The sequence below is a fragment of the Sinobaca sp. H24 genome, assembly GCF_023845525.1.
Window position 1 is genome coordinate 115,344 of sequence record NZ_JALBWT010000011.1, and the last position, 47,885, is coordinate 163,228.

A 47,885-nucleotide genomic window follows, 5' to 3' on the forward strand; every position below is an offset into this window, starting at 1 on the left:
CTTATCGCTTATTTTGCCAATATGTATTTCATTGGATCCTAATAAAGGCAGGTGCAGAACATGACCCGAATCGTTTCTCTATGTCCAAGCAGCACGGAAACAGCAGCATATCTCGGCCTAACTTCTAATCTTGTCGGGGTCGACTCTTACTCCGACTGGCCTGCAGAAGTGAACGACCTTCCCGACCTCGGACCGGACCTTTCCATTGATATGGATGCGGTAATGGAGCTCAAGCCGGATGTAGTATTAGCCTCCCACAGTGTTCCCGGCATGGAAAAAAACACACAGGAAATGGATAAAAGAGGTATTTCCTACGTCTTAACCTCTCCTAACACCCTGTCTGATGTTCTGGAAGACTTGATGATCATTGGAGAGGCTACCGGCACTATGGAAAAAGCAGAAGAAATAATTTATGCATGCCGCCAGATGATGGATACGTACCATGAACTGGCATCGAGGTGCGAGCCTTCCAGACTTTACTGGGAGTGGTGGCCCAAACCTCCTTTTACGCCGGGAGGCGGTAACTGGCTGACAGAAATCAGTGCTATGGCAGGGGCGGAAAATATTTTTTCCGATAAAGAAGAAGCCAGCGTGAAAACGACATGGGAAGAAATCCGGGAACGCGATCCGGATCGTATCTGCCTTGCATGGGTAGGAGTGCCTTTTGATAAAGTAAAACCAGAGCTCTTGAAAAAAAGAGAAGGATGGCCGTCCATGAAGGCAATGGAAAACGGCAGCATTGATGTGCTGCCGGAGCCGCTGTACTGCCGGCCTTCCCCACGGCTTTTTACCGGCCTTGCCGAACTTGCCTATCTTCTTCACCCGGATACCTTTCCAAAACCCCTCTCATCGGACGTGCTGCTTCATCCATAACTATTCATCCGTGCACAAAAAAGCCGCTCCCGTGAAGGAGCGGCTTTTTTTAATTTAAAACATCTGGTATCCCCGGACTCTCAGCATCCGAATAGCTATTCCTGCAACTATTGCACCTATAAACCCGCTCGTTAAAATCAAGTAGTCCACAATCTGTAGCGACAGCAGCTGTTCACCAAGCTGGGAAAAAGAAGCGCCCGGCGCGGAGAAGTAGCTCCAGATTCCCAAACTGTCCACTATCCATACCACAATCAGCGGGTATGCTATCGCCATTACCCACGTCGATCGTAAAATCATATTCAGCAGAAAACCAATGCCAAAAAACAGCAGCAAAAACAGCATCATTGAAATAATCAGCTGCGGGAGGCTTCCGATTCCCGTCATATTCTATACCCCCTGTATTGATCGCGCTTACACAAGCGGAGAAAAACCGGAAATACCGTCTCAACGATATTTCCAGCTTTTCTGTCCTGACTCGTATTTAAAATGGGTTTTTCCCTTTTTTCAGCACGAGGCCTGGTCCGCCCAATATCCATAAATAACGATTATCAATCATTTTTTTCATAAAGTTGGCGGAAGTGCCGAATACTTTACGCTTTCCGATAACGCCTATAGCTTCTTTGCCGCCAAGGGAGGCTACGGTACCTTTAATCTCAGGCTTGAATTCTTCAAGCGCTTTATTGTTAATTAATGCATTCAGATTATTGGCCACTGTCACTGCCTGCTGCATGGCAATCTGTGCCGTTGGCGGATACGGACGTTCTGTTTCTTCATTAATTATAAGTGAACAGTCTCCAATAATAAACACGTTTTCGTAGCCGGGTGCACGAAGATCTTTATCTACTTTCACACGGCCGCGCATGTTTTCAAATCCTGACTTTTCAATAACAGGATTGCCCCGGACGCCGGTAGCCCATACTACAGTAGACGCTTTAACTTCTTCTCCGTTTTTAAGCACAAGACCTTCTGCTGTAACCGCAGAAATCGGAGTATTAATTTTAAATTCCACTCCCCGGTTTTCAAGCAGGTTCATCGCATACTCCACAAGCTCCGGATCAAATCCAGGAAGAGCCGTTGGGGCAGCTTCTACAACATACATCTTTATTTTATTCATTGGGATATCGTATTTTTTGCTGAGTTCGGGTATACGTTCGCTCAGCTCACCGATAAATTCCATACCGGTAAAACCAGCGCCTGCTACAGCAAACGATAAATCTGCTTCTTTAGGCTCTGAATCGTTGTTGTATTTGGAGAACATATATTCAATATGGTCTTTGATCTGGCGGGCTCCATTAAGCGTCCACTTGCTGTATGCGTGTTCAAAAACGCCCTCTACGCCGAATGTCTCCGGTACAGCTCCAAGACCCGTAACGATGTAGTCGTATTCAGCGCTGCCGGTATTTTTAAGCACTACTTTGTTTTCAGCCGGCTTAATTTCTACTACTTCATCTTGAATAAATTTAATTTTCGTAGTATCGATCACATCTTTAATATTCATTCTTGTACGATCAGGATGCATCGTACCGGCGGCCGGCTCATGCAGCCATGTTGTCTGATAATGATAGTCATGCTTGCTGATTAATGTTACATTGGCCTGGTTCTGGTCAATTTTTTTAAAAATTTTCGCTGCCGTAACCATTCCGGCGTACCCTGCACCTAAAATAAGAATATTTGGCTTTCCTGCCATGTTGCGTCACTCCCTAGAGAATATAATTTATTTTTTATACGTGCGTTTGTGATCTATTTCACGTTCAAATACGCAGAAATATTCTTGTTGTTTATAGGATCAGGCTTTATCATAACAAAAGCATGAAAATGTCGTAAAATATTCACAAATCTCATTATTAATGATATGGGTTTTACCCGCATATTTCAACCTTTTTTGCGTCTGTACTCTTTTTATTGCAGCGTTTTTTCTTCCATTTATCCGGAATGAGAAGCAGGACTTTTAAAACAAGGCTTGATATGCGTATAATAGAGGTAGTTTTCTCAGCATAATTTGGAGGTAGATAACGTGGCACTTGAGCAAGATATATATGATATAACGATTATCGGCGGAGGGCCGACCGGTCTTTTTACAGCATTCTACGGGGGAATGCGTCAGTCAAAAGTAAAATTATCGAAAGCATGCCCCAGCTCGGAGGACAGCTGTCTGCTCTTTATCCGGAAAAGTATATATATGATGTAGCAGGCTTCCCTAAAATCAGAGCACAGGAACTTGTCGACAACCTTATTGAGCAGATGACCCCGTTTGGTCCCAAGGTCGTATTGGAACAATCGGTGGAAAATGTCATTAAAGTAGATGACGATATTATGAACTGCACACAGACAAAGAAATCCACTATACAAAGACCATTATTATCACCGCCGGCGTCGGTGCATTCCAGCCCCGCCGCCTTCAGGTGGACGGAGCAGATCCTTATGAAAAAGGAAACCTCACTACTTTATAAACGATCTGCAGACATTCGCAGACGAGAAAGTATGATTCTCGGCGGCGGCGATTCCGCAGTAGACTGGGCAAACATGCTTGACCCTATTTCAGAGGTAAAGCTTGTGCACCGCCGCGCTAAGTTCCGCGCCCACGAACACAGCGTAGAGCAGCTTGAACAGTCTGATGTAGAGGTTATGACCCCCTACCAGGTCACAGCGATTCACGGAGACGGTACAAAGATTCAGCAGGTAGAACTCCAGGAAGTAAAAGGAGACGAAAAATTACTCGTTGATATCGACTCGCTTATCGTCAACTACGGCTTTGTTTCTTCCCTCGGCCCTATTAAAGAATGGGGACTTGATATTGAGAAGAATACTATCCGGGTAAACAGCCGGATGGAAACAAACATTCCGGGCATCTATGCCGCGGGTGATGTGGCAACGTATGACGGTAAAGTAAAGCTGATTGCCACCGGCTTCGGTGAAGCGCCGACAGCCGTCAACAATGCGAAAGCATACCTTGACCCCGATGCGAAGCTTCAGCCGGGACACAGCTCCCACATGTTTTAAAAAACAGCATAAATCAAGCCCTCCGGTGTTATCAGCCGGAGGGCTTTTTTTCGTTATATGAGCTGGTCCGAAAAAATCTCCAGCCGCTCTATCCATTCACTCTTTGCTGTTTCATCTCTGCTGTACGGATTATTTGTATCTACTTTGATTTCAATTTCGACGTTATCTTTATGAGCAACCGACAACCCTCTGAATAATTTCTGACCCCAGTCGTAATATTCATTTTTCATTTCCGGTCCTTTATAATACATTTCTTTAGATAAATGATCCGGGAGCACTTTTCTGCTGACCGTATACGTTCCTACCAGCGGAAGCGCGGTTTTTTCACATGCAATAGTATATTTGCTTAATGCTCTTGTACCGGATTCGAATTCAAGTACTTCCAGAACGTCTTTTCTGCTGTCCCACGTTTCAATTAAAATACTTCCGCTTTTGAGGCGGGGCTTAATAAACTGGCTGCACCCGCTGATAAAATAATCCAGTTTCTGTTTTTCTTCTTCTTCACTCGCGCTGCAGGCTGCATGTTCCAATTTTAAGTTTTCTGTGATCTGGTTTATTTCCATAGACTGTTCACTCCCTCTGTATGCTTAAACAGTAGGCTACACAGCATTAAATGTCAATAAATTCTGACTTCTTTTTCGGTATTTAAATTCGGCTTTCGGCTGTTCTCTAATGCGAATACTTTGTGTTCAAACACACATATTTTGCTTATACTTATAATATAGATCTTAAAAAAACATAAAATAGGGAGGTTATTCTTTGAAAGTAATGACTTTACTTATCGCTGTGCTGGGCATAGGGTGGATTATTATTGCAGAAACAACGAATCAGACCGTGTCTTTTTCTCTTTTTCAAAGTGCCTCTACAACGAACAGCGAAACCGATTTAATAGAAGAACAAGAAGAAATGGAGAAAGAATGGCAGCAGGAATATATGAACGGCAGCTACTCTTTTGACAATCCCATGGTAATTGAGGATCCCTACGGAGAAGCTCCGTTAACTGCTTTAGCGAAATTCCGCACAGAGGAACCGAGCCAGATTACGGTAACGGTTGCCAGCCGGGAAGGCGCAGAAGACATTACACATACTTATTCTTCTTATACACAGGAACACGAGGTGCCTGTGCTGGGCCTCTATCCCAACAGCGATAATGAAGTCACTATTGCTGCTGAAAACCAACAGGGAACTATTCAGGAAAAAACGATTTCCATAGAAAGCGATGGGACTCTCGAATCCGCCCATGATAGACAAATAGTAGAAAGTTCTCCCGATGATATGGAACCAGGTCTTACATTTATTAATACTGCTGTGACAGAACCTTATGGAGTCGATGAGCAGGGGGATATACGCTGGTATTCATCGAGGACCGGGGGATTTGCCTTTAAACGGCTCGCTAACGGAAATCTGCTCCGCGGGATGTCCGAATCTGCGGATGAGCGAAATGAATATCTTCTTGAAACAGATATGCTTGGAAAAGTGCAGCATCAGTATAAGATTAATGTTCCCAACTATGATGACAACAACGTTATTCATCATGACGCGATTGAACTGCCAAACAATAACCTCCTGGTTACCATACATGACAACAGTAATTCCTATGTAGAAGATACGATGGTAGAAATTGACCGCACGACCGGAGAAACTGTTGCAACCCTTGATTTAAAGGATGCTTTCCCAGCCGAAGTTTATGAAAATTATGCCGGTCCCTATAAAAATGAAGGCGACTGGTTTCATCAAAATGCGGTATGGTATGATGCCGAAACGGAAAGTATCCTCGTATCCGGACGTCACCAAAGCGCGGTTCTAAGCCTCACGTATCCGGATATGGATATTAACTGGATTCTTGCAGCACCGGAAAACTGGCCGGACAGCATGTCGGAAAAAGTACTTGAGCCTGTGGAAGATCCTATTAAGTATCCGGGCGCCCAGCATGCCCCGATGATTCTTCCGGATCAGGACGATGACCCGGACACTAAAGATATTCTCTTATTTGACAACAATACAGCAGTCGTCCGCGGTAATGACTCTATCAGCAGAGATTTCAGCCAGGGTATTCAATACCGGATCAACGAAACAGACGGCACGGTGGAAACCGTTTGGAATTACGGTGAAGATCGCGGAAAAGAATTCTTTTCCAATGTAGTCGGTGATGCTGATTATTTATATGAAACCGGAAACCGCCTGCTGACGTCTGGTTACAATGAACTCGAAAACAGCTACCGGGCTGTTATTGTGGAACTGGCTTCTGATACAGATGAAATAGTGTATGAACTCGAACTTACCGGCATTCAGGAAGGCGATGGCAGAATTGTATACCGCTCTGAACGCATGCCTCTTTATACGGCACAGTAATACTGTTCCCCGGGTTTACCTCCCGTTACGCACATACCTGAATTTCTTTTTATTACGGCCATTAAAAAAAGCCCTCCTACCGGCTGTAGATTACCGGTAAGAGGGCTTTTTTAGAGGCTTATCTTCCGCATAAATGCGGTTGAATGCCCCTTATTGGAGAAAGTTTAACAATCTTCCGGCGTACCGGCTTTCGTTGCTGTACGGAATGATGATCCGCAGCCGCAGGAAGCGATCGCGTTCGGATTGTCGATAGTAAATCCGCCGCCCATCATGTTTTGTTTGTAGTCAATCACGACTCCATCCAAAATCGGGGCGCTTTCTTTATCTACAATAACGTCAAGTCCACTTATTTGGAGCACGTCGTCCTCTTCTTCTTTAACAGAATCAAATCCCATTCCATATGAAAGGCCGCTGCATCCTCCGCCTTTAACGCCTACACGAAGCATAAGGTTTGTATCTTCTTCTTCCTGCATCATCTCTCTTACACGAGCAGCAGCTGGTTCTGTAATATTTAGCATGATATGTCCTCCTTTAAGGAATAATTGCTGTCCTTTAAGAAAATTATATATGCTATTGGCTGTAAATTCAAATGATCTGAAAGGATGCCGCTTTTTGAGAAACAGCAGCAGGTGGATGTAATTCCATAAGCATGTTATGATGTTTGTCGAGCTTTTCGCTGTAATATAAACGAGCGGATGGCTGAATCCATACGTAGAAGCAGCATTCATCATTTTTACACGAAGTTCTTCAATTCTTTTTTCATTTTGCTCTGCTGTGATTTTCACGACGATCCTCCTTTTTACTTAATAATTTTTCTTATCCATATATTTCTTCAATTATATGTCAATTACCAATTTAAAACAATAAATAGATCATTACTATTTGATTAAATTTATATTCAAACCGGTTCTCTTTAATTTACTATTTCCAGGATGTATAATGGAAATTGCAGCTACATTATGTATTTTTTTAGCAGGATAACTTGTTTCATTTTATATAGTCTATTTTTCCAGAGTCGAGAGGAACCAACAGTTTATACAGGGAGTTAGAAAGGGATGATGGATGTGCCTGTAACATTAAACACAGACGTACGAATGAAAGAAATCATTGAAAAAGTCAATCATGGACAGCGCTTGTCTATAGATGACGGGCTTTACTTATACAACACAACGGATCTGCTGACCGTAGCCCAGCTGGCAAATCAGGTAAATGAGCAGAGAAATGGAAATAATGTATATTTTATTGAAAATATGTACATTAACCCAACAAATGTATGTGAAGCGAGCTGCAGCTTCTGCGGGTTCAAACGAAAGCCCGGTGAAGAAGGCGCCTATACAATGCATGAGGATGAGCTTCTTGAGTATGTTGAAAAACGCTGGAATGATAATATCCGTGAATTTCATATCGTCGGCGGACATAATGTAGAAGTTGGATTTGAATACTATTTAAACACAATTCGTGCGCTTAAGAAGCACTATCCTTCAGCCGCTATTAAAGCATATACCGGCGCTGAAATCGAATTCTTTTCCAGAATTTCCGGCCTTTCCATGAGAGAAGTGCTTCAGGAGCTCATGAACGCCGGCCTGGACACTCTTCCAGGAGGCGGCGCTGAGATTCTTACAGAACGCTACCGCGCTAAAATGAGCCCGGATAAGGCTTCTACAGATGAATGGCTGGAAGCACATGAAATTGCACACGATCTCGGTATGAAAACACATGCTACAATGCTTTACGGCTCTATCGATACATTTGAAGAACGCTTAATCCATATGGACCGGCTCCGCCAGCTTCAGGATAAAACGAATGGCTTTATGGTGTTTATTCCGCTTGCGATGCAGCCGCGTAATGTCGGCGCCGGGCTGAACCGGAGAACGTCTGCTTATGACGATATGCGTACTATTGCTATATCCCGTCTTATGCTTGATAATTTCGACCATATTAAAGCCTACTGGATTAACATTGGTCCGCAGCTTACTCAGATGGCCCTCACATTCGGGTCGGATGATATTCACGGCACGCTTATTGAAGAAAGAATTTCCCACTCTGTTGGTGCCCTTACTTCACAGGGATTAACGAGAAAAGAATTAGTTCACCTGATCAAAGGTGCGAACAAGCAGCCAATTGAGCGTGACACGTTCTACAACGAAATTAAAAGATATTAATCTACAAAAAAACAGACCCTACCGGGGTCTGTTTTTTAATGTGCCTTCACATATCGTTTCTGCTGCACCATTCATAGAGATGTGTCCGTCTTTCTGCCATGTAATAAATAAATCACCACCGGGCAGGTGTACAGTAATTTCTTTGTTTTTCTGCATTTTTCCGTTTAAAACAGCTGCTGCAACAGCCGCGCAGGCTCCTGTGCCACATGCCTGTGTTTCGCCGGTGCCTCGCTCCCATACGCGAAAATTCATTTCTGTCTCAGATACAACATGAACAAATTCAATATTAGCACGCTCTGGAAACACTTCATGCTTTTCCAGAAGAGGACCCAGCGTATGAACAGGTGCTTCCGTCGTATCCTCTACAAACAGAACGGCATGCGGGTTCCCCATCGATAGTGCTGTTATTTCAAAGCTTGTGCCGCCTGCTTCCAGCATTTCACGAACCGCTTCACTATCCGGATCACCGGATATCATTGGAATACTCTTCTTTGCAAGGCGCGGTTCTCCCATATCAATAGTAACCATATCGACGATGGATTTGGAATGATCCGGATGTACCGTTGCTTTTACGGTGCCGCCCTTTGTTTCAATCGTAAACCGTTCGTTTTCTACATACTTTTTTTCGAATACGTACTTCGCTGTGCAGCGCAGGCCGTTTCCGCATGTCATCGCTTCTGAGCCGTCCGCATTGAATATTCTCATCCGGGCATCTTCTGTCCGGGACGGTTCAATAAGAATTAATCCGTCCGCCCCTATTCCCCTGTTTTTGTCGGAGACGTAAACGGCAAGTTCGCCCAGGCTTTTTTCTTCCAGTTCCTCTTCAAATAAATCAATATAAATATAGCTGTTTCCCAACCCATGCATTTTTGTAAACTTCATCGTCCTGCTCCCCTCAATTTATCCTCTGTCCAAAAGTAATCTTCGTCTGCTTGTATAATGACCATCCGCGTGAAACAGCACGGCATAATAAGCGGTGTTTTTATTTCCTCTTTTGCTCTCTGCAGATTATCCCTGGTCAAGTGAGTCAGCACGTTCTCTTCTCCGCAGTAAGGGCATTCCTGCACGTAAATGTCGTTTCCCATCTTTTCATATGGCCATGTATTTTCAAACGTTAGAAATACCATACCTGCATCCCCTTCCAGTTAAAACATTGGATTTTCTTCTAAATACTGATATATATTATCGACCAGTTCATCAGGGGTTTCTCCTTCAACGACTTCCCCATTAACCAGCGCATAGTTTGTATCCGCACATAAGCCGCAGTTTCCAAGACAGCCGTATTCGATGATATCAAAGTTAGGATCTCTTTCCAGTTTTTCCATGGCTGCCTGGGATCCGCTGGCCAGATTACTCAGGCAAAATTCTATAATTGGTCTCATTTGCTTTCCCACCCTCTTTTCAGCTCTGCAATTATCCTACCGTTCTATGCTTCCAACCGTCAACGTATCTACTCTATTTATTTCTTCATTATAAGTTTTCTGACTATTTTCCAGTTGTTGTAATGTCGATCTAAAATCTTTATAATAAAATTGACCAGGGTCACTTTTGATACAAAGTATCCTTTGAAGCAACGGAGAGGTCGAGTTATGAATAGAATGCAGAAAAAAGAACGTACAAAACAGAAAATTCTTTCGGAAGCGCTTTATCTCTTTCGGGAAAAAGGATTTGATGATACGACTGTCCAGGAAATAACCGAAGCTGCCAACGTAGCAAAAGGAACTTTTTTTAATTACTTCCCTACGAAAGAATCGATCATGCAGTCTCTGGCAGAAGACAGGCTTCACCAAGTAGAATCCTATATCGATAAATATGCACTGCAGCGTCTTGCACTATTTTCGAGAATCCGCGCCTACGTCAGCTACTTTCTTGGAGAATACCAGCTGAATCCGCAGCTGACAAGAAAAGTGTGGCAGCACGTTGTCGAGCATGAAGTGCTGCTGCGCAGCCACTGGGAGCAGCTTCTTTATGACAGTGAACAGCGGGGAGAAATAAAGCCTCACCTCGATATTCCTGCATGGAGCCATATTATGAACAGTCATTTTCATTACCTGCTGGCAACGAGCACTGCTGTTAACCGGGAGGAATTTATAGAAGAAATGATGGCTATGATGTATACAAGCCTCCATAGCATCACTACAAAAAGGGGACATGAAACAATGAAAAGAGTTGTTATACTAGGCGGAGGGTACGGCGGCCTGCGCCTGCTGCAGCGCCTGCTCACCAACGATCTTCCAGCTGACGTCGAAATTGTGCTTATAGATAAACTTCCTTACCACTGTATGAAAACCGAATACTATGCCCTTGCCGCCGGCACAGAATCAGACCATCAGGTAAGGGTTCCTTTCCCTACCCACAAACAGCTCCGCCTCCAGTTTGGCACCATTGACCGCGTTGATATGGACAGTAATCTTGTTCATATGAAAGGGGAAAACCCGGTAGCCTTTGACAGTCTGATTGTAGGTCTTGGCTGTGAAGATAAATTTCATGAAGTACCGGGCGCTGCGGAGCACACGTACAGCATCCAGACAATGGAGGCGACCCGGAAAAGCTATCAGGTGCTTAACAGCCTTCCCGCAAACTCCAGCGTCTCCATTGTTGGGGCGGGACTGAGCGGAGTGGAACTCGCCAGCGAACTCCGTGAAAGCCGTTCTGATTTAAGAATACGCTTGTTTGACCGCGGTGATACCATTCTGCCGATGTTCCCAAATCGTCTGAGCAAATACGTACAAAAATGGTTTGAAGACCATCAGGTAGAGGTAATCAGTAACTCCGACATTACCCAGGTGGATGAGCATACGATTTACAACCACGGGGAACCACTGGAGTCCGATGTAATTATCTGGACGGCCGGCATTCAGCCAACAAAGTAGTCCGGGATATGGACGTGGAAAAAGACCCAAGAGGCCGCGTTATACTAACGCCCCACACCACCTGCCGGACAACAAAAACGTCTTCGTGGTCGGCGACTGTGCCAGCCTTCCTCACGCGCCGAGTGCCCAGCTAGCTGAAGGCCAGGCAGAACAGATTGCGATGGTTCTTAAAAAGAGATGGAAGGGTGAATCCATCCCGGAGACGCTGCCTGAAATCAAATTAAAGGGCGTACTCGGTTCCCTCGGTAAAAAGCACGGCTTTGGTATGATGGGTGAAAAAGCTGCTGTTACAGGCCGTGTCGCCCGTATGCTGAAAAGCGGCGTTCTTTGGATGTATAAAAACCATAACGGCGTATAAATGTTTAAAAAAGCTCTCTTCTCAGGAAGGGAGCTTTTCAATATATTCATACACTTTTTTCAGCCTTGGATTACCCTCTGCAATAATATCGCCGTTTACCAGTACGAGCGGATAAATTCTATTATTCTCTATTATATCCCGGGCCGTTTCCTCTTCTTCTTTTCCGTTTGGCTGATGCATATCGACATAGACGACATCCAGCGGTTTATCCGGATATTTTCTCTGCAGCGCCGCTTCCAGCCATTCTTTTGTTTCGATGCTTGAAGGAAGCTGTACGCATCCGGAGCATTTTTCCTCTGACCCGTACACTTTTATTGTAATGGGTTGATTCATAGTTGATCCCTTCTTTCTTTTTTTCTGCGCAAAGCCCGGCATAACGGTGTTTTTTAAAGTTATTTAGAAAATAGTAGTGAGAATGCTTCGCATTAGTTGTCATAGAAAAGCAATTCATAGTAGAATATAACTTAAGTTCCTTTAATTATAGACTATCTTTACAAGAGGTACTATAATAAAGGCAAAGAAAGGAGAGATACATCATGCCACAAACTACTGAAGATATGAACGGACAGGTACTAGAAGTATTAGACAAGCTGCGCCCATTTCTACTTCGCGACGGCGGTGACGTTGAGCTCGTAGATATTGAGGACGGTATTGTAAAAGTCCGCCTAATGGGAGCATGCGGATCTTGCCCTTCTTCAACGATTACTCTTAAAGCAGGAATCGAGCGCGCCCTTTTAGAAGAAGTACCGGGCGTTGTTGAAATAGAGCAGGTATTTTAAGCACTCCTTCATACGGATAGTAATTCATACGAATCAAAAGAGTACGCTCCCTGCCGGGAGCGTACTCTTTTTCGTTAGGAGGGAATTTCCACTCCTGCGTCTAATTTTACGTAGTATACCTGTGATCCCTTATGATCCGGCGCTGCGATCTGCACGTCAAAAGCAGGATAATCAATCTGGATTTTTTCCCTTACTTTTTCTCCGTCTCCTTTAGGGACAATGCATAATACAGTGGGGCCGGCACCGCTTAATGCAGCACCGTGAGCACCGTAGGCTTTTGCCTCCTGCATAATGTCCATCAGGCCGGGAACGAGACCGGCACGGTAAGGATGGTGGAATACGTCACGCACCATCATATCGCCGACAAGTTCCCAGTTGCCGGTCAGGATAGCGGCAGTCAGGACATTGCTTACCGCACTGCCTTTAATTGCCTCTTTGTACGGAAGCTGCGCTGGCAGAATCCCCCGGGCTTTTTTAGTCATCAGCTCCTGCTCCGGCACCGCAATAACAATATCAATATCCGGTACACCGGCATGAACCATGCTTGTTGCATCTATGCTATGGGCGCCAATAATAAGGCCGCCGTAAAGGCAGGGCCCTACATTATCCGGATGCCCTTCCCAAATACTTGCGAACCTCATTTTTTCTTCTTTCGTCATATCTGCAGATGTTATCTGATCAGTCATTTCGATGCCGGCAATGATCGCCGCTGCACTGCTTCCGAGACCTCTTGCAAGCGGGATATTGGTCGTCATATGCACATGGCAGGCAGGAAGCTCTTTGTTGAGCTCCTTTGCCAGCGTCTCTGCAACAATATAGATAAGGTTGTCTTTTCCGGAAGGAATACCTTCTAATTCAGCTGAATCCGAGGTAAAAGACCATTCTTCAGCAAGCGTGACCTCCATTGTTAAATAACGATCAACCGCCAGGCCGATGGAGTCAAAGCCCGGCCCCAGGTTAGCGGAGCTTGCTGGTACAGTGACGACCAACTTTTCACCCCTCACTCACGACACCTCCTTTTATTTGTTCGAGGAAGGCCTCCCGGCTGTTTGGCAGCACAGTAGGCTTAACCGTAATCGTATCGATAGCTGTGCTTGGGTCTTTCAGTCCGTTTCCAGTCAGCACGCAGACTACGGTGGACCCTTTAGCAATTTCCCCGCTTTCGATCTGCTTTTTCAAACCGGCTACTGAAGCGCATGAAGCAGGTTCTGCAAAGACACCTTCGGTCTGGGCTAGCAGCTGGTATGCCTCGAGGATTTCTTCGTCTGTGACCATATCAATTTTTCCGTTGGATTGATTGACTGCCGTTACAGCTTTCGTCCAGCTCGCTGGATTGCCGATACGGATCGCCGTAGCAATCGTTTCCGGCTCTTCAATAATCTCATTTCTTACAATAGCGGCTGATCCTTCTGCTTCAAAACCGCGCATCTGCGGAAGACCGGTACCGTTTCTTTCATGATATTCCTTAAACCCCTTCCAGTACGCTGTGATGTTGCCGGCATTTCCGACTGGTATCGAAAGTACGTCAGGCGCGCGTCCAAGCTGCTCACACACTTCAAATGCAGCGGTTTTCTGGCCTTCAATGCGGTACGGATTCACCGAATTAACGAGGGTGATTGGTTCTTTTTCGCTGATCAGCTTTACAATCTCAAGGGCATTGTCGAAGTTCCCCTGGATTTCAAACACTTCGGCTCCATACATAACAGCCTGCGCCAGCTTTCCAAGCGCAATTTTGCCTTCAGGAATAACAACGATACAGCGAAGACCTGCACGGGCCCCGTAGGCTGCTGCTGCTGCTGACGTATTGCCTGTGGAAGCACAGATAATTGCTTTACTGCCTTCTTCTTTTGCTTTCGCTACAGCCATTACCATGCCGCGGTCTTTAAACGAACCGGTCGGGTTGGTGCCCTCTGTTTTGACATGAATATCCACGCCCCACTCTTTGGAGAGCTTTTCAAGCGGGATTAGAGGAGTATTTCCCTCTCTTAAAGATAAAATAGGTGTTTCATCTGTTATCGGTAAAAATTCTTTGTACGTTTCCAAAAGGCCTTTCCAACTGCTCATTCTGCGTTTCCTCCCTCGACACGATAGCTGCTTTTGACTGCCACAACAACGTCCATTTTTTCCAGTTCTGCAAAAATTCTTTCGTATACCGACTTAGTCGTTGTATGCGTGATAACGGCTACTTCCGCGATCTGATGTTCAATCGGCCACTGCATTAATTTCTCAAAGCTTACATTTTCTTTGGCAAATACAGAAGTCAGTGCCGCAAACGTTCCCGTTTGATCTTTCACGTGAAGGCGGATAAAGTATTTGGACTGCACTTCATCATGGGTTTTCATTTGTTTATGATACAACGGCGGAACAATGCTTCTGCCGCTGACGCCAAGCTTCATATTTTTCACTACCGTCACCAGATCGGAAACGACAGCTGTTGCCGTCGGCAGGGAGCCGGCGCCCGGTCCGTAAAACATCGTTTCGCCAATCGCGTCGCCATAAACATACACTGCATTGTATTCATCATGTACCGAAGACAATGGGTGCTTGGCGGGAAGGAGCATCGGCTGCACCGTTAATTCAATCCGGTCGCCGTCCCGTTTGGCAAGGCCGATCAGCTTTAATGCATAGCCCATCTGCTCGGCATATTTAATATCATCAATGGTCACGGTCGTAATACCCCGGACATCTACATCTTCAAGCTCTACATCCATAGAAAAACCAAGGGAAGCAAGAATAGCCATTTTGCGTGCTGCATCAAGACCTTCTACGTCCGACGTTGGGTCGCTTTCAGCGAATCCAAGTGCCTGTGCTTCCGCTAATACGTCATCATAAGCCCGTCCGTCCTGGCTCATTTTTGTTAAAATATAATTCGTTGTTCCGTTTACAATCCCCATCATCTGCGAAATCCGGTCGGAGGAAAGTCCTTCGGTAAGGCCGCGTATAATCGGGATTCCACCCGCTACACTCGCTTCATAGAATAAGTCACAGCTGTTTTCTGAAGCAATTTTCACAAGCTCTGCTCCGTGAAGGGCAATCAGATCTTTATTTGCTGTGACTACATTTTTTTTGTTTTTCAGTGCCCGGATGATATAGTCTTTTGCTTCATCAATTCCGCCCATTACCTCAATTACCACTTTAATATCGTCATCCTGCAGAATGTCTTCTACTTTATCTGTGAGAAGCTCTCCTGCATTTTCAATATCCTGGTATTTATTCATGTCCCGGACAAGTACTTTCTTTACCTGAATACCGGAACCCACCTGATGCGCTAAATCCTTCTGATGGTCTCTAATAATCTGCAGGACCCCTGTTCCAACGGTTCCTGATCCGAGTAATCCAATTTGTATATCCCTGCTCATTCTCTCCACTCCTCACCACTGACTGCTTCATTCTCTCTTTACTTAAAGGTATATTGTCCATTGTAACGAATTACCCTGCATGTTTACAAGGGGGAAACATGTCTTTTTATAAAGGACATTACTATACTACTTTTTGCTGCTTTTTTTCTTCGTTTTCCTTCATAAGTGTCCAGTCTGCCATACTTTGTATACTGTACGAAGGCAGCACCGGCTTCTGCTCGATTTCCTCGAGGCTCGTAATGCCTGTCTGCACATGAATCGTATCCATACCGGTGCGGATGCCTGCTAAAATATCTGTATCATAATTGTCACCAATCAGCACCGTTTTTTCGAGCGGCGTGCCGAGTATATAAAGGGCCTGCTCTATAATAACTTGTTCCGGTTTGCCGATAAAGACCGGATCCTGTCCGGTCGCTGTCTGTACAACAGAGGTAAGTGCCCCGTTCCCCGGAAGAAATCCTCTTTCCGTAGGAAGAGCTTTATCACTGTTCGTGGAAATAAAGACAGCTCCATTCCTTACCGCAAGCGCTGCTTTAGCCAGTTTTTCATAAGTGATGCCGCGGTCTATTCCCATCACTACATAGGCCGGGTTCTCTTCTGTATATTCGACACCAGCCTCTTCCATCGCACGAAGCAGCCCGGTTTCACCGATAATGTAGGCTGTGTGCGGAGCTGGTCCAGCTTTCACATAGGCTGCAGCCGCAAGAGCTGTTGTCCAGATCTGGGCGGGTTCTGCCGGAACATTAAATGCCTGGAGCTTAAGACTGACCTCTTCAGGTGTGGCAGAGGAATTGTTTGTTATGAATAAATAAGGAAGACCGGCCTCTTTTAATTGATGAATAAAAGCTATAGCTTCCGGTATCGGCTCTTTTCCTCTATATACTGTTCCATCCAAATCGAGCATATATCCTTCGTAAGGTTTCATTTTGTACCTCTCCTAGTTGTTATCCTGTTTATTTTCCGGCAGAAATGCGGACACCGGTCCAAGTTCTTTTTCAATATACGTGCGCACGCAGTCCGGAAACTGCTTTACGTATTCCGCTTCCGACTGGACATTTTTCCATAATACATCATGGTCTATTTCCATATAGTCGCGGGTTAATGTTTTTCTCAATTTAATTAATCGGGTGAGACCTGCAAATACTTCGTCCGGGATCACCTTTTCGTCTTCCAGAATTGCGAGGATATCTTCATAGCTCCCCGGATCCCTCATAATAAATCCGTCTATCATCTGGTTTCCCGTATCAATAATCGCTTCAATCCATCCTTGTGCCAGTCTTTCCAAAGCGAGGCGCTGGATCATGTCCCCCATCGATTGAAAAGACGTGACAGCTTCATACAAAGACTCTATATAAGCCAGTTGGGCTTCAATTTTCTCCCGGTCTACAAAATACATCGTTCATTCCCCCTGTACCTGATCTGCATAATAAAACTAGTATATCATAGGAGCTTTTCAAACCGTATCACGCGCAAATCTTCTATAATATGATAGGATAAAGACTGCTGATTGCAGTTTGCTTTTTTAAGGATAGTACATAAAAGGAGAGAGAAAATGGATAGAGAATTAGCTTTAGAAGTAATTCGAGTGACCGAAGCCGCAGCTATTTCATCGGCGCAGTGGATGGGAAGAGGAAAAAAAATAGAAGCTGATGATGCGGCCACTTCTGCGATGCGGCTTATTTTTGATTCCGTCAGCTGCAAAGGAACCGTTGTAATTGGAGAAGGAGAGCTCGATGAAGCTCCAATGCTCTACATTGGCGAAGAGGTCGGCAACGGCCACGGACCGGAAGTAGACATCGCCGTTGATCCGCTGGAAGGAACCAATATTGTGGCCAACGGCCGCGGCAACGCGATGGCCGTTCTGGCTCTTGGGGACCGCGGTACGCTGCTCCACGCTCCCGATATGTATATGGAAAAACTCGTTGTCGGACCGGAAGCAGCCGGTCTGGTGAGACTGGATGATCCTATTGAAAAAACAATTGATATTGTAGCAAAAATGAACAATAAACGGACCCGGGATGTTACGGTTATTATTCAGGACCGGGAGCGTCATCAGGATATCATTGACCGGGTCCGCGCTAAAGGATCACGCGTTAAGTTGTTCGGAGACGGGGATGTCGGCGCTTCGATTGCCACCTCCCTTCCGCAGACGGGCATCGATTTGTTTGTAGGTACCGGCGGCGCCCCGGAAGGCGTCATATCCGCTGCAGCGATTAAAGCGCTCGGCGGCGATATGCAGGCCCGGCTCGTGCCGGATAATGAAGAAGAAGAACAGCGTTGTATTGCGATGGGTTTAACAGATCCGCGCCAGCTTCTGCATTTACATGACCTTGTAAAAGGCGATGATGCTATTTTTGCCGCGACAGGCGTTTCTTCCGGAGAGCTTCTGGAAGGGGTCCGTTTTCTTGGTGGGGACCTGGTGGAAACAGATTCCATCGTGATGCGGGCTAAAACCAGAACAGTACGGTATATTAAAGCACACCACCGTCTGCAGAATAAACCGCATCTGCTTGCAGATGATGAGTAAAGGAGGAATACAGCTATGAGCGACCGTTTTTATATTCATGATGAAGAAGAGGAATCCAGCATCCGATTTGTAAGCTTTATGGGAGATAACGATGAGCGATTTGACCTGGCTCTTATTTCCACCGAGCGCTATTACGGAAAGCAGGTTGTCCTTGACATACGCACCCAGCGTTTTGCCCTATTGGGAGTCGATGACCTCGAAGAGCAGGGGCTGCTCGAAGATGCCTATCAGATCGATGAGGAAACAGCTGAAGAACTGCGGGCTTTTCTACTCGAAGCGATTGTGGAATATTAATATAACGTAAAAAGGCTTCCGCTGCGGCGGAGGCCTTTTTTTATGAGTTCACTTCTTCTTTTTCTTCCGTCTCTGCTTCCGGCTGTTCCTGTTTTTTCTGTTTTTTTACTACAAAATAAGCGCAGCCAAAGTTACAGTACTCCAGCAGGTAATCATGAAGCGTGCTTATTTTCATGTCATAGGAAACTTTTTTCCGCGAATCATCAAAAAATCCACGCAGGCGGAGCTGTTCGTGCCCCCAGTCCCCCAGAATATAGTCATATTTATGAAGCACCTCGCTGTAACGTTCTATAAATACTTCTTCGTTCCAGCCGGAGCGGTTTTCTTCAACCACTTCGTACGTATAACCCTGAACTTCCACCATTGCTTTCCCTCCTTTTGTAAAAACCGGCTCCCGTTAAAAGGGAACCGGTCACGTATTGATTATTCAGCCTGTTTATATTTATTTGCTTCTTCGTGTACCTGGGCCTGGTTAACCTGCTCATCAGCGTGATAAGAAGAACGGACAAGCGGACCGGCTTCACAGTGGCTGAAGCCTTTTTCCATGGCAATTTCCTTGAATTTTCGCAAACTCTTCAGGTTCGAGTAGTATTTTTTAACTTTTAGATGTTTCTTCGTCGGCTGAAGATACTGGCCAATTGTCATAATATCAATATTATGCGCACGAAGGTCATCCATTGTTTCAATAATTTCTTCGTCTGTTTCTCCAAGGCCGATCATCAGGCTGGATTTGGTTGGAATATCCGGGTGAATTTCTTTGGAACGCTGCAGAAATTCAAGTGAACGCTCGTATGTAGCTCTGGCGCGCACTCTTGGCGTCAACCGTTTTACTGTTTCAATATTGTGGTTCAGGATATTCGGACGAGCTTCCATCAGCGTTTCCAGGTTTTCCTGCACGCCCATCATGTCTGAAGGAAGTACTTCAATGGTGCAGTTCGGATTGCGGCGGCGCACTGCTCTAACCGTCTCTGCGAACACGGTCGATCCGCCGTCCTTCAGGTCATCTCTTGCAACTGCGGTAATAACGACATGCTTCAGTCCCATCTGCTCTACGGACTCTGCAACACGTTCCGGCTCCTGCCAGTCCAATTCATTTGGCAGTCCTGTATTTACTGCACAGAACCGGCATGCGCGCGTACACACATCGCCCAGAATCATAAATGTTGCTGTTTTTCTTTCAGACCAGCACTCATGAATATTAGGACAGCGTGCTTCTTCACATACGGTATGAAGGTTTTTTTCACGCATCATTTTCTTAAGACCCTTATACGAGTCGTTTGTATTTAATTTAATCTTCAGCCATTCCGGCTTACGAAGGTATTCTTCTGTTTTTGCCAAACCGCTCACTCCCCATTCTTTTCCTCAGCCTCATTATAAACCATCGTACCCTGTCAAAGAAGACTTTGATATTAATACTTTAACATGTTCTATACTGCCTCGACAAATGTACCGTTCGTTTTCACATGATTGCCTTTTCCCCTGTAATCATAAAAAAAGCAGCCGCTTATCCAGTAAGCAGCTGCCTTCATTTATTTTCTTTTGGAAACCGTTCTTGCATACAGTAAACTGCCAGCAAGGCCTCCCCAGATAATTACAATCCCTATAATCATCATTATAATCGCACCGGCTGTCATTATTTTTTACCCCCTTCATCTCTGCGTGCCAATTCAGGCTTGTTTTTCCATTTCACAAATGAAAGAACAATACCAGCGGCAAGAGCAAAGAGTGCTACGGACCAGCCGCTGATTACAACGAAGGAATTAGCGTATCCTTCATAGTTTCCTGTTTCTGTGTCAAATTGACGAAACAGATTCTGTACGAACAGGCTGAACATCATGTAACCGAGGATAATCGGCGTAATGATGCCCAGACATACTCTCCACCATAAACCAAGCGGGATATCTGAGACTCCGTTCGCGTGCTCCTGAAATTCAGGAAGCTTCCGGAGAAACCAGGCTACTACAATTACTTCCACAAGTCCGATTAGTGCTACACCGAATTGGTTAATAAAGTAATCGGCAGCGTCCAGGAAGTTAATTCCGCCGTTTGTCGCGAAAATTAAGGATATGAGAGCTGCAGCTCCACCGCCTATGGCTACGGATTTAGCTCTGGAGATATTGAATTTTTCAGAGATTCCTTTTACATATGTTTCTGAAATGGAAATAAGCGAGCTCAGTCCTGCCAGAACGAGCGACAGGAAGAAAAGAAATCCAAACAGGCCGCTTAGTGCCGGAAAAGCATTAATGATCTGAGGGAAGACGACAAAGGCCAGACCGATGCCCCCTGCTACGACTTCATCTACTGCAACACCTGCCTGAGTCGCCATAAAGCCAAGCGCAGCGAATACGCCGATACCTGCAAGCAGTTCGAAGCTGGAGTTACTGAATCCGGTAATAAACGCATTGTTTGTAATATCCGACTTCTTCGGAAGATAACTGGAATACGTTATCATGATTGCAAATGCAATCGATAAACTAAAGAATATCTGTCCGTAGGCGGCCACCCATACTTCACCGGACGTAATAGCGCTGAAATCCGGCTCAAAGAAAGCCTGCAGCCCTAATGCAGCTCCTGGAAGCGTTACGGCGCGGATACAAATAATTAAAAAGATAACGACCAAAGTCGGAATAAAAATACGGTTGGCAATCTCTATGCCCCGCTGCACGCCTCTAAACAAAACGCCGAGCGTAATGATCCATACGATAATCAGCGGAATAAGCACTCCCGGCACAAGACTTCCGATCTGGCCCGCATCAGACGCCTGCAGGTATTCCCCAAACAGAAATCCTTCCGTATCTTCACCCCATGACTGATTAAGGGCAAAAACGCTGTAGCTCATGGCCCAGGCAATAATAACAGAATAATACGTGGAAATGACAAACGCGACAAACACCGCCCACCATCCAATCCATTCTGTTTTCTTGCTCATCCGGGAATAGCTCAGCGGAGCCGATCCCCTGTATTTATGACCAATCGTAAACTCCATAATTAAAAGCGGAATACCCGCTGTAAGAAGTGCGATAAGATATGGAATAAAAAAGGCTCCGCCACCGCCGTCATAAGCTACTGCGGGAAAGCGCCATATGTTGCCCAGCCCGATGGCTGAACCAATTGCAGCCATAATAAAACCTGCTCTAGTGCCCCATTGTTCTCTGGCTTCCATCGTGTGTTCCCCCTTTATGTTTTACATCACCCTGTATAGAATATTCAGAAAATATAGCAGGAGTGCTGCTTTTCTCTTTTTTAAGTATACTTTCTCTCTGCTGCCTGGGCAGCGCCTGCTGTAGCGTCCTCCTTCCTAGAACTTTTGTCTGATAATTCGTTATTTTATTATAATTTTTATTTTTGGATTTGTCAAAATATTTTTAAACTGGAAAAAGCCTTCCGTATTGAAAGGCTTCTTTCTGTCTATCTGCTCTGCCCGCATTATTTTTTGGTTTTCTGCCATGTAATAAAGCGGTGGGGGTGCTTATTTTTGTCATCGACAGCACCCTGTTCTTCTTCAAGCTTTTCCCATGCTGCCGTGTTCCATTCCGGGAAAAAGGTATCTCCTTCAAATGATTCATCGATATGGGTTAAATACATTTTATCCGCATACGGCAGACAGGCGTTAAAAATTTCCGCCCCACCGATAACGAAAAATTCTTCTTCTTTTTTTTCAAGCTCCTGGACTTCCTCAAGGGAATAAATGACCTCGCAGCCGTCCGCCTGAAACGTTTTATTTTTTGTTACAATAATATTCCTTCGGTTGGGAAGCGGCTTTCCGATCGATTCAAAGGTTTTGCGTCCCATTACAATGGTTCCGCCGCTCGTTACTTTTTTAAAGTGTTTCAGATCGGCGGGAAGGTGCCACGGAAGCTGATTGTCTTTTCCAATGAGACGGTTCTTATCCATAGCGGCAACAAATGAAATCATACGGAGACCTCTCCTTTAATATGAGGATGCGGGTCATAGCCGGTTAATTCAAAGTCATCAATCGTGAAATCAAATATGGATGTTACGTCAGGATTAATTTTCATCTGCGGCAGTTCTCTTGTTTCCCTTGTAAGCTGAAGATTCACCTGTTCAAGATGATTGCTGTATATATGGGCGTCACCAAGCGTATGAATAAATTCGTGTGCCTGCAGGCCGGTGACCTGGGCGATCATTTTTGTTAACAGGGCATAGCTTGCGATGTTAAACGGCACGCCGAGAAATACGTCTGCACTGCGCTGATAAAGCTGGCAGGAAAGCTTTCCGTCATTGACGTAAAACTGAAATAGACAGTGGCATGGTGCCAGAGCCATATCATCAATTTCCGCTACGTTCCAGGCGTTTACAATAAGCCGGCGCGAATCCGGGTTTTCTTTAATCTGTTTGATCACATCGGAGATCTGGTCTACCGTTCGTCCATTGGCGCCTTCCCATGACCGCCACTGTTTGCCGTATACGGGACCCAGGTCTCCATTTTCGTCTGCCCATTCGTTCCAGATACGTACATTGTTTTCTTTCAAATAATCGATATTTGTGTCACCTTTTAAGAACCACAGCAGTTCATGAATAATCGACCGGAGATGGAGCTTTTTCGTCGTCAGGACAGGAAAACTGTCCTCCAGCGAATAGCGCATCTGGTAACCAAATGTACTGATAGTACCTGTTCCGGTGCGGTCGCTTTTTTCTGTACCGTGTTCCAAAATATGGCTGCATAAATCTAAATACTGTTTCATGTTACCTACCTGCCTTTTATGAATATTTCTTTTCCAGTATGAATTGAAGCACGTCTCTCATCATTTCCGGCATAAAATATTTTTTCTGCTTTGTCTGGGATAGTCCGGGATATAACGGTCCGAATGTAAACATGTCCGGAGCTGCTACCCGGTACATTTTTTTGTTTTCGATGTCTGCGCCCTGGATTTTTATTTTTTTCACAAGAGCGTCCTCTCCTGCTGTTCCCATTTCTATAGTAATGCCGCTGAACGCCAGCACGCCGAGTTTAATTCCCCTGAAGCCAAGTCCTTTCAAAGGAAGATGAATCATCTTTTGTGTATAGGCTGCGTGAATGGATTCTTTCAAAACGGCTCCTGAGACCTCGATCACCGCTGGATTAATCGGATGAGGACAGAGCCGGTGGATATCTTCTTTCGTAACCGGGCCTGGAGCTAATGATTCAAGCAGCAGCCCGGAATTTATTAAAGCCAGATCCGTTTGGCACCAATCCCGGAGGCCTTCTGCCAGTAAATCAGCAAAAGGGGACGGTTCTGTCCAGGAGACGGGAAGCGCCGAAGGAATCCGGGCTATTTCCTCATGCATTTCTGCTACAGCCTCTGTTTCCAGCCGCCGCAGAAGCCCGGCCGTTTCCGGGGAGGGCGGTTCATGGCTCACGTCTACGGCGTACCCTTTTTTTGACACGAGCTCTCTTTTTTCCGTATCAAATTCCAGGTTAACCTGTCCTACGTAATATGCATTTTTGCCGACTGAGCGACCAGGGACTGATTAATGACTTCCGCTTCTTTGAGCAGATGGTGGGTGTGGGCTCCTAGAATAACATCAATATCCGGGAAGGATTCAGCTATTTCTTCATCATAATCCAGACCCATGTGAGACAGCAGAACAACGATGTCCGACTGCGCTTTAACTTTCTCCAAAATTCCTGGAAGCAGCATTAAAGGGTCCTGAATATCCCAGCCCAGCTCGTTATAAAACGGATAAAAAGGAATAGTAATGCCGATCAGTCCCATTCTGATTCCTTCTTTTGTTTCAATTACGTCATAAGGAAGCGCCCATTCCGGACGTTTTCCCTGTTCATCAAATAAATTGGCAAGGAGCACTTTGAAATTGGCTTTTTCGTAAAGGCTTCCGAGCTCCTGCCTTGAAAAAGTAATGCCTTCATTGTTTCCTATCGTCACGTGGGAAATTTCTGCTTCATTAAGAAGCTCCACGTTTCCTTTTCCTCTGGTTGCTTCTGTGACCACATGGGAGCGGTCGGTATGATCTCCTATATCAAAAAATAAAGATGTTTCCTTTTTTTTATCGTGAAACCGCCGCTGCGCTTTTAAATAAGAAACGGCGGAGGTCCACTGGGTTAAATCACTGTGCAGATCGTTGGTATGATATATCGTAATGGGGACAATTGCTGACACCCTGCTACACCGCCTTCTCCTATCAACTATTCTCTCTATATTCCCTGAATTCCCTGCCAGATAAGCCGAAAGGCAATAATAATTAAAAAGAATCTAAGCAGTATAATCAGGGTATTGCTTTTTAATCGTTTATTAATCGCGGCTCCAATAGAAGCTCCAAACCACGCCCCGGGAATAAGTGCAAGAGCATACAGCCATTCTACATTCCCCAGTGATATATGGGAAATCGAGCTGATAATCGAGGAAAATAAAATCATGAACATCGATGTCGCCACAGCAACGTGGGGAGGAAAGCCAAACAGCAGAATCATTGCCGGGACCATAAGCGAACCACCGCCAATACCGAACAGGCCTGACAGCGTCCCGACAGCAAAAGCAATGCTCAGGCCGAGCGCGAGCGAAAATCCATATTCCTGTTTTTCTCCCAGCTCTGTTATGTACTCCCGTTTAATAGAGGTACGCTTCACCGGAAGCGGCTTTAACCGGTTCCGGATAAATAAAACAAAAGCAACAAACAGCATAAACAGGCCGAAAATAATAAGAAACACGTTGGTTTCCATGCCTTTATTAAGCCAGACGCCAAATAATGCGCCGGGCCCGCTTCCTGCCAAAAAGATGAAACCGGATTTCATATCAACGACTTTCTGCTTTGTATAGGAAATAGTCGAAGACATTCCGGTAAAAATCATGATTAATAACGATGTGCCTACGGCTGTCTGCGGAGTAATACCTGCAAAAGATGGGACAACCTCACTCATGACCAGAAGAGCCGGGACGACAATAATACCGCCTCCGAGCCCCAGGAGGCTTCCAAATGTTCCAGCCGCAAGGCCGAGTAAGACCAGCAGTAACCAATCCATAGAATCCTTCTTTCTTCGTCTGCTTTCACAGCCCGCTCTTCATTCTTTTATTATAATACCATTTTTTAAAAAAATCGCCTTCGTCGAATAGGGAAGTCTGACGCGGAGCCAGCCCTTCATATGAAATATCCGCCATTTCTAAAAAACGCTTGGCGTTAGGCGCCGCATGGCGTCCGGAATTATTATTAAAAACGACATAAATATTTTCGGAGGTTTTTTCGAGAGTCTGCACCCGCTCTTTCCACTCATTGAGCTCGGTATCATTGTAATCATACAGATAGCGGATTTCCCGCCATTTTTCTCCTTTGGCCGGTTTTTTCCATGCTTCTGTATTTCGTCCATGCAGGCGCACGAGCGTTTTTTCTTTATGCGTCGGGTGCATCACAATCGGAACGGAACCTCCTTCGATCTGCGGCTCATCGCAGATGCTGTGAATCCACTTCTCGTTTTTCATAAATTCCAGGGTTCTTTCTTTAAATTCCGGTTCGAACCAGGACTGATGCCTGAATTCCAGCGCACACGGAAAGGCGGACAGCTGATCCCTTACATAGCGGAGATACTCAACGTTTTCTTTATTGCATTCGAACCACGGTGGAAACTGGCACAGTACCATCCCCAATTTACCGGATTCCATGACAGGCCGTACAGAATCGACATATGCTTTAAACATTTCTTCTTTGGAAGCAAAGGGAATTTCCCCACGTTCATGACCTGTGATGCCCTGATAGGCCTTTACAATAAAAGAAAAACGTTCCGGAGTATCTCTTATCCATTTATCATAATTTTTCTTAGGCTGGACCGCATAGAACGCTGCATCCACCTCTACCGTTGGAAAATGGCCGGCATATTCAGCCAGCTTTTCTCCGGGCTTGATCCCCTGCGGATACAAAGAAACATGATCTCCCCATCCTGTAAGTCCTGTAATAATCATCGCTTATCCTCCTTCAGCTTACCTGTCTTCCTTTCTTTTCTCATAGCCTTTTTCGTCTGAAAGAAAACACGCCGGAGCATCTTTCCCTCTGTGTACCGTTTTTATTTGATTTAGGCCATCGATACATAAAAAAACCGGCCTCTCTTGAGAGGCCGATCCTAAATGATAAGAAACTATTAACCGATAGATCCTTCCATTTCGAAGCTGATCAAACGGTTCATTTCTACAGCGTACTCCATCGGAAGCTCTTTCGTAAACGGCTCGATAAAGCCCATTACGATCATTTCTGTAGCTTCCTGCTCGGAGACACCGCGGCTCATTAGATAGAAGAGCTGCTCTTCTGATACTTTTGAAACCGTCGCTTCGTGTTCAAGCGTAATGTTGTTGTTTAGAATTTCGTTGTACGGAATTGTATCTGACGTGGACTCATTGTCCATGATCAGCGTGTCGCACTCGATTTTTGAGAAGGAGCCGGCTGATCTGCGTCCGAAGTGAGCAATACCACGGTACGTTACTTTACCGCCGTGCTTAGAGATCGACTTCGATACAATCGTAGAGGAACAGTTTGGTGCAAGGTGCGTTACTTTTGCGCCTGCATCCTGGTGCTGTCCTTTACCTGCGATGGCGATAGAAAGGATAGTTCCTTTTGCGCCTTCGCCGCGCATAATAACTGCAGGATATTTCATTGTAAGCTTAGAGCCGATGTTTCCATCCACCCATTCCATTGTGGCGCCTTCATCACATACTGCTCTTTTTGTTACGAGGTTGTAGATGTTGGAAGACCAGTTCTGGATTGTCGTGTAACGGCAGTAAGCGTTCTTCTTAACAATGATTTCAACTACGGCACTGTGAAGGGAGCTCGTTGTATATACAGGAGCTGTACAGCCTTCTACATAGTGTACGGAGCTGTCTTCATCAGCAATAATGAGTGTTCTTTCGAACTGTCCCATGTTTTCAGAGTTAATACGGAAATATGCCTGAAGCGGGGTATCTACTTTTGCGCCTTTTGGCACGTAGATAAACGATCCGCCGGACCATACGGCCGAGTTAAGTGCTGCGAATTTGTTGTCTGATGGCGGAATGGTTTTTCCGAAGTGCTCACGGAAAATATCTTCGTTTTCCTTAAGAGCCGTATCGGTATCTTTAAACACAATTCCCTGATCTGTCAGTTCCTGCTTCATGCTGTGATAAACCACTTCTGATTCATACTGCGCAGAACACCAGCAAGATACTTTTGCTCTGCTTCAGGAATACCAAGTTTGTCGAACGTATTTTTGATTTCCTCGGTACTTCGTCCCATGATGTTTCAGAACGCTCAGAAGGCTTCACGTAATACGTAATATCGTCAAATACAAGGCCTGTAAGGTCTCCACCCCACTGTGGCATTGGCATTTTGTAAAACTGAGCCAATGATTTCAAGCGGAAATCAAGCATCCACTGCGGCTCTTCCTTTATTGAAGAAATCTCACGAACCACTGCTTCAGTCAATCCACGCTCAGAGCGGAAAATGGATACGTCGCGATCAGCAAATCCATATTGGTAATCGCCTAGTTCCGGCATTTTTTTTGCCATTTGAATACCTCCCTTAGGTTAGCAGGGGCGTATAAGCCCCTTGCTTTCGTGCTTTATATATAGGGCTATTCGTTATGCCCGTTTTCATCGATGCCTTTTTCCATTGCCTTCCACGCAAGTGTAGCACACTTAATACGTGCTGGAAACTTTGTGACTCCCTGAAGAGCTTCAATGTCGCCAAGGTCAAACTTGCCTTCTTCATAATCCTTGCCAAGCATCATATCAGAGAAAATAGCTGAAAGCTCCAGCGCATCCTCAACGGATTTGCCTTTACGATATCTGTCATCATGGAAGCTGATGACAAACTGATGGAGCAGCCTTCCCCGATGAAGCTGGCGTTTTTGATCAGGCCGTCTTCTACCTCAAGCTGAAGCTGAATGCGGTCTCCGCAGGTGGTTGTTCATATTGACGTGAAGTGTTTCGTTTTCCAGCTCTCCGCGGTTTCTGGGATTCTTGTAATGATCCATAATAACCTGGCGGTAGAGAGTATCAAGATTATTATGCGAAGACATCACCAAAATACTCCTTTGTTTTTATTAGTCCTTCAGCAGACGATCCACTTCTTCCTTCGTGTTGTAAATATAAAAGCTTGCACGAGCGGTAGAGCTTACATCAAGCCATTTCATAAGAGGCTGGGCGCAATGGTGTCCGGCACGAACGGCAATGCCTTCTGAATCAAGGACAGTTGCTACATCATGCGGGTGGAACATCATCAATATTAAAAACACTGCTCTTTCCTTCGGACCGTAAATTGTTAACCATCAACATTACTCAAGACTTCCATGCGTACCGCAAGTTCTTTTTCATGTGACTCTATTATATCAAAACCAATGCTATTAATAAAATCAATGCAGCTCCAAGGACCGATAGCCCCTGCAATGATTGGGGTTCCCCTTCAAATTTCCAGGGAAGCTCTTTCCAGGTCGATTCATGCAGGTCGACAAAATCAATCATTTCCCCGCCAAATTCTACAGGTTCCATTTTATTCAGCAGTTGCTTTTTTGCCATAACAGCACGCCAATTACCGGTAGGTCCGCCCATTTTATGGCCGGAAAAAGCGTAAAAGTCACAGTCAAGCTCCTGCACATCCACTTTAATGTGCGGAGCGCCCTGAGCGCCATCCACTACAATGACAGCGTCATTGGCGTGGGCAATTTCTGCGATTTCTTTTACCGGGATTATCGTGCCGAGCACATTGGAAACGTGAGTGACCGCAACGATTTTGTTTTCGGGCCGACCGCTTCTTTTACATCTGCCATAGAAAGTGTACCGTCTCGTTCATTGGCAGTATTTCAGCTTTGCTCCGGTTCTTTTTGCTGCCTGCTGCCAGGGGATGATGTTGCTGTGATGCTCCATATAAGTGAGCACAATTTCATCATCTTCCTGCAGGATTAGCTTCACCGTAGGACTGGGCGACGATATTAATAGTAGTAGTTCCCCGCGTGAAGATAATTTCTCTACGGAAGAAGCATGAAGGAAATTCCGGACTTTCTCCGGCTCCTTCATATCCATCGGTTGCCATACTGCCAAGCGTATGACACGCGGTGCACATTGGAATTATACTTCTTATAATATTCATCTATTTTCTCAATACAGCTGCGGCTTCTGGGAAGTCGCCGCGCTGTCAAGATAAACAAGAGGGTGACCGTTGACCTGTTCATTTAATATAGGGAACTGGCGACGGATCTCCTGAATGTCCATTTAGTACACTTTCCTTTCGATACCTCAGTCAGTCTATCTTTAACCGCCTGGATAGGCAGCTCGGCTACTACCGGCTGAAGGAAACCGTGAATAATAAGACGCTCGGCTTCAGACGGCTCAAGCCGCGGCTCATCAAGTAGAACATCTGCAGTGGATCGATACGCCCTACAGAAGCTGCGTGTCCTGCTGTTACGTCATCTTCATCAATGAGAAGAATTGGGTTCGCATCTCCACGTGCTTTTCGCTGAGCATCAGTACACGTTCAGTCTGTACGCCGTTTGATTCGTTGCGCCGTGTTCAATTTTCGAAATACCGTTGAAAATAGCACGGGCGGAATCTTTCATAACGCCGTGAGTAAGAATCTGTCCATCGGAGTGCTTACCGAAATGAATGATCTGTGTCCAGAAATCCTGTGCCTGCGTACGCGGCCGATTGATACAGATTTCACGTCGGAGTAAGAACCATTCTCTTAAAACCGTTGTATTATCAGAAAGAGTATTTCCGTCATTCATCTGGCCTAAAGCCCAGTCAATGCGGGCATCTTTCTGAGCCACGCGCGGCGGTTCACGTACGTTGTAACCCTTTTTCAAGATGATCTACAGCGCCGAAGGATACTTTCGAAGCAGGACCTGCGTAAACTTCTGCGATAATGTTTGCCGCTGACTCCTGTTCACTGTTGAATGACACGTAGTTTTCCAGGTACGTTACGTCACTGTTGTCCTCTGTAGCCAATACTACATGGTTGAACAAGCCGGCTTCCGGATCTTCCTGGAAATATACAGCCTGAAGAGGTTTTTCCAGCTGAACGTTTTTAGGCACGTAAATAAATGCACCGCCGCTTAGAAATGCTGTATGAAGAGCAGTAAGCTTATTTTCATCCACTTTTACTGCTTCACCCATGAAATATTTCTTCAGCAGGTCGCTGTGCTCTTTCGCTGCCGTTGCGATATCAGTGAAAATAACACCTTTTTCTTTTGCTTCTGATGAAAGGCTGTAATAAAGAGGCTTTCCATCTCTAACAACTAGAAGATTCTGGTCTTCTTCTGTTACGTTAATAAGCTTTTGAACATCAGTATGAAGATCAGAAAGGCTTGATACCGTGCCCGCTTCTGTTCCCTGATGCTTGAACTCCGTGAAGTTCCACTTGGTGATTTTAGTTTTTTCCGGCTTAGGAAGCTCAAGTTTCTCAATCAAATGGAAAGCAGTAAGTCTTTCCTCAGTTAGCCATTCCGGTTCTTCTCTCTGCTCGGAAAATTCTTTGACGTATTGTTCATCAAACGTCCATTTTGTTTCTACTGACATAAAATAGTGACCTCCCTTCTTTACGCTTTCTGCTGGTTTCCAACTCTTTCGTCTTCGATGCCAAGTTCTTCTTTGATCCAGTCATAACCGTCTGCTTCAAGGCGTTCTGCAAGCTCTGCTCCGCCTGATTTAACGATACGTCCCTGCATCATTACGTGTACTCTGTCCGGTGTAATGTAATTGAGAAGACGCTGGTAGTGAGTGATAATAAGGCAGCCGAAGCTTTCACTTTTCATTTCGTTGATTCCGTTGGATACGACACGAAGGGCGTCAATATCAAGACCAGAGTCAATTTCATCAAGAATCGCAATTTTAGGCTCAAGCATAAGAAGCTGAAGAATTTCGTTACGCTTTTTCTCACCGCCGGAGAAGCCTTCGTTTAGATAACGCTGGGAAAATGCCTGATTCATCTCAAGCTTATCCATTTTTTCGTCCATTTTACGGATAAACTTCATCAGGGAAATCTCGTCGCCTTCTTCGCGCTTTGAGTTGATGGCAGAGCGCATAAAGTCTGCGTTCGTTACGCCACTGATTTCGCTTGGGTACTGCATAGCAAGGAACAAGCCGGCTTTTGCACGCTCGTCACTTCCATTTCCAATACATCTTCGCCGTCAAGAATGACGCTTCCGTGGGTAATTTCATACTTTGGGTGACCCATGATAGCAGAAGCCAATGTAGACTTACCGGTACCGTTTGGTCCCATGATAGCGTGGATTTCCCCGCCTTTTATTTCAAGGTTGAAGTGCTTGATAATTTCTGAGCCTTCTATTTCAACCGTTAGATCTCGATTTTAAGAGTTGATGCTGACATGTAAAAAAACCTCCATTAACTTTATTTTAACCACAAAAGTGGTTTCTCATTCTCACTTTATTATCATTATAGTTTATAACAAATGTAAACAGAGTTCAAGAAACACACTTTACTTTATCCGGACGGAAAAAAAAGGAGGACTGCCTAAAAGCGTTCTCTTTCAGGATAGCCCCCCTTATTGTTTTTAGTATAACAAACTAGATTGCTTTGTTAAAACATAAACTGTTAAGGAACAGTATTTTATTCAGCGTTTTCGCCTTCAGCAGGAAGCACAGCGCCTTCGTATTCTTCTTCAATAAATGATCTTACTTCATCAGAATGCAGTACATCGACCAGTGTTGTATTTCTTCACGATCTTCGTCACCGCTGCGTACCGCTATAATATTGGCGTAAGGATTGTCCTCGGCGCTTTCAATAGCAATAGCATCTTCACTTGGGCTCAGGTCGCTGTCCAGCGCATAGTTGGAATTGATAAATACGGCATCGCCTTCGCCGTTCTGGTAAGCCTGGAAGCGTAGCTGCTTCTACATTGGCACTGAACTCAATGTTTTTTTGGTTCTCTGCGATGTCATCTATTGTTGCTTCGATGCCCGCATCTTCTTCCATTGTAATACGCCTTCGTCTTCAAGCATGCTCAAAATACGGCCGTGGTCTGCTACAGAGCTGCTCATGATTACTTCAGCGCCTTCCGGCAGTTCACCTAAGCTGTCGTAATCCTGGGAGTACACGCCCATAGGCTCTATATGAATCGCACCTGCATTGGCAAAGTCATAGTCATTTTCTTCAATCTGTGATTCAAAGTAAGGCACGTGCTGGAAATAGTTGGCATCAATTTCCTCTTCAGCCAGCGCCTGGTTCGGCACGATATAGTCATTAAATGTTTCAATCTGCAGATCCACGCCTTCTTCTTCAAGCTGATCGGAAGCAAATTCCAGAATTTCGGCGTGAGGCACGTTGGAAGCACCTACTGTAAGCGTCGTTGTTTCTTCTTCAGAACCGGATTCTTCTCCGCCGCCTCCGCAGGCTGCAAGTCCAATTGTTAATGATAGTGCTGGAATCATCCAAATCTTTTTCATTTTACTTTCTCCCCTTTTATCTTTTATCAATTCTATATATAATTCTGTCGCCAATCCACTGCAGGATCATAACGATCACCAGGATGGCGGCAGTTGCTGCCAGCGTTACATCTGAATTGCTGCGCTGGAACCCTTCCCGGAAAGCAAGGTCGCCAAGTCCTCCAGCTCCAATCACTCCGGCCATTGCCGTATAGCTTACAAGCGTAATAGCCGTAACGGTAATTCCGGAAATTAAGGCGGGAAGCGATTCAGGAATCAATACTTTAAAAATAATATGCCATTGATTGGCGCCCATGGACTGGGCTGCCTCAATAACTCCTTTATTCACTTCACGAAGACCAATTTCCACCAGTCTAGCGTAAAACGGTGCCGCTCCTATTACCAGAGCAGGCAGAGCCGCGCTCGGCCCGAGCATTGTTCCGACAATAAATGTCGTAAACGGAACGAGCAGGATAATTAAAATAATAAATGGAATCGACCGAAATATGTTTACAATCGCCGCTGCCGCTAAGTGGACCGGCTGATTTTCCCACATGTTTCCTTTGTCCGTCATGTAGAGGACAAGGCCGAGCAGAATGCCCAGAATAAAAGTAGCCAGAACTGCCAAAGCACTCATGTATAAAGTTTCTAACGTGGCTTCCCACATGTTCGCCCAGTTTATATTTTCAAATAGTTCATTCATGCGCTGTCATCACCTCTGTCTGTACCTGCTGATCTTTTAAATAGGACAGCGCGTGGTTCAGCTGTTCCTGGTTTCCCTGGAGCTGAACAAATAATGTACCATAGCTGCCATCTCTGGTTTTAGACACTTTGCCCTGCAGGATGTTTACGGAAACGCCGCATGTAAGAATAAGGTTTGTCATAATAGGCTGTTCCGCATCTTCACCGAGGAAAGATATCTTAACTATGGGACTGGTGTCGCCTGTTTTCATTAACTCCCGGATAGCTTCCATCGTTTCTTCGGGCTCCGTTATCTGCTTGACAAATTCTTTGGTCATTTCTTCACGGGGCTGCCTGAACACATCCAAAACCGGTCCTTCTTCGACTATTTTTCCGTTTTCCATAACGGCTACCCGGTTGCAGATTTTCCGGATCACGTGCATTTCATGAGTAATAAGCACAATGGTCAAACCGAGCTTTTTATTAATATCCGTTAGAAGTTCCAATATCGAATCTGTCGTTTTCGGATCCAGCGCCGAGGTGGCCTCATCGCACAACAGCACTTTAGGATTATTCGCAAGAGCTCTCGCAATACCGACGCGCTGCTTCTGGCCGCCGCTGAGCTGAGCCGGATACGCATTTTCTCTTCCAGTAAGACCGACAAGGTCTATCAGTTCATCCACCCTGGCATTTTTGTCTTTTTTTGAGAGCTTCGCAATTTCCAGTGGAAAGGCGATATTTTCCCGTACGGTTCTTGACCAAAGAAGGTTAAAATGCTGAAAAATCATGCTGATTTCCTGGCGTGCTTTCCGAAGAGAGGAGCCCTGCAGATCTGCCATATTTTTTTCTGCAATAATAATTTTTCCCGATGTCGGCTTTTCCAGCATATTCAGCAGGCGGATGAGCGTACTTTTACCTGCTCCGCTGTACCCGATTACCCCGAATATTTCTCCTTCGTCTATCGTCAAGTCTATATTGTCTACTGCCGTTATATCTCCATTGGATGTAGGAAATATTTTCGATAGTTTTTCCAATGCTATCATATGTCCACCCTGTTTCTTTTCTTTATTAACCTCACTTATCATACCAGATAACTTGGTCTTGGAACAAATCCTTTATCATACCTGTAATAGGCTGACACATCCCTTTATTTAAACACAATAAAATACCCTTCAGCTTTTATCATAAGCAGAAAGGTTATTGTTCGTTCCTTTCTCTCATCTGCCAAAGCGCACGCTTCGCAGGAATTGGCACCATTTCATTAGACACAATGACGGTTGCCGGGCTTCAAAGGGCCAGTCCCTCCACCTCTCATGATAAGAGTTATTAAGTATGTAGGTTGTTTAGTACAAATCGAAGCTTAGCACGGGGCCGGAGCGGGTGTCAACTAATTTGCCGGAGGTGGCTGCGGTTTGATGAATGCTTTCAAAAAAAGATAAAAAGAATCATTTAAAGCAAAAAAAGAAGCCCGCCTCTATTAAAGAGACGGACCTCTTATGTAACAGCCGTTTTAGTCGGCGCTGACCATTTTTTCGTAATCTTCTGCAGACATTAAATCATCGATCTGGCTGCTGTCGGATGGCTCTACAACAATCATCCATGCCTTATCATATGGAGAATCATTGACGAATTCCGGGGAATCATCCAGGTCTTCATTTACCTCGACGACCGTTCCGCTTAGAGGAGCATACAATTCAGAAACCGTTTTTACCGACTCTACGCTTCCGAATGGTTCATCTGCCTTTATTTCGTCTCCTACTTCCGGCAGCTCACAAATACGATGTCTCCAAGTTCGGACTGGGCAAAGTCTGTAATGCCGACTCTGACTTTTTCACCTTCTGTTTTTACCCACTCGTGCTCTTCTGAGTACTTCAATTCCTTCGGTACGCTCATTGTTCATTCCTCCAGTTTTCATTTACTTTATTGTTTCCATGTTTCCTCAAATAAAGCTTCTTTAAACCCTAATGTAACAAGATTTCCATCTGTAACGATGGGTCTTTTTATTAGCATACCATCTGAAGCAAGAATATCATATAGTTCCTCATTCTCTGCGTCTTTCACTTTATCTTTAAGACCCAGTTCACGGTATTTTTTCCCGCTCGTGTTGAAAAATTTCTGAATCGGGTAATCACTGATTTGATGAAGTTTTTTTAGTTCGGCTGCTGATGGAGGTGATTCTACAATGTGATGTCTTGTAAACGATACTCCCTGTTCTTCCAGCCACTTTTCTGCCTTTTTGCAGGTGCTGCAGGATGGATAGCTGTAAATGTCGACTGCCATGTTATGCCTCCTTTCTTTTGATGCTATTATAGCTTAATTTACTTGCCGGCTCGACTCAATAAAAAAGCGGAATTAATAAGAGTCTACTCTCGTGTATTCGGCTGTCTCCTCATCCGGGAAAGAATCGAGATTCAAAAAATAAAGATTACCGTCTTCTCCACCATGAAAGGTAGCCACTTTCGAACCATCTCCAACTGTCATGACATAATACTGATTGCCATCATCTCCTGTTTCCCAGGCCTGGTCGTAAAAGGTAAAGCTGTCACGGGTACCGCCGTTTCCAATACCGTATTGAATCAGCTCTTCCACCAGCTGCTCCTCCAGACTCATCGATTCCGTGTCCGGCTCAGAGGCTATTTCTGATTCGGCATCTGCTTCTGATGTAGAATTTTCTGCTGATTCACTGCTGGAATTTGTTTCATTTGATTCGACGTTCGATTGATTTTCATTTCTTTCTATATATTTAGCCACTGAAGTATCTTCTCTATCAAAAATTATTTCTTTTGATAATTGTTTCCATAAAAGTATGTCATTATCTAATAATTCTAAAGTGATAGTAGATCCTTCTATATAATCTACGTCTCCCTCTGCTTTTATTAGACCGTTATTTATACTAGTAATGTTGTAATTAACTTCAACTTCCCCTGAGTGGTCACTATAATAAGTAGATTGAAAAGTTTTTTCATTATCGTCTAATATAATTTTTAACGAAATAGAATGCCCAGTTTCATCATCAAACATCAACCAATAACCTTCCAATGCAGCCAATTCTTCCTGCTTTATCTCACCTGTTTCTTCTTCCACCGTTTCTTCAGCTGATGTTTCCTGCTGTTCTTCTGAGTCACTTTCTTCGCTGTCTGCTTCCTGCTCTTCAACGACAGATTCTTCTGCGGATTCCTCTGTTTCCGGTGCCGCCTCTTCATTCGCTTCCGAAACTTCAGCACTTTCTGCTTCTTCCACTGCCGGACCCGCTTCTTCCTGCGAGCAACCCGCTGCCAGGATGACAAATAGACCAGCCGCCATTACTGCTTTTTGTTTCATACCCCTCTTCATCCAACCATTCCCTTCTTTTTCAAAAACATGAATAGGTATACAGTTTACCTAATGTTTACTTTTATGTAAATACAAAGTAATAGGTACATATAATCACTAACTGACCTTTATCGTGAACGGTTGAACGAAAATTAATAACAAATAGAAATACAAAAAAACGGACAGATGAACTGCCCGTTTTATCTTTAATTACCTCTAGATCACATAACGCTCTTCTTTGAGAACTTTTTCTGCAATAGTGCGCTTAATGCGGATCACGTCTGTCGGCGTGTGACGCGTCAGCTTGCGGAGAATCGAGAGCATCGTGCGTAATGAATCTCCTTCTTCCATATGAATAATGGACTCCTTGGCGTGTGCTTCAATGCGGTTTACTGCTTCCTGGCAGAATACCTGGGTAAGCATGATTTTCATATTTTCTTTTTCGGCTCCATTTTTATTCATCGCTTTTTCCGTACGGAGAATCGCGGATTCCATGGAATAAATATCGCTTACGATATCAGCCGAGTTAAAGAGAAGCTCCTGCTCCTGATCAAGTCCTTTGCCGTATTTCTGCGCAGCACTTCCTGATACGAGAAGGAATACTTTCTTCAGGTTTTTCAAAAGCATTTTCTCCTGCTCCAGCGGCTCTGATCCCGGCTCTTCCGGCATCATTGACATAATTTCCGACTGAAGCTTTTTAGCTTCTTCCAAGAATGGCAGCTCGCCTTTCATCGCTTTACGCATGATTGTCCCCGGTACCAGCAGACGGTTAATTTCGTTTGTGCCTTCAAAAATGCGGTTGATTCGGGAATCACGATAGGCCCGCTCTACTTCGTACTCCGCCATAAAGCCGTAGCCGCCGTGAATCTGCACTGCTTCATCTACTACGTAATCGAGTGTTTCTGATCCATAGAATTTATTCAGCGAGCATTCGATTGCATACTCAGCTATCGCTCCCGCAACTTTCCCGCCGTCTTCCTGCTCGGTTTCACTCAGCCTTCCCAGCTGTTCTTCGAAAAGACCGCCGGTACGGTAAATAGAGCTTTCCAGCGCATACGTCTCTGACGCCATCGTAGCAAGCTTTTCCTGGATGCCTCTAAAAGAAGCAATTGGCACTTTAAACTGCTTGCGCTCGTTCGCGTACTTAGCAGACAGCTCAATACCGCGCTTAGAACCGCCGACGCAGCCTACACCAAGCTTATAACGTCCTACGTTTAGAATATTAAATGCGATAATATGACCGCGTCCCGCTTCGCCGAGCAGATTTTCTTTCGGTACGTGGGCATTATCAAGAATCAGTGTTCTTGTAGAAGAGCCTTTGATTCCCATCTTCTTCTCTTCCGGCCCTGTGGAAACGCCTTCTATTTCCCTATCTACAATAAAGGCGGAGAAATGCTCGCCGTCAATTTTGGCATACACAATAAAGACGTCGGCGAACGCTGAGTTTGTAATCCACTGTTTTTCACCGGTCAGCTTATAGTGTGTTCCGGCATCGTTTAGAACAGCGATTGTTTTTGCGCCGAGGGCATCTGATCCGGAGCTCGGCTCTGTCAGAGCGTAGGCCGCAATTTTTGTTCCTGTGGCAAGGTCCGGAAGATATTTGGATTTCTGCTCTTCATTGCCGAAAAAGACAATTGGCAGGGAGCCGATACCAACATGCGCCCCCTGGCTCAAGGAAAAGGAACCGGCGCGGGAGAATTTTTCTGTAATAAGGGTGGAGCTGATTTTATCAAGGCCGATTCCGCCGTATTTTTCCGGAACATCCGCGCCAAGCAGACCGAGCTCCCCAGCCTGCGTTAAGAGGCGGCGGGAGACGTCAAACTGATGATTTTCCAGTTTTTCTGTTTCCGGTACTACTTTTCCAACCACAAAATCCTCTGTCGTTTTGGCAATCATTTTATGCTCATCCGTGAAATCTTCCGGTGTGAATACCTGGTCTGCTGTTACTTCTCCGAGTAGAAAGCCTCCGCCTTTTGTGTGAAGCTCTATTGTGCTGCTCATCATTTATTCCTCCTTTTTATTGTGGAAGCAGTTCAAACACGCCGGCTGCACCCATTCCTCCGCCAATACACATCGTTACCACACCAAACTGTTCATTGCGTCTGATCATTTCATGCATAAGAGATAAGGTAAGCTTCGTTCCGGTGCATCCGAGCGGATGTCCTAAAGCGATCGCTCCTCCATTGACGTTTACTTTTGTGTGATCCAGCTTTAATTCCCTAATGACCTGCAGTGCCTGGGAAGCAAATGCTTCATTGAGCTCAAACAGCCCAATATCCGACATTTCCAGACCCGCTAGCTTTACAGCTTTCGGAATCGCTTCCACCGGGCCGATACCCATAATTTCAGGAGGAACACCCGCTACGGAGAAACCATGGAATTTCAGAATAGGCTTATGCCCTTCCGCTTCCGCCTTCTGCCGGTCCATCAGCAGAACGGAGGCTGCGCCGTCGCTCATCTGCGAGGCGTTTCCGGCTGTAACGGATCCTTTCGGATGAAATGCCGGACGCAGTCCTGCCAGGGTTTCTGCTGTTGTATCTTTACGTATGCCTTCATCCATGGAAAACATTTCCGTTGATTCTTTTAATTTGTGATCGTTCCCTACGGAACGTTTTGTTACTTCCACCGGTACGATTTCATCTGTGAATTTCCCCTGCTCGACGGCAGCTGCTGCTCTGCGGTGGCTTTCTGCCGCAAATGCGTCCTGGTCTGCACGACTGACACCAAACCGGTTCGCTACTTCTTCAGCTGTATATCCCATGCCGATATAATACTCCGGTGCTTCATCTACAAGCGTCGGATTGGGAGCGATCACGTGGCCGCCCATTGGAATCATACTCATTGATTCTGCACCACCGGCGATAACAGTCTGGGAGTGACCCAGCATGATCCGTTCGGCTCCGTAGGCAATACTCTGCAGACCGGATGAACAGTATCTGTTAATTGTAATCGACGGCACCGTATAAGAAAGGCCCGCTAACGCCGAGATGCTTCTGGCGACGTTCATGCCCTGCTCTGCTTCCGGCATGGCGCATCCGATAATAACATCGTCAATTGTTGATGGGTCGAGGCCGCCTGCTCTTTTCAGCGTTTCTTTTATGGTCAACGCCCCCAGATCATCTGGTCGGGTGGCTGCCAGTGTTCCTCTATTTGCTTTTCCGACAGGAGTTCTTGCTCCTGCTACAATGACTGCTTCATTCAAGGCTGTTCCCTCCATTCGTTTAATTTCTCAGCGGTTTTCCTTTAGACAGCATGTGCTGCATGCGCTGCTGTGACTTTGGCTCTCCTACGAGACTAAGGAATGCTTCTCTTTCCAGGTCGAGAAGGTATTGTTCGTCCACCATCGTTCCTTTTGGAACTTTCCCGCCGGCAATAACATGTGCCAGCTTTTCGGCAATTTTTAAGTCATGCGGCGAAGCCATTCCCCCGAGCTCCATTGTTTTTGCTCCAAGCTTCATGGCGGCGTAGCCTGCTTCTCCGGATACAGCCACTTTCTCACGCTGAGGAGCGCGGTAGCCTGTATCAAAGAGATGGCTCACCTGCTGTTTGGCGTGGTAGAGCACATGGTCTGCATTTGTAATAACTGCATCCCTGTCCTTTAAAAATCCGTTGTCTGCTGCTTCATGGCCGGACGTGGATGTTTTAGCTGTAGCAATGGTTTCAAATGTCTTAAAAGAAGCTTTAAGAAGTCCGGCTGTATTTTTCGGATCAAGGCCTTCAATATTACGCATATAGAGCTCCTTGTTTCCGCCGCCTCCCGGTATCAGGCCGACACCGACTTCTACAAGTCCCATATATGTTTCCGAGGCTGCCTGAATGCTGGCAGAAGGCAGGCATATTTCCGCACCGCCCCCGAGTGTCATAGCATGCGGCGCAGTAACGACCGGACGTTCAGCATATTTAATAGCCATAGCTGCCTGCTGGAATTGTTTGATTACCATATCTATTTCAAAGAAATTATCATCCTGGGCTTCCATGAGAATCATCATTAAGTTAGCGCCTACACAGAAGTTTTTTCCCTGGTTGCCGATAACAAGGCCTTTATAGTTTTTGTTAACCTCTTCAATCGACTGGTTGATCATTTGAATAACATCCAGTCCTATTGAATTATTCGGTGATTGAAACTCGAGCAGAGCGACGTCGTCTCCAATATCAATGAGGGAGGCGCCCGCGTTTTTCTTAATAACGCCGTGTGATTTTTTTATCGAAGCAAGTGATATTTCTTTTTTATTTATTTTCTTTTTCTCGTAAGAGCCATTTTCGAAGTATTCTCCGTCCTGTTTGTAAAAAGAGTCAATGCCGCTGTCGAGCATCTTCTGAATCCAGCCGGGAAGAGTGATGCCCTCAGCCGTCATCCGTCCTGCTGTCTTTTTAAAACCAAGACTGTCCCAAATTTCGAAAGGTCCCTGTTCCCATCCGAAGCCCCACTTCATTGCTTCATCCACTGCCACAATGTCGTCTGCAATTTCTTCCTTTTTCTCGGCTGAATAAAGAAGAACCGGTTTGAGGATACTCCATAAAAAGTGACTCACTTCATCTTCGCTGAACACCAGTGTCTGCAATTTCACGGCAGGGTCTTTTTCCTGTTTAGCCTGCTCTATGACAGGTGATTTCCATTTTTGACGTTCCTGGTACTCCATCGTATCTGTGTTAAGTTCCAGAATGGCGCTGCCTTCCGCCGTTTTTTCTTTCTTAAAAAATCCCTGGCCGGCTTTGCTGCCGATCCAGCCCTTTTCCCCCATCTCTTTCATAAAGGAAGGAGAATCAAAAACCTGCTGTTCTTCTCCTTCTACCTGATCATGGACGTTTTTGGCTACGTGCAGAAAGGTATCCAGCCCTACTACATCAAGTGTGCGAAATGTAGCACTTTTCGGGCGCCCTATCAGGGGTCCTGTTACGGCATCCACCTGGCCGACTGATAGATTCTGCTTTTTCATTTCCTGTACAGTGATCAGCAGTCCATATGTTCCAATCCGGTTTGCAATAAAATTAGGTGTATCTTTTGCTTCCACGACCCCTTTTCCGAGCGTGTCTTCTGCAAACTGCTTCATGCCTTCCATAATCTCACGGCTTGTATGTTTGGTTGGTATAATTTCTAAAAGCTTTAAATACCGAGGCGGATTAAAAAAGTGAGTGCCCATAAAATGTTTCTGGAAAGATTCGGATCGTCCCTCTGCCATCGCTTCGATGGAAATACCGGACGTATTGGAGCTCACTATTGTTGTATCCGAGCGGTATTTATCCACCTGCTCAAACACCTTCTGCTTAATCGGCAGATTTTCTGTAACTACTTCAATAACCCAGTCCACTTCGCTGATCCGTTCCATGTCATCTTCCATATTGCCGGTCTCAATTAAGTTTAGGTTGGACCTGGAAGTCAACGGTGCCGGCTTCTGCTTTAACAGCTTCATTTTTGATACTTCGCTTAATCGGTTTCTGACGGCTTTATCGTCCATCGTCAATCCTGCTTTTTGTTCTTTTTCAGATAGTTCCCTCGGGACAATATCCATTAGGATTACCGGTATTCCTATATTTGCCAAATGAGCGGCAATCCCTGATCCCATCACGCCGGAACCAAGTACGGCTGCTTTTTGAATGGATGTTTTCATGATCGGCCTCCTTGTTTGAATGAATACTCATTCATAATGTGTACTTTAACTATAAATGAAAGGGTTTACTTTAGCAAGTCCTTCTGATTGTATTTTTTTTGGAATAAAAAATACTTCTCTTCTAATAGAAGAAAAGTATAATGCGCGTCTCTTATACCTCCAGCTGAACCGCTGATGCAAAGATGTTTCCAGCCGCTTTTTTTAGCTGAAAATATTATTTCCAATTCACTCCAAGAATGTAAAAAATACAAAAAGAGGCATGAAAAATACATTTTTTTCGATTTCCATGTTTTATTTTCCGAATAATAGGAAAAAGCCTATAACACCGGAGGTCTAAATTTAATACTGAAGGAGTGCATCATATTATGACTACCGATCGATACCCATCCCGTCACCAGGCCGAGGCGTCCATTACGGAGCGCAAGGACCCGGTGGCTTATAGAAACCCCGACTTTTCCGAGGGACCGCTGACGAAGGCGGACGAAGACTTTTACGACGAAAACGGCTACCTGCTGTTTGAAAACCTGTTTGAGCCCGACGAAATCAAAGCGATGATCCGCGAGCTCAAGCAGACGATGGAGCGCAACCAGGACCGCGACTCGGTCGAAGTGATCAAAGAGCCGGAAAGCAACGATATCCGCACCGTGTTTTGAAATTCATAAAGACAGCGGCTTCTTTGAGTCGCTCGCGCAAAATGACCGCATCGTCCAGGCGGCTCAGCAGCTTTTAGGCAGTGAGGTGTACATTACGCAGTCGCGCATTAATTTTAAGCCCGGTTTTAAAGGCAAGGAGTTCTACTGGCACTCTGATTTTGAAACGTGGCACGTCGAAGACGGCATGCCCGACATGCGCGCGGTCAGCTGCTCGATTGTGCTGACCGACAACTACGAGTTTAACGGCCCGCTGATGCTCGTGCCGGGCTCACAGAAATGGTACATTTCCTGCCCCGGTGAGACGCCGAAGGAGAACTACAAGTCGTCGCTGCAGAAGCAGGAAAGCGGCGTGCCGGACAACGACAGCATGAGCTGGCTCGTCGACAAAGCCGGCGGCAGCATCGACGCGCGCCACCGGCCCGGCCGGCTCCGTGCTCTTCTTTGACTGCAACACCATGCACGGCTCATCCGGGAACATTTCCCCGTATGCGCGCAGCAACGTGTTCTTTGTATTCAACTCCATCGAAAACAAGCTCACCCACCCGTTCTCCGGCCAGTCGCCGCGTCCGGAATTCCTGGCGAACCGCGAGAACGTTCAGCCCATCACACCAAAACCAGAGAAACTAACAGACATTCCATCCACTACCACTTCTAAAACAAAAACAAAATCATAAACAAACTGCTGCGGTTGACCTCCCCGCAGCAGTCTTTTTTTTATTATTTTTTATAAATACTCTGGCTTTGTGCCATCTGTTTTGCTGCACGAGGCGCAAGCCACAGTGTCGGCAGCAGAATAATAGATACCGGAACAGCCGTTACAACAATAAAAGACTGCAGTGCATCTACGCTGCCTTCTCCAATAAATAGAAGACAGGCCGCTGCCCCACCCATTGCCGCTACCCAGAAAACGCGGACGATTGAATGAGGCTCATCTCTCCCGCTTACTACCATGGAAATCGTATAGGCCATCGAGTCAGTCGTAGTAATAACAAACAAAATAGTAACAAGAAGAAAACCAAACGTCAGGACACCTGCTAATGGAAGCTGCTGAACAATCGCCATCATTGAAGCCGGCATCCCTCCTTCATATAATGGATCCGATACAGAGCCGGGTCTGTTCAGTTCATAAAAAACCCCCGTTCCTCCTACAATCGTAAACCAAAAATTAGTTACTACCGGGGCAATAACCGCCACTGATAATACGAGCTGACGTATCGTTCTTCCTCTTGATATTTTGGTAATAAAGATAGCCATCATCGGTCCGTATCCGAGGAACCATCCCCAGAAAAATATAGTCCAAAGTCCAAGCCAGTCATCGTCGCCCCGAAATGTCGCCATGCGGGGGAATTCCTGAACATACACTCCAAATGAAGATATAAACATATCAATAATAAACCCGCCCGGCCCGACCAGCAGAATCACTGCGATAAGAACGACTGTAAACCAGACATTAAAGCTGCTGAGCCATTGAATGCCTTTATGGACTCCTGTTACCGCGGAAATGGAAGCAACGATAACCAGGCCGGCAATAATAGCCAGCTGGACAGGATACTCATTAGGAATACCCATAAGCGTTTCCATACCATAACCTGCCTGAGTTCCTAAAAAACCGATAGGACCAATGGTACCAGCCGCTACAGCAATAATAGAGCAGATATCTACAGTTGATCCGATCCAGCTGTTTTCCGCAATACCCCTGCCGAATATTGGATATAGTAACGACCTTGGCTTTAAAGGCATACCTTTTTCATAGTGGGCATGCATTAAAACAATAGTACTCAGCGTACCGAGTACCGCCCAGGCAAGAAAGCCCCAGTGCAGATAACTCTGGGCAAGTGCCGGGGCAGCAGCTTCCATAGAAGAACCTTCTATTCCCGAGAATACTGGCGGCAGTTCCATAAAATGATAAATCGGTTCAGCCGCTGCCCAAAAAACACCACCTCCGGCCAGCAGGGTACACATAATAATAGATAACCATTTTCCTGTTGCAAATTCCGGTGCATTTTTATTTCCCAGCCTTACTTTTCCATATGTAGAAAATGCTAAGTATAACGCTGTTATAAACGTACCCAGCAGCAGAAGCTGCCAAAATCCGCCAAACCAGGCTGCAGCCCATCCGAATGTAATGTTAACAAAGTTTCCGACTGCATCCGGATTTATAACGGATGCAATAATAAACAACACGAGCAGACCGCCGCTCACTCCAATAACCGGCCAGTCATTCTGCTTCATGGATGAAGATTTTTTTGTATTCATTCTATTCCCGCTTTCTCTCTCTATTCTAAACACTAATGAGCTATCGTAATAGATGCGGCTTTTTCCGTCAATAAATTTATCTTTTGCATTTCCTTTTACAATTTGGAGTGTAAAATTCTGTAGAAAGTGGTACAGTACACTTTGCACTAAAAATAGAATGCGGGGATGATATATGAACTTACAACGCTTTATGCCAAGACCAATTCGTAAGCTCTTAAGCTTATCGAAACATCAATTAAAATATGAATTACGATCAAACCTCTGGTTTATCTGCGTCATATATGCACTTATAGGAATAGGTATCGCTGGAATAGCCTACTGGATCGATATTTCCAGTCAGTACGGAGAATCAGCTCCTGCCTTTTTCTCAGCAGGATACTCTCAAACAAGTACGATTGTAAGCTCTCTTATTGCCGGGAGTATTACATTGAACGCGTTCACGCTGAACTCTATCCTCGTCGTACTTACGAACTTCTCCGGCCAGTTTACGCCGCGGATGCTCGTTACGTTTGTAGCAGATAAACGGACCCAGCACGTTCTGGGAATGTTTAACTTAGTATTTGTATTTATTTTAATGGCGTTTTTCCTGATCGACGCCAATGTAGAAACATATGTTGCTTTCCCTACCTTAACGATTATCTTTATGTTTCTTGGGCTTGCTACTTTTATTTACTTTTTGAACCATGCAGTAAACTGGATGCAGGTGCCTAACCTGACGCTTAACATGAAAAACGAATCCCAGGAACGAATTCTGGCTACTTTAGTGCAGGATCTTGAACCCTACCGTACAAAGGAACCGAACACCTCTGTCGATGAACTGCCGGAAACGGACAAAATGTACATCGCCGCGGACGGTGCCGGCTTTGTACAGATTATCGATTACCGCAGGATGGTTTCCTACGCGGAAGACCATAATCTTGTCGTAAAACTGGAAAAGCGAATCGGTGATTTTGTGCTCGAAGGCATTCCTGTCGTAAGTTATTGGAAAAAAGATAAACACACCGGTTGATGAAAACGCTCTGCGCCGGTTTATTTTTCTCGGGTCAAAGAAAACGGAAGTTCAGGATATTGAGTTCGGTATTAACAAACTAAAAGAAATAGCGATCAAATCAATTGGAAACGATGATCCAAACACGGCTTCCAACGCTATTTACCAGCTTACAGACCTGCTGCTTTCCATTTCCAAAATCACCCGCTTCACTCCTTATTTAACAGACACGAATAATGATCTCCGGGTTATTATTGAAGATGAATCGTTTGATTATTATCTATATGCTGCTTTAGCACATATTAGTATTTATGCAAAATCAGATCCGATCATTACCAATGATGTACTGGAAGCTTTAGCGCTTCTTACCGAATCGGTGGCCGGAGAAAATCATGAAATGTGCTGGAACTTCGCAGCAATGATTGCCCGCGGTTATATAAGTCCGTTTGTATTTGAACACAACGAAAAAAGATTTTATGCAAGTCTTCGCAGTATATCTGAGACAACGGATAAGCGTGAAGAATACAGAAGCCTCGAAGAAGAACTACGTGCGCGCCTGACTCCAGATAACGAATAACCAGAAGCAGCCAGGCGGCTGCTTCTTTTTCTATATTGCGAGTTCCGGCATTTCCTAGTATGATAAGTAGTATTGCCATAGTTTTCTGACAACAGATGAGAGAGGATGTATAAAAATGGGAGATAAGAAAGACCTCCGTATCCGCAGTAAAGTAATCAGCGAAGGCGCGAACCGCACGCCAAACCGTGCCATGCTCCGAGCTGTAGGATTCAAAGACGAAGACTTTAAAAAACCGATGATTGGTATCGCAAGCACATGGAGCGAGGTCACCCCTTGTAATATACATATCGATGGCCTTGCCCGGGAAGCAAAAAAAGGCGCTGCCCAGGCCGGCGGTGCTCCTATGATATTTAATACTATTACTGTATCTGACGGTATTGCGATGGGCCACGAAGGCATGCACTATTCCCTTCCAAGCCGGGAAATCATTGCAGATTCTATGGAAACCGTAACCAGCGCTGAACGCCTTGATGGGGTTGTAGCAATTGGCGGCTGTGACAAAACGACGCCGGCTTCCCTGATTGCACTTGCCCGTCTTAACCTTCCAAGTGTATACGTATACGGCGGCACCATTCAGCCGGGAAAACTGAACGGAAAAGACGTAGACATTGTTTCTTCCTTTGAAGCTGTAGGACAGCACCAGCAGGGCATCATCAATGATGAGGAACTTCATCAGGTGGAATGTAACTCATGTCCCGGCGCCGGCGCCTGCGGAGGCATGTACACAGCAAATACCATGGCAGCCGCAGTGGAAGCACTTGGTATGAGCATCCCTGGATCGTCTTCTACTCCTGCTATCAACAAATATAAGGAAACAGAATGCCAGCAGGCTGGAGAGCTCGTTATTCAGCTGCTCGAAAAGGATATCTATCCAAAAGAACA

49 protein-coding genes, 9 pseudogenes and 1 riboswitch (1 of these 59 only partly in view) are annotated in these 47,885 nt (G+C 45.3%); of the genes and pseudogenes, 17 read left to right on the forward strand and 41 right to left on the reverse strand.

The window, feature by feature from the left end; translation table 11 throughout:
- Positions 1 to 42 carry the end of a divergent PAP2 family protein gene (locus tag MMY81_RS15660; protein ID WP_120194407.1) on the forward strand. Its footprint begins 441 nt before the window's first position, so 42 of the gene's 483 nt are visible here — the last part of the coding sequence; its start codon lies beyond the left edge, outside the window; it ends in the stop codon at positions 40 to 42.
- 18 nt (positions 43 to 60) lie between these two features.
- Positions 61 to 873, forward strand: coding sequence for a cobalamin-binding protein (locus MMY81_RS15665; protein WP_252313615.1), 813 nt, complete (start codon positions 61 to 63; stop codon positions 871 to 873).
- Between the two features lie 54 nt (positions 874 to 927).
- Here the strand turns inward: MMY81_RS15665 and MMY81_RS15670 are convergent, their stop codons facing one another.
- Together MMY81_RS15670 and MMY81_RS15675 are read right to left on the reverse strand one after the other, a co-directional pair.
- Positions 928 to 1,257 (reverse strand): YuiB family protein, encoded by a 330-nt coding sequence (locus MMY81_RS15670; RefSeq protein ID WP_120194409.1) that lies wholly within the window; start codon positions 1,255 to 1,257, stop codon positions 928 to 930.
- A 97-nt stretch (positions 1,258 to 1,354) separates the two neighbouring features.
- Positions 1,355 to 2,560, reverse strand: coding sequence for an NAD(P)/FAD-dependent oxidoreductase (locus MMY81_RS15675; protein WP_252313616.1), 1,206 nt, complete (start codon positions 2,558 to 2,560; stop codon positions 1,355 to 1,357).
- Between the two features lie 440 nt (positions 2,561 to 3,000).
- Here MMY81_RS15675 and MMY81_RS15680 point away from each other — a divergent pair, with 440 nt between their 5' ends.
- On the forward strand, positions 3,001 to 3,873 hold the full coding sequence (locus MMY81_RS15680) for an NAD(P)/FAD-dependent oxidoreductase (protein ID WP_252313617.1): 873 nt from the start codon (positions 3,001 to 3,003) through the stop codon (positions 3,871 to 3,873).
- Between the two features lie 53 nt (positions 3,874 to 3,926).
- Here MMY81_RS15680 and MMY81_RS15685 read toward each other — a convergent pair whose 3' ends face one another.
- Positions 3,927 to 4,436: a hypothetical protein gene (locus MMY81_RS15685; protein ID WP_120194412.1), complete on the reverse strand. Its 510-nt coding sequence runs from the start codon at positions 4,434 to 4,436 to the stop codon at positions 3,927 to 3,929.
- 205 nt (positions 4,437 to 4,641) lie between these two features.
- Here MMY81_RS15685 and MMY81_RS15690 point away from each other — a divergent pair, with 205 nt between their 5' ends.
- Positions 4,642 to 6,225 carry an aryl-sulfate sulfotransferase gene (locus tag MMY81_RS15690; RefSeq protein WP_252313649.1) on the forward strand — a complete coding sequence of 528 codons (1,584 nt, stop codon included), beginning with the start codon at positions 4,642 to 4,644 and terminating at the stop codon, positions 6,223 to 6,225.
- 164 nt (positions 6,226 to 6,389) lie between these two features.
- On the opposite strand, the gene MMY81_RS15695 is transcribed toward MMY81_RS15690, so the two are convergent.
- A complete protein-coding gene (locus MMY81_RS15695) occupies positions 6,390 to 6,743 on the reverse strand; it encodes a HesB/IscA family protein (protein ID WP_120194414.1) in 354 nt (117 codons plus the stop codon).
- A gap of 537 nt (positions 6,744 to 7,280) precedes the next feature.
- On the opposite strand from MMY81_RS15695, the gene mqnE reads away from it, so the two are divergent.
- Entirely contained in the window at positions 7,281 to 8,387 is a 1,107-nt protein-coding gene (gene mqnE / locus MMY81_RS15700) for an aminofutalosine synthase MqnE (protein ID WP_252313618.1), read from the forward strand.
- An 18-nt stretch (positions 8,388 to 8,405) separates the two neighbouring features.
- Here the strand turns inward: mqnE and dapF are convergent, their stop codons facing one another.
- Genes dapF through MMY81_RS15715 form a run of 3 tightly spaced genes read right to left on the reverse strand, consistent with a single transcriptional unit; the run spans position 8,406 to position 9,769 of the window.
- Positions 8,406 to 9,269: a diaminopimelate epimerase gene (dapF, locus tag MMY81_RS15705; protein ID WP_252313619.1), complete on the reverse strand. Its 864-nt coding sequence runs from the start codon at positions 9,267 to 9,269 to the stop codon at positions 8,406 to 8,408.
- The gene (locus tag MMY81_RS15710; RefSeq protein ID WP_120194416.1) at positions 9,266 to 9,514 is read right to left on the reverse strand and encodes a hypothetical protein; all 249 of its coding nucleotides are present in this window, start codon (positions 9,512 to 9,514) and stop codon (positions 9,266 to 9,268) included. The genes dapF and MMY81_RS15710 overlap by 4 nt, the downstream gene beginning before the upstream one ends.
- A gap of 18 nt (positions 9,515 to 9,532) precedes the next feature.
- Positions 9,533 to 9,769, reverse strand: a complete 237-nt coding sequence (locus MMY81_RS15715) for a YuzB family protein (RefSeq protein WP_120194417.1) — start codon at positions 9,767 to 9,769, stop codon at positions 9,533 to 9,535.
- 216 nt (positions 9,770 to 9,985) lie between these two features.
- Between MMY81_RS15715 and MMY81_RS15720 the strand changes: the two are divergent.
- Together MMY81_RS15720 and MMY81_RS15725 are read left to right on the forward strand one after the other, a co-directional pair.
- Positions 9,986 to 10,090: pseudogene (locus MMY81_RS15720) on the forward strand (TetR/AcrR family transcriptional regulator); the annotation flags it as partial.
- Between the two features lie 456 nt (positions 10,091 to 10,546).
- Positions 10,547 to 11,618: pseudogene (locus MMY81_RS15725) on the forward strand (NAD(P)/FAD-dependent oxidoreductase).
- Positions 11,619 to 11,639: 21 nt separating this feature from the next.
- Here the strand turns inward: MMY81_RS15725 and MMY81_RS15730 are convergent.
- A complete protein-coding gene (locus MMY81_RS15730; protein WP_252313620.1) occupies positions 11,640 to 11,951 on the reverse strand; it encodes a DUF1462 family protein in 312 nt (103 codons plus the stop codon).
- Positions 11,952 to 12,154: 203 nt separating this feature from the next.
- On the opposite strand from MMY81_RS15730, the gene MMY81_RS15735 reads away from it, so the two are divergent.
- On the forward strand, positions 12,155 to 12,397 hold the full coding sequence (locus tag MMY81_RS15735) for a NifU family protein (RefSeq protein ID WP_120194420.1): 243 nt from the start codon (positions 12,155 to 12,157) through the stop codon (positions 12,395 to 12,397).
- 74 nt (positions 12,398 to 12,471) lie between these two features.
- On the opposite strand, the gene thrB is transcribed toward MMY81_RS15735, so the two are convergent.
- The 5 genes from thrB to MMY81_RS15760 all read right to left on the reverse strand — a co-directional run bounded on the left by thrB (position 12,472) and on the right by MMY81_RS15760 (position 17,152).
- Positions 12,472 to 13,401, reverse strand: a complete 930-nt coding sequence (gene thrB / locus MMY81_RS15740; RefSeq protein ID WP_252313621.1) for a homoserine kinase — start codon at positions 13,399 to 13,401, stop codon at positions 12,472 to 12,474.
- Positions 13,391 to 14,461 carry a threonine synthase gene (gene thrC, locus MMY81_RS15745; RefSeq protein ID WP_252313622.1) on the reverse strand — a complete coding sequence of 357 codons (1,071 nt, stop codon included), beginning with the start codon at positions 14,459 to 14,461 and terminating at the stop codon, positions 13,391 to 13,393. Before thrC ends, thrB begins: the two co-directional genes overlap by 11 nt.
- On the reverse strand, positions 14,458 to 15,756 hold the full coding sequence (locus tag MMY81_RS15750; RefSeq protein WP_120194423.1) for a homoserine dehydrogenase: 1,299 nt from the start codon (positions 15,754 to 15,756) through the stop codon (positions 14,458 to 14,460). Before MMY81_RS15750 ends, thrC begins: the two co-directional genes overlap by 4 nt.
- 121 nt (positions 15,757 to 15,877) lie before the next feature.
- Complete coding sequence (locus MMY81_RS15755) at positions 15,878 to 16,681, reverse strand: TIGR01457 family HAD-type hydrolase (RefSeq protein ID WP_252313623.1); 804 nt, start codon at positions 16,679 to 16,681, stop codon at positions 15,878 to 15,880.
- Between the two features lie 12 nt (positions 16,682 to 16,693).
- Positions 16,694 to 17,152 (reverse strand): DUF86 domain-containing protein, encoded by a 459-nt coding sequence (locus MMY81_RS15760; protein WP_252313624.1) that lies wholly within the window; start codon positions 17,150 to 17,152, stop codon positions 16,694 to 16,696.
- Positions 17,153 to 17,308: 156 nt separating this feature from the next.
- Between MMY81_RS15760 and glpX the strand changes: the two genes are divergently transcribed.
- Together glpX and MMY81_RS15770 are read left to right on the forward strand one after the other, a co-directional pair.
- A complete protein-coding gene (gene glpX, locus MMY81_RS15765) occupies positions 17,309 to 18,283 on the forward strand; it encodes a class II fructose-bisphosphatase (RefSeq protein ID WP_252313625.1) in 975 nt (324 codons plus the stop codon).
- A 15-nt stretch (positions 18,284 to 18,298) separates the two neighbouring features.
- On the forward strand, positions 18,299 to 18,577 hold the full coding sequence (locus MMY81_RS15770) for a DUF3055 domain-containing protein (RefSeq protein ID WP_120194427.1): 279 nt from the start codon (positions 18,299 to 18,301) through the stop codon (positions 18,575 to 18,577).
- Positions 18,578 to 18,617: 40 nt separating this feature from the next.
- On the opposite strand, the gene MMY81_RS15775 is transcribed toward MMY81_RS15770, so the two are convergent.
- The 27 genes and pseudogenes from MMY81_RS15775 to MMY81_RS15895 all read right to left on the reverse strand — a co-directional run bounded on the left by MMY81_RS15775 (position 18,618) and on the right by MMY81_RS15895 (position 42,529).
- Positions 18,618 to 18,941, reverse strand: coding sequence for a YutD family protein (locus MMY81_RS15775; RefSeq protein ID WP_252313626.1), 324 nt, complete (start codon positions 18,939 to 18,941; stop codon positions 18,618 to 18,620).
- 59 nt (positions 18,942 to 19,000) lie between these two features.
- A complete protein-coding gene (lipA, locus tag MMY81_RS15780; protein WP_252313627.1) occupies positions 19,001 to 19,915 on the reverse strand; it encodes a lipoyl synthase in 915 nt (304 codons plus the stop codon).
- Between the two features lie 191 nt (positions 19,916 to 20,106).
- Positions 20,107 to 20,211, reverse strand: coding sequence for a methionine/alanine import family NSS transporter small subunit (locus MMY81_RS15785; protein WP_120194430.1), 105 nt, complete (start codon positions 20,209 to 20,211; stop codon positions 20,107 to 20,109).
- Positions 20,211 to 21,740, reverse strand: coding sequence for a sodium-dependent transporter (locus MMY81_RS15790; RefSeq protein ID WP_252313628.1), 1,530 nt, complete (start codon positions 21,738 to 21,740; stop codon positions 20,211 to 20,213). Before MMY81_RS15790 ends, MMY81_RS15785 begins: the two co-directional genes overlap by 1 nt.
- A gap of 263 nt (positions 21,741 to 22,003) precedes the next feature.
- Positions 22,004 to 22,492 carry a dihydrofolate reductase gene (locus tag MMY81_RS15795; RefSeq protein WP_252313629.1) on the reverse strand — a complete coding sequence of 163 codons (489 nt, stop codon included), beginning with the start codon at positions 22,490 to 22,492 and terminating at the stop codon, positions 22,004 to 22,006.
- On the reverse strand, positions 22,489 to 23,283 hold the full coding sequence (locus tag MMY81_RS15800; protein ID WP_120194433.1) for a thymidylate synthase: 795 nt from the start codon (positions 23,281 to 23,283) through the stop codon (positions 22,489 to 22,491). Before MMY81_RS15800 ends, MMY81_RS15795 begins: the two co-directional genes overlap by 4 nt.
- A 16-nt stretch (positions 23,284 to 23,299) precedes the next feature.
- On the reverse strand, positions 23,300 to 23,965 hold the full coding sequence (locus MMY81_RS15805) for a 5'-nucleotidase C-terminal domain-containing protein (RefSeq protein ID WP_252313630.1): 666 nt from the start codon (positions 23,963 to 23,965) through the stop codon (positions 23,300 to 23,302).
- A gap of 41 nt (positions 23,966 to 24,006) precedes the next feature.
- Complete coding sequence (locus tag MMY81_RS15810; RefSeq protein ID WP_252313631.1) at positions 24,007 to 24,696, reverse strand: metallophosphoesterase; 690 nt, start codon at positions 24,694 to 24,696, stop codon at positions 24,007 to 24,009.
- A 35-nt stretch (positions 24,697 to 24,731) separates the two neighbouring features.
- Complete coding sequence (locus MMY81_RS15815) at positions 24,732 to 25,556, reverse strand: sulfite exporter TauE/SafE family protein (protein ID WP_252313632.1); 825 nt, start codon at positions 25,554 to 25,556, stop codon at positions 24,732 to 24,734.
- 25 nt (positions 25,557 to 25,581) lie between these two features.
- On the reverse strand, positions 25,582 to 26,487 hold the full coding sequence (locus MMY81_RS15820; RefSeq protein WP_252313633.1) for a DUF72 domain-containing protein: 906 nt from the start codon (positions 26,485 to 26,487) through the stop codon (positions 25,582 to 25,584).
- 176 nt (positions 26,488 to 26,663) lie between these two features.
- Positions 26,664 to 28,059, reverse strand: a pseudogene (sufB, locus tag MMY81_RS15825) (Fe-S cluster assembly protein SufB).
- 65 nt (positions 28,060 to 28,124) lie between these two features.
- Positions 28,125 to 28,571, reverse strand: a pseudogene (gene sufU, locus MMY81_RS15830) (Fe-S cluster assembly sulfur transfer protein SufU).
- A 24-nt stretch (positions 28,572 to 28,595) separates the two neighbouring features.
- On the reverse strand, positions 28,596 to 28,787 hold the full coding sequence (locus MMY81_RS15835; RefSeq protein ID WP_252313634.1) for an aminotransferase class V-fold PLP-dependent enzyme: 192 nt from the start codon (positions 28,785 to 28,787) through the stop codon (positions 28,596 to 28,598).
- Between the two features lie 88 nt (positions 28,788 to 28,875).
- A pseudogene (locus MMY81_RS15840) lies at positions 28,876 to 29,571 on the reverse strand (aminotransferase class V-fold PLP-dependent enzyme).
- Between the two features lie 256 nt (positions 29,572 to 29,827).
- Positions 29,828 to 29,977, reverse strand: a complete 150-nt coding sequence (locus MMY81_RS35345) for a SufD family Fe-S cluster assembly protein (protein WP_374562094.1) — start codon at positions 29,975 to 29,977, stop codon at positions 29,828 to 29,830.
- Positions 29,978 to 30,011: 34 nt separating this feature from the next.
- On the reverse strand, positions 30,012 to 30,350 hold the full coding sequence (locus MMY81_RS35350) for a SufD family Fe-S cluster assembly protein (RefSeq protein ID WP_374562081.1): 339 nt from the start codon (positions 30,348 to 30,350) through the stop codon (positions 30,012 to 30,014).
- Positions 30,325 to 31,062, reverse strand: a complete 738-nt coding sequence (locus MMY81_RS35355; RefSeq protein WP_374562083.1) for a SufD family Fe-S cluster assembly protein — start codon at positions 31,060 to 31,062, stop codon at positions 30,325 to 30,327. Before MMY81_RS35355 ends, MMY81_RS35350 begins: the two co-directional genes overlap by 26 nt.
- 20 nt (positions 31,063 to 31,082) lie before the next feature.
- A pseudogene (gene sufC / locus MMY81_RS15850) lies at positions 31,083 to 31,872 on the reverse strand (Fe-S cluster assembly ATPase SufC).
- A 305-nt stretch (positions 31,873 to 32,177) separates the two neighbouring features.
- Positions 32,178 to 32,948, reverse strand: a pseudogene (locus MMY81_RS15855) (MetQ/NlpA family ABC transporter substrate-binding protein).
- A gap of 16 nt (positions 32,949 to 32,964) precedes the next feature.
- Positions 32,965 to 33,630 (reverse strand): methionine ABC transporter permease, encoded by a 666-nt coding sequence (locus MMY81_RS15860; protein ID WP_252313635.1) that lies wholly within the window; start codon positions 33,628 to 33,630, stop codon positions 32,965 to 32,967.
- Positions 33,623 to 34,651, reverse strand: a complete 1,029-nt coding sequence (locus MMY81_RS15865; RefSeq protein ID WP_252313636.1) for a methionine ABC transporter ATP-binding protein — start codon at positions 34,649 to 34,651, stop codon at positions 33,623 to 33,625. Before MMY81_RS15865 ends, MMY81_RS15860 begins: the two co-directional genes overlap by 8 nt.
- Before the next feature lie 171 nt (positions 34,652 to 34,822).
- Positions 34,823 to 34,931, reverse strand: a riboswitch (SAM riboswitch).
- A gap of 187 nt (positions 34,932 to 35,118) precedes the next feature.
- Positions 35,119 to 35,501: pseudogene (gcvH, locus tag MMY81_RS15870) on the reverse strand (glycine cleavage system protein GcvH).
- 27 nt (positions 35,502 to 35,528) lie between these two features.
- Positions 35,529 to 35,888 carry an arsenate reductase family protein gene (locus MMY81_RS15875; RefSeq protein WP_252313637.1) on the reverse strand — a complete coding sequence of 120 codons (360 nt, stop codon included), beginning with the start codon at positions 35,886 to 35,888 and terminating at the stop codon, positions 35,529 to 35,531.
- 72 nt (positions 35,889 to 35,960) lie between these two features.
- Positions 35,961 to 36,929: a hypothetical protein gene (locus MMY81_RS15880; RefSeq protein WP_252313638.1), complete on the reverse strand. Its 969-nt coding sequence runs from the start codon at positions 36,927 to 36,929 to the stop codon at positions 35,961 to 35,963.
- A 207-nt stretch (positions 36,930 to 37,136) separates the two neighbouring features.
- Complete coding sequence (locus tag MMY81_RS15885; protein ID WP_252313650.1) at positions 37,137 to 38,921, reverse strand: acyl-CoA dehydrogenase family protein; 1,785 nt, start codon at positions 38,919 to 38,921, stop codon at positions 37,137 to 37,139.
- Between the two features lie 16 nt (positions 38,922 to 38,937).
- The gene (locus tag MMY81_RS15890; RefSeq protein ID WP_252313639.1) at positions 38,938 to 40,122 is read right to left on the reverse strand and encodes an acetyl-CoA C-acetyltransferase; all 1,185 of its coding nucleotides are present in this window, start codon (positions 40,120 to 40,122) and stop codon (positions 38,938 to 38,940) included.
- Positions 40,123 to 40,141: 19 nt separating this feature from the next.
- Entirely contained in the window at positions 40,142 to 42,529 is a 2,388-nt protein-coding gene (locus MMY81_RS15895) for a 3-hydroxyacyl-CoA dehydrogenase/enoyl-CoA hydratase family protein (protein ID WP_252313640.1), read from the reverse strand.
- A 365-nt stretch (positions 42,530 to 42,894) separates the two neighbouring features.
- On the opposite strand from MMY81_RS15895, the gene MMY81_RS34105 reads away from it, so the two are divergent.
- Genes MMY81_RS34105 through MMY81_RS34115 form a run of 3 tightly spaced genes read left to right on the forward strand, consistent with a single transcriptional unit; the run spans position 42,895 to position 43,856 of the window.
- Positions 42,895 to 43,182, forward strand: a complete 288-nt coding sequence (locus MMY81_RS34105; RefSeq protein ID WP_308215344.1) for a phytanoyl-CoA dioxygenase family protein — start codon at positions 42,895 to 42,897, stop codon at positions 43,180 to 43,182.
- 49 nt (positions 43,183 to 43,231) lie between these two features.
- Positions 43,232 to 43,627 (forward strand): phytanoyl-CoA dioxygenase family protein, encoded by a 396-nt coding sequence (locus tag MMY81_RS34110; RefSeq protein WP_308215346.1) that lies wholly within the window; start codon positions 43,232 to 43,234, stop codon positions 43,625 to 43,627.
- A gap of 55 nt (positions 43,628 to 43,682) precedes the next feature.
- Positions 43,683 to 43,856 carry a hypothetical protein gene (locus MMY81_RS34115; protein WP_308215347.1) on the forward strand — a complete coding sequence of 58 codons (174 nt, stop codon included), beginning with the start codon at positions 43,683 to 43,685 and terminating at the stop codon, positions 43,854 to 43,856.
- A gap of 43 nt (positions 43,857 to 43,899) precedes the next feature.
- On the opposite strand, the gene MMY81_RS15905 is transcribed toward MMY81_RS34115, so the two are convergent.
- Positions 43,900 to 45,438, reverse strand: coding sequence for a BCCT family transporter (locus MMY81_RS15905; protein WP_252313641.1), 1,539 nt, complete (start codon positions 45,436 to 45,438; stop codon positions 43,900 to 43,902).
- Positions 45,439 to 45,610: 172 nt separating this feature from the next.
- On the opposite strand from MMY81_RS15905, the gene MMY81_RS15910 reads away from it, so the two are divergent.
- The 4 genes and pseudogenes from MMY81_RS15910 to MMY81_RS15925 form a co-directional block, all read left to right on the forward strand.
- Positions 45,611 to 46,447, forward strand: a complete 837-nt coding sequence (locus MMY81_RS15910; RefSeq protein WP_252313642.1) for a DUF2254 family protein — start codon at positions 45,611 to 45,613, stop codon at positions 46,445 to 46,447.
- A gap of 22 nt (positions 46,448 to 46,469) precedes the next feature.
- Positions 46,470 to 46,727 (forward strand): annotated as a pseudogene (locus MMY81_RS15915) (DUF2254 family protein); the annotation flags it as partial.
- A 96-nt stretch (positions 46,728 to 46,823) separates the two neighbouring features.
- Positions 46,824 to 47,003, forward strand: a complete 180-nt coding sequence (locus MMY81_RS15920) for a hypothetical protein (RefSeq protein ID WP_252313643.1) — start codon at positions 46,824 to 46,826, stop codon at positions 47,001 to 47,003.
- Between the two features lie 115 nt (positions 47,004 to 47,118).
- Positions 47,119 to 47,885: dihydroxy-acid dehydratase domain-containing protein (locus MMY81_RS15925; RefSeq protein ID WP_252313644.1), on the forward strand; the 767-nt coding region annotated here is incomplete at its 3' end.

Bases quoted from the DNA above. Each gene is read 5' to 3' on its own strand.
- MMY81_RS15665 (WP_252313615.1), top strand. From the start codon at position 61: ATGACCCGAATCGTTTCTCTATGTCCAAGCAGCACGGAAACAGCAGCA.
- MMY81_RS15670 (WP_120194409.1), bottom strand. From the start codon at position 1,257: ATGACGGGAATCGGAAGCCTCCCGCAGCTGATTATTTCAATGATGCTG.
- MMY81_RS15675 (WP_252313616.1), bottom strand. From the start codon at position 2,560: ATGGCAGGAAAGCCAAATATTCTTATTTTAGGTGCAGGGTACGCCGGA.
- MMY81_RS15680 (WP_252313617.1), top strand. From the start codon at position 3,001: ATGCCCCAGCTCGGAGGACAGCTGTCTGCTCTTTATCCGGAAAAGTAT.
- MMY81_RS15685 (WP_120194412.1), bottom strand. From the start codon at position 4,436: ATGGAAATAAACCAGATCACAGAAAACTTAAAATTGGAACATGCAGCC.
- MMY81_RS15690 (WP_252313649.1), top strand. From the start codon at position 4,642: ATGACTTTACTTATCGCTGTGCTGGGCATAGGGTGGATTATTATTGCA.
- MMY81_RS15695 (WP_120194414.1), bottom strand. From the start codon at position 6,743: ATGCTAAATATTACAGAACCAGCTGCTGCTCGTGTAAGAGAGATGATG.
- mqnE (WP_252313618.1), top strand. From the start codon at position 7,281: ATGATGGATGTGCCTGTAACATTAAACACAGACGTACGAATGAAAGAA.
- dapF (WP_252313619.1), bottom strand. From the start codon at position 9,269: ATGAAGTTTACAAAAATGCATGGGTTGGGAAACAGCTATATTTATATT.
- MMY81_RS15710 (WP_120194416.1), bottom strand. From the start codon at position 9,514: ATGGTATTTCTAACGTTTGAAAATACATGGCCATATGAAAAGATGGGA.
- MMY81_RS15715 (WP_120194417.1), bottom strand. From the start codon at position 9,769: ATGAGACCAATTATAGAATTTTGCCTGAGTAATCTGGCCAGCGGATCC.
- MMY81_RS15730 (WP_252313620.1), bottom strand. From the start codon at position 11,951: ATGAATCAACCCATTACAATAAAAGTGTACGGGTCAGAGGAAAAATGC.
- MMY81_RS15735 (WP_120194420.1), top strand. From the start codon at position 12,155: ATGCCACAAACTACTGAAGATATGAACGGACAGGTACTAGAAGTATTA.
- thrC (WP_252313622.1), bottom strand. From the start codon at position 14,461: ATGAGCAGTTGGAAAGGCCTTTTGGAAACGTACAAAGAATTTTTACCG.
- MMY81_RS15750 (WP_120194423.1), bottom strand. From the start codon at position 15,756: ATGAGCAGGGATATACAAATTGGATTACTCGGATCAGGAACCGTTGGA.
- MMY81_RS15755 (WP_252313623.1), bottom strand. From the start codon at position 16,681: ATGAAACCTTACGAAGGATATATGCTCGATTTGGATGGAACAGTATAT.
- MMY81_RS15760 (WP_252313624.1), bottom strand. From the start codon at position 17,152: ATGTATTTTGTAGACCGGGAGAAAATTGAAGCCCAACTGGCTTATATA.
- glpX (WP_252313625.1), top strand. From the start codon at position 17,309: ATGGATAGAGAATTAGCTTTAGAAGTAATTCGAGTGACCGAAGCCGCA.
- MMY81_RS15770 (WP_120194427.1), top strand. From the start codon at position 18,299: ATGAGCGACCGTTTTTATATTCATGATGAAGAAGAGGAATCCAGCATC.
- MMY81_RS15775 (WP_252313626.1), bottom strand. From the start codon at position 18,941: ATGGTGGAAGTTCAGGGTTATACGTACGAAGTGGTTGAAGAAAACCGC.
- MMY81_RS15785 (WP_120194430.1), bottom strand. From the start codon at position 20,211: ATGACAGCCGGTGCGATTATAATGATGATTATAGGGATTGTAATTATC.
- MMY81_RS15790 (WP_252313628.1), bottom strand. From the start codon at position 21,740: ATGGAAGCCAGAGAACAATGGGGCACTAGAGCAGGTTTTATTATGGCT.
- MMY81_RS15795 (WP_252313629.1), bottom strand. From the start codon at position 22,492: ATGATTTCATTTGTTGCCGCTATGGATAAGAACCGTCTCATTGGAAAA.
- MMY81_RS15800 (WP_120194433.1), bottom strand. From the start codon at position 23,283: ATGAAACAGTATTTAGATTTATGCAGCCATATTTTGGAACACGGTACA.
- MMY81_RS15815 (WP_252313632.1), bottom strand. From the start codon at position 25,556: ATGGATTGGTTACTGCTGGTCTTACTCGGCCTTGCGGCTGGAACATTT.
- MMY81_RS15820 (WP_252313633.1), bottom strand. From the start codon at position 26,487: ATGATTATTACAGGACTTACAGGATGGGGAGATCATGTTTCTTTGTAT.
- MMY81_RS35355 (WP_374562083.1), bottom strand. From the start codon at position 31,062: ATGTCAGTAGAAACAAAATGGACGTTTGATGAACAATACGTCAAAGAA.
- MMY81_RS15860 (WP_252313635.1), bottom strand. From the start codon at position 33,630: ATGAATGAACTATTTGAAAATATAAACTGGGCGAACATGTGGGAAGCC.
- MMY81_RS15865 (WP_252313636.1), bottom strand. From the start codon at position 34,651: ATGATAGCATTGGAAAAACTATCGAAAATATTTCCTACATCCAATGGA.
- MMY81_RS15875 (WP_252313637.1), bottom strand. From the start codon at position 35,888: ATGGCAGTCGACATTTACAGCTATCCATCCTGCAGCACCTGCAAAAAG.
- MMY81_RS15880 (WP_252313638.1), bottom strand. From the start codon at position 36,929: ATGAAACAAAAAGCAGTAATGGCGGCTGGTCTATTTGTCATCCTGGCA.
- MMY81_RS15885 (WP_252313650.1), bottom strand. From the start codon at position 38,921: ATGAGCAGCACAATAGAGCTTCACACAAAAGGCGGAGGCTTTCTACTC.
- MMY81_RS15895 (WP_252313640.1), bottom strand. From the start codon at position 42,529: ATGAAAACATCCATTCAAAAAGCAGCCGTACTTGGTTCCGGCGTGATG.
- MMY81_RS34105 (WP_308215344.1), top strand. From the start codon at position 42,895: ATGACTACCGATCGATACCCATCCCGTCACCAGGCCGAGGCGTCCATT.
- MMY81_RS15905 (WP_252313641.1), bottom strand. From the start codon at position 45,438: ATGAATACAAAAAAATCTTCATCCATGAAGCAGAATGACTGGCCGGTT.
- MMY81_RS15910 (WP_252313642.1), top strand. From the start codon at position 45,611: ATGAACTTACAACGCTTTATGCCAAGACCAATTCGTAAGCTCTTAAGC.
- MMY81_RS15920 (WP_252313643.1), top strand. From the start codon at position 46,824: ATGTGCTGGAACTTCGCAGCAATGATTGCCCGCGGTTATATAAGTCCG.